The 56,037-nt window shown below is 46.4% G+C and carries 64 protein-coding genes (2 of these 64 only partly in view); 48 read left to right on the top strand and 16 right to left on the bottom strand.

Features of this window, described 5'->3' with window-relative positions; genetic code table 11:
• The 3 genes in view from ICL07_RS30160 to ICL07_RS30150 are tightly spaced (at most 28 nt apart) and all read right to left on the bottom strand, a layout consistent with a single transcriptional unit that may run on beyond the window.
• On the bottom strand, positions 1–75 hold the beginning of the coding sequence (locus ICL07_RS30160) for an acyl-CoA thioesterase (protein WP_188091773.1). It extends 369 nt beyond the left edge of the window; the window shows 75 of its 444 coding nt (coding positions 1–75); it begins with the start codon at positions 73–75; the stop codon falls past the left edge of the window.
• A 17-nt stretch (positions 76–92) separates the two neighbouring features.
• Complete coding sequence (gene rdgB / locus ICL07_RS30155; RefSeq protein ID WP_188091772.1) at positions 93–674, bottom strand: RdgB/HAM1 family non-canonical purine NTP pyrophosphatase; 582 nt, start codon at positions 672–674, stop codon at positions 93–95.
• A gap of 28 nt (positions 675–702) precedes the next feature.
• On the bottom strand, positions 703–1,200 hold the full coding sequence (locus ICL07_RS30150; RefSeq protein WP_188091771.1) for a hypothetical protein: 498 nt from the start codon (positions 1,198–1,200) through the stop codon (positions 703–705).
• 129 nt (positions 1,201–1,329) lie between these two features.
• Between ICL07_RS30150 and ICL07_RS30145 the strand changes: the two genes are divergently transcribed.
• The 3 genes from ICL07_RS30145 (at position 1,330) to rpsG (ending at position 3,593) form a co-directional block, all read left to right on the top strand.
• The gene (locus ICL07_RS30145) at positions 1,330–2,430 is read left to right on the top strand and encodes a branched-chain amino acid aminotransferase (protein WP_188091770.1); all 1,101 of its coding nucleotides are present in this window, start codon (positions 1,330–1,332) and stop codon (positions 2,428–2,430) included.
• 285 nt (positions 2,431–2,715) lie between these two features.
• On the top strand, positions 2,716–3,096 hold the full coding sequence (gene rpsL, locus ICL07_RS30140) for a 30S ribosomal protein S12 (RefSeq protein ID WP_012789278.1): 381 nt from the start codon (positions 2,716–2,718) through the stop codon (positions 3,094–3,096).
• A gap of 29 nt (positions 3,097–3,125) precedes the next feature.
• Positions 3,126–3,593 (top strand): 30S ribosomal protein S7, encoded by a 468-nt coding sequence (gene rpsG, locus ICL07_RS30135; RefSeq protein WP_143307685.1) that lies wholly within the window; start codon positions 3,126–3,128, stop codon positions 3,591–3,593.
• Between the two features lie 422 nt (positions 3,594–4,015).
• On the opposite strand, the gene ICL07_RS30130 is transcribed toward rpsG, so the two are convergent.
• The 4 genes from ICL07_RS30130 to ICL07_RS30115 are packed head-to-tail and all read right to left on the bottom strand — an operon-like array spanning position 4,016 to position 9,159.
• Positions 4,016–6,982, bottom strand: a complete 2,967-nt coding sequence (locus tag ICL07_RS30130) for a beta strand repeat-containing protein (protein WP_188091769.1) — start codon at positions 6,980–6,982, stop codon at positions 4,016–4,018.
• Between the two features lie 10 nt (positions 6,983–6,992).
• Complete coding sequence (locus tag ICL07_RS30125) at positions 6,993–7,403, bottom strand: hypothetical protein (RefSeq protein WP_188091768.1); 411 nt, start codon at positions 7,401–7,403, stop codon at positions 6,993–6,995.
• 41 nt (positions 7,404–7,444) lie between these two features.
• On the bottom strand, positions 7,445–8,620 hold the full coding sequence (gene porV, locus ICL07_RS30120) for a type IX secretion system outer membrane channel protein PorV (protein ID WP_188091767.1): 1,176 nt from the start codon (positions 8,618–8,620) through the stop codon (positions 7,445–7,447).
• A gap of 32 nt (positions 8,621–8,652) precedes the next feature.
• Positions 8,653–9,159 carry a T9SS type A sorting domain-containing protein gene (locus ICL07_RS30115; protein ID WP_188091766.1) on the bottom strand — a complete coding sequence of 169 codons (507 nt, stop codon included), beginning with the start codon at positions 9,157–9,159 and terminating at the stop codon, positions 8,653–8,655.
• 511 nt (positions 9,160–9,670) lie between these two features.
• On the opposite strand from ICL07_RS30115, the gene fusA reads away from it, so the two are divergent.
• From fusA to carA, 36 genes are all read left to right on the top strand, one after another.
• Positions 9,671–11,815, top strand: coding sequence for an elongation factor G (gene fusA / locus ICL07_RS30110; RefSeq protein ID WP_223152147.1), 2,145 nt, complete (start codon positions 9,671–9,673; stop codon positions 11,813–11,815).
• 288 nt (positions 11,816–12,103) lie between these two features.
• Positions 12,104–12,889: a glycosyltransferase gene (locus tag ICL07_RS30105; protein ID WP_188091765.1), complete on the top strand. Its 786-nt coding sequence runs from the start codon at positions 12,104–12,106 to the stop codon at positions 12,887–12,889.
• Positions 12,876–13,655: a polysaccharide deacetylase family protein gene (locus tag ICL07_RS30100; protein WP_223152146.1), complete on the top strand. Its 780-nt coding sequence runs from the start codon at positions 12,876–12,878 to the stop codon at positions 13,653–13,655. Before ICL07_RS30105 ends, ICL07_RS30100 begins: the two co-directional genes overlap by 14 nt.
• 486 nt (positions 13,656–14,141) lie before the next feature.
• Positions 14,142–14,759, top strand: a complete 618-nt coding sequence (locus ICL07_RS30095; RefSeq protein WP_188091764.1) for an outer membrane beta-barrel protein — start codon at positions 14,142–14,144, stop codon at positions 14,757–14,759.
• Between the two features lie 2,281 nt (positions 14,760–17,040).
• Positions 17,041–17,346 (top strand): 30S ribosomal protein S10, encoded by a 306-nt coding sequence (gene rpsJ / locus ICL07_RS30090; RefSeq protein WP_012789286.1) that lies wholly within the window; start codon positions 17,041–17,043, stop codon positions 17,344–17,346.
• Between the two features lie 193 nt (positions 17,347–17,539).
• Positions 17,540–18,157 (top strand): 50S ribosomal protein L3, encoded by a 618-nt coding sequence (rplC, locus tag ICL07_RS30085; RefSeq protein WP_188091763.1) that lies wholly within the window; start codon positions 17,540–17,542, stop codon positions 18,155–18,157.
• Position 18,158: 1 nt separating this feature from the next.
• Entirely contained in the window at positions 18,159–18,797 is a 639-nt protein-coding gene (gene rplD / locus ICL07_RS30080) for a 50S ribosomal protein L4 (RefSeq protein WP_168871748.1), read from the top strand.
• A gap of 69 nt (positions 18,798–18,866) precedes the next feature.
• The gene (rplW, locus tag ICL07_RS30075) at positions 18,867–19,166 is read left to right on the top strand and encodes a 50S ribosomal protein L23 (RefSeq protein WP_169228452.1); all 300 of its coding nucleotides are present in this window, start codon (positions 18,867–18,869) and stop codon (positions 19,164–19,166) included.
• A gap of 89 nt (positions 19,167–19,255) precedes the next feature.
• Positions 19,256–20,089, top strand: a complete 834-nt coding sequence (rplB, locus tag ICL07_RS30070; protein ID WP_188091762.1) for a 50S ribosomal protein L2 — start codon at positions 19,256–19,258, stop codon at positions 20,087–20,089.
• A 63-nt stretch (positions 20,090–20,152) separates the two neighbouring features.
• Positions 20,153–20,419 (top strand): 30S ribosomal protein S19, encoded by a 267-nt coding sequence (gene rpsS / locus ICL07_RS30065; RefSeq protein ID WP_078666978.1) that lies wholly within the window; start codon positions 20,153–20,155, stop codon positions 20,417–20,419.
• A gap of 89 nt (positions 20,420–20,508) precedes the next feature.
• On the top strand, positions 20,509–20,859 hold the full coding sequence (gene rplV, locus ICL07_RS30060) for a 50S ribosomal protein L22 (RefSeq protein WP_078666979.1): 351 nt from the start codon (positions 20,509–20,511) through the stop codon (positions 20,857–20,859).
• A gap of 61 nt (positions 20,860–20,920) precedes the next feature.
• Positions 20,921–21,709 carry a 30S ribosomal protein S3 gene (gene rpsC / locus ICL07_RS30055; RefSeq protein WP_169228455.1) on the top strand — a complete coding sequence of 263 codons (789 nt, stop codon included), beginning with the start codon at positions 20,921–20,923 and terminating at the stop codon, positions 21,707–21,709.
• Between the two features lie 49 nt (positions 21,710–21,758).
• Positions 21,759–22,178 (top strand): 50S ribosomal protein L16, encoded by a 420-nt coding sequence (rplP, locus tag ICL07_RS30050; protein WP_078666981.1) that lies wholly within the window; start codon positions 21,759–21,761, stop codon positions 22,176–22,178.
• Positions 22,179–22,243: 65 nt separating this feature from the next.
• Positions 22,244–22,444: a 50S ribosomal protein L29 gene (gene rpmC / locus ICL07_RS30045; RefSeq protein ID WP_078666982.1), complete on the top strand. Its 201-nt coding sequence runs from the start codon at positions 22,244–22,246 to the stop codon at positions 22,442–22,444.
• A 51-nt stretch (positions 22,445–22,495) separates the two neighbouring features.
• Positions 22,496–22,756, top strand: a complete 261-nt coding sequence (gene rpsQ / locus ICL07_RS30040; RefSeq protein WP_188091761.1) for a 30S ribosomal protein S17 — start codon at positions 22,496–22,498, stop codon at positions 22,754–22,756.
• Between the two features lie 66 nt (positions 22,757–22,822).
• Entirely contained in the window at positions 22,823–23,194 is a 372-nt protein-coding gene (rplN, locus tag ICL07_RS30035) for a 50S ribosomal protein L14 (RefSeq protein ID WP_188091760.1), read from the top strand.
• Positions 23,195–23,391: 197 nt separating this feature from the next.
• Positions 23,392–23,730: a 50S ribosomal protein L24 gene (gene rplX / locus ICL07_RS30030; RefSeq protein WP_188091759.1), complete on the top strand. Its 339-nt coding sequence runs from the start codon at positions 23,392–23,394 to the stop codon at positions 23,728–23,730.
• A complete protein-coding gene (gene rplE, locus ICL07_RS30025) occupies positions 23,730–24,305 on the top strand; it encodes a 50S ribosomal protein L5 (protein ID WP_188091758.1) in 576 nt (191 codons plus the stop codon). The genes rplX and rplE overlap by 1 nt, the downstream gene beginning before the upstream one ends.
• 20 nt (positions 24,306–24,325) lie before the next feature.
• Positions 24,326–24,595, top strand: coding sequence for a 30S ribosomal protein S14 (rpsN, locus tag ICL07_RS30020; protein ID WP_168806964.1), 270 nt, complete (start codon positions 24,326–24,328; stop codon positions 24,593–24,595).
• 110 nt (positions 24,596–24,705) lie between these two features.
• Positions 24,706–25,104 (top strand): 30S ribosomal protein S8, encoded by a 399-nt coding sequence (rpsH, locus tag ICL07_RS30015; RefSeq protein ID WP_188091757.1) that lies wholly within the window; start codon positions 24,706–24,708, stop codon positions 25,102–25,104.
• 128 nt (positions 25,105–25,232) lie between these two features.
• A complete protein-coding gene (gene rplF / locus ICL07_RS30010) occupies positions 25,233–25,787 on the top strand; it encodes a 50S ribosomal protein L6 (protein WP_188091756.1) in 555 nt (184 codons plus the stop codon).
• A gap of 85 nt (positions 25,788–25,872) precedes the next feature.
• The gene (gene rplR / locus ICL07_RS30005) at positions 25,873–26,226 is read left to right on the top strand and encodes a 50S ribosomal protein L18 (protein WP_188091755.1); all 354 of its coding nucleotides are present in this window, start codon (positions 25,873–25,875) and stop codon (positions 26,224–26,226) included.
• 51 nt (positions 26,227–26,277) lie between these two features.
• A complete protein-coding gene (gene rpsE, locus ICL07_RS30000; RefSeq protein ID WP_168871756.1) occupies positions 26,278–26,796 on the top strand; it encodes a 30S ribosomal protein S5 in 519 nt (172 codons plus the stop codon).
• Between the two features lie 103 nt (positions 26,797–26,899).
• The gene (rpmD, locus tag ICL07_RS29995; RefSeq protein ID WP_078666992.1) at positions 26,900–27,085 is read left to right on the top strand and encodes a 50S ribosomal protein L30; all 186 of its coding nucleotides are present in this window, start codon (positions 26,900–26,902) and stop codon (positions 27,083–27,085) included.
• 133 nt (positions 27,086–27,218) lie between these two features.
• Positions 27,219–27,665, top strand: a complete 447-nt coding sequence (gene rplO / locus ICL07_RS29990) for a 50S ribosomal protein L15 (RefSeq protein ID WP_078666993.1) — start codon at positions 27,219–27,221, stop codon at positions 27,663–27,665.
• Between the two features lie 78 nt (positions 27,666–27,743).
• Positions 27,744–29,084 (top strand): preprotein translocase subunit SecY, encoded by a 1,341-nt coding sequence (gene secY / locus ICL07_RS29985; RefSeq protein ID WP_188091754.1) that lies wholly within the window; start codon positions 27,744–27,746, stop codon positions 29,082–29,084.
• Between the two features lie 148 nt (positions 29,085–29,232).
• Positions 29,233–30,033, top strand: coding sequence for a type I methionyl aminopeptidase (gene map, locus ICL07_RS29980; protein ID WP_188091753.1), 801 nt, complete (start codon positions 29,233–29,235; stop codon positions 30,031–30,033).
• A gap of 148 nt (positions 30,034–30,181) precedes the next feature.
• Positions 30,182–30,400: a translation initiation factor IF-1 gene (infA, locus tag ICL07_RS29975; RefSeq protein ID WP_012789309.1), complete on the top strand. Its 219-nt coding sequence runs from the start codon at positions 30,182–30,184 to the stop codon at positions 30,398–30,400.
• Between the two features lie 71 nt (positions 30,401–30,471).
• A complete protein-coding gene (rpmJ, locus tag ICL07_RS29970) occupies positions 30,472–30,588 on the top strand; it encodes a 50S ribosomal protein L36 (protein ID WP_073083232.1) in 117 nt (38 codons plus the stop codon).
• A 56-nt stretch (positions 30,589–30,644) separates the two neighbouring features.
• Entirely contained in the window at positions 30,645–31,025 is a 381-nt protein-coding gene (gene rpsM / locus ICL07_RS29965; RefSeq protein ID WP_078666996.1) for a 30S ribosomal protein S13, read from the top strand.
• A gap of 114 nt (positions 31,026–31,139) precedes the next feature.
• Complete coding sequence (gene rpsK / locus ICL07_RS29960; RefSeq protein WP_078666997.1) at positions 31,140–31,541, top strand: 30S ribosomal protein S11; 402 nt, start codon at positions 31,140–31,142, stop codon at positions 31,539–31,541.
• 153 nt (positions 31,542–31,694) lie between these two features.
• Positions 31,695–32,300 (top strand): 30S ribosomal protein S4, encoded by a 606-nt coding sequence (gene rpsD, locus ICL07_RS29955; protein WP_078666998.1) that lies wholly within the window; start codon positions 31,695–31,697, stop codon positions 32,298–32,300.
• 67 nt (positions 32,301–32,367) lie between these two features.
• On the top strand, positions 32,368–33,363 hold the full coding sequence (locus ICL07_RS29950) for a DNA-directed RNA polymerase subunit alpha (RefSeq protein ID WP_078666999.1): 996 nt from the start codon (positions 32,368–32,370) through the stop codon (positions 33,361–33,363).
• 118 nt (positions 33,364–33,481) lie between these two features.
• Positions 33,482–33,979: a 50S ribosomal protein L17 gene (gene rplQ / locus ICL07_RS29945; protein ID WP_188091752.1), complete on the top strand. Its 498-nt coding sequence runs from the start codon at positions 33,482–33,484 to the stop codon at positions 33,977–33,979.
• Between the two features lie 131 nt (positions 33,980–34,110).
• Positions 34,111–34,935: a hypothetical protein gene (locus ICL07_RS29940; RefSeq protein WP_188091751.1), complete on the top strand. Its 825-nt coding sequence runs from the start codon at positions 34,111–34,113 to the stop codon at positions 34,933–34,935.
• A 137-nt stretch (positions 34,936–35,072) separates the two neighbouring features.
• Entirely contained in the window at positions 35,073–36,185 is a 1,113-nt protein-coding gene (gene carA, locus ICL07_RS29935; RefSeq protein ID WP_188091750.1) for a glutamine-hydrolyzing carbamoyl-phosphate synthase small subunit, read from the top strand.
• A 686-nt stretch (positions 36,186–36,871) separates the two neighbouring features.
• Here the strand turns inward: carA and ICL07_RS29930 are convergent.
• Positions 36,872–38,071 carry a pyridoxal phosphate-dependent aminotransferase gene (locus ICL07_RS29930; RefSeq protein WP_188091749.1) on the bottom strand — a complete coding sequence of 400 codons (1,200 nt, stop codon included), beginning with the start codon at positions 38,069–38,071 and terminating at the stop codon, positions 36,872–36,874.
• Between the two features lie 108 nt (positions 38,072–38,179).
• Entirely contained in the window at positions 38,180–38,578 is a 399-nt protein-coding gene (locus ICL07_RS29925) for a DUF1573 domain-containing protein (protein ID WP_246485208.1), read from the bottom strand.
• Between the two features lie 219 nt (positions 38,579–38,797).
• Between ICL07_RS29925 and ICL07_RS29920 the strand changes: the two genes are divergently transcribed.
• The 3 genes from ICL07_RS29920 to ICL07_RS29910 all read left to right on the top strand — a co-directional run bounded on the left by ICL07_RS29920 (position 38,798) and on the right by ICL07_RS29910 (position 43,366).
• Positions 38,798–41,176: an alpha-ketoacid dehydrogenase subunit alpha/beta gene (locus tag ICL07_RS29920; protein ID WP_246485207.1), complete on the top strand. Its 2,379-nt coding sequence runs from the start codon at positions 38,798–38,800 to the stop codon at positions 41,174–41,176.
• A 220-nt stretch (positions 41,177–41,396) separates the two neighbouring features.
• Positions 41,397–42,362 (top strand): D-2-hydroxyacid dehydrogenase, encoded by a 966-nt coding sequence (locus tag ICL07_RS29915; protein ID WP_188091747.1) that lies wholly within the window; start codon positions 41,397–41,399, stop codon positions 42,360–42,362.
• A 275-nt stretch (positions 42,363–42,637) separates the two neighbouring features.
• A complete protein-coding gene (locus ICL07_RS29910; RefSeq protein ID WP_188091746.1) occupies positions 42,638–43,366 on the top strand; it encodes a response regulator transcription factor in 729 nt (242 codons plus the stop codon).
• Between the two features lie 72 nt (positions 43,367–43,438).
• On the opposite strand, the gene ICL07_RS29905 is transcribed toward ICL07_RS29910, so the two are convergent.
• Positions 43,439–44,149 (bottom strand): YebC/PmpR family DNA-binding transcriptional regulator, encoded by a 711-nt coding sequence (locus ICL07_RS29905; protein ID WP_188091745.1) that lies wholly within the window; start codon positions 44,147–44,149, stop codon positions 43,439–43,441.
• A gap of 175 nt (positions 44,150–44,324) precedes the next feature.
• Complete coding sequence (locus ICL07_RS29900; RefSeq protein ID WP_223152145.1) at positions 44,325–45,743, bottom strand: amino acid permease; 1,419 nt, start codon at positions 45,741–45,743, stop codon at positions 44,325–44,327.
• A gap of 251 nt (positions 45,744–45,994) precedes the next feature.
• Between ICL07_RS29900 and ICL07_RS29895 the strand changes: the two genes are divergently transcribed.
• The 3 genes from ICL07_RS29895 (at position 45,995) to ICL07_RS29885 (ending at position 49,356) form a co-directional block, all read left to right on the top strand.
• A complete protein-coding gene (locus tag ICL07_RS29895) occupies positions 45,995–47,311 on the top strand; it encodes a dicarboxylate/amino acid:cation symporter (protein WP_188091743.1) in 1,317 nt (438 codons plus the stop codon).
• 48 nt (positions 47,312–47,359) lie between these two features.
• Positions 47,360–48,046, top strand: coding sequence for a DedA family protein (locus ICL07_RS29890; RefSeq protein WP_188091742.1), 687 nt, complete (start codon positions 47,360–47,362; stop codon positions 48,044–48,046).
• Positions 48,047–48,120: 74 nt separating this feature from the next.
• Complete coding sequence (locus ICL07_RS29885) at positions 48,121–49,356, top strand: MFS transporter (protein ID WP_188091741.1); 1,236 nt, start codon at positions 48,121–48,123, stop codon at positions 49,354–49,356.
• On the opposite strand, the gene ICL07_RS29880 is transcribed toward ICL07_RS29885, so the two are convergent.
• The 3 genes from ICL07_RS29880 to ICL07_RS29870 all read right to left on the bottom strand — a co-directional run bounded on the left by ICL07_RS29880 (position 49,353) and on the right by ICL07_RS29870 (position 51,568).
• Positions 49,353–49,814, bottom strand: coding sequence for a MarR family winged helix-turn-helix transcriptional regulator (locus ICL07_RS29880; protein WP_188091740.1), 462 nt, complete (start codon positions 49,812–49,814; stop codon positions 49,353–49,355). The two genes, ICL07_RS29885 and ICL07_RS29880, sit on opposite strands and share 4 nt — an antisense overlap.
• Before the next feature lie 230 nt (positions 49,815–50,044).
• Positions 50,045–50,986: a malate dehydrogenase gene (gene mdh, locus ICL07_RS29875; RefSeq protein ID WP_188091739.1), complete on the bottom strand. Its 942-nt coding sequence runs from the start codon at positions 50,984–50,986 to the stop codon at positions 50,045–50,047.
• Positions 50,987–51,073: 87 nt separating this feature from the next.
• The gene (locus tag ICL07_RS29870) at positions 51,074–51,568 is read right to left on the bottom strand and encodes a peroxiredoxin family protein (RefSeq protein WP_188091738.1); all 495 of its coding nucleotides are present in this window, start codon (positions 51,566–51,568) and stop codon (positions 51,074–51,076) included.
• Between the two features lie 191 nt (positions 51,569–51,759).
• On the opposite strand from ICL07_RS29870, the gene efp reads away from it, so the two are divergent.
• The 3 genes from efp to accC all read left to right on the top strand — a co-directional run bounded on the left by efp (position 51,760) and on the right by accC (position 54,386).
• A complete protein-coding gene (efp, locus tag ICL07_RS29865) occupies positions 51,760–52,326 on the top strand; it encodes an elongation factor P (protein ID WP_188091737.1) in 567 nt (188 codons plus the stop codon).
• A gap of 108 nt (positions 52,327–52,434) precedes the next feature.
• Complete coding sequence (accB, locus tag ICL07_RS29860; RefSeq protein WP_188091736.1) at positions 52,435–52,920, top strand: acetyl-CoA carboxylase biotin carboxyl carrier protein; 486 nt, start codon at positions 52,435–52,437, stop codon at positions 52,918–52,920.
• 128 nt (positions 52,921–53,048) lie between these two features.
• Entirely contained in the window at positions 53,049–54,386 is a 1,338-nt protein-coding gene (gene accC, locus ICL07_RS29855) for an acetyl-CoA carboxylase biotin carboxylase subunit (RefSeq protein WP_188091735.1), read from the top strand.
• A gap of 54 nt (positions 54,387–54,440) precedes the next feature.
• Here accC and ICL07_RS29850 read toward each other — a convergent pair whose 3' ends face one another.
• Together ICL07_RS29850 and ICL07_RS29845 are read right to left on the bottom strand one after the other, a co-directional pair.
• Positions 54,441–55,295 carry a hypothetical protein gene (locus ICL07_RS29850; protein WP_188091734.1) on the bottom strand — a complete coding sequence of 285 codons (855 nt, stop codon included), beginning with the start codon at positions 55,293–55,295 and terminating at the stop codon, positions 54,441–54,443.
• A gap of 170 nt (positions 55,296–55,465) precedes the next feature.
• Positions 55,466–56,037: the 3' end of a glutamine synthetase III family protein gene (locus ICL07_RS29845; protein ID WP_188091733.1), read on the bottom strand. The gene runs 1,618 nt beyond the window's last position; 572 of the gene's 2,190 nt are visible here — the last part of the coding sequence; its start codon lies beyond the right edge, outside the window; its stop codon occupies positions 55,466–55,468.

The raw sequence follows: 56,037 nt of genomic DNA, 5'->3' as shown, positions 1-56,037 counted from the left end.
AACATCCTGTATCCTGATAGGTATCGTTGTGCTGAATCCGAATTTTTCCGGTAAATCTATTTTAATTCTGGCCATTATTTTTTAGGTAGATGTTAAACGGGTAATGTTTTCAGAAAGGCGACGAATGACGCGAAGGCTCTTGCCCGGTGGCTGTATTGATTTTTTTCCGTCAGGTCCATTTCGGCAAAGGTGCGGCTGGCTCCTTCGGGCGTAAAAACCGGATCATAACCAAAACCTTTTTCGCCGGTGCTGCGCTCCTGGATAGTGCCCCGGCTGATACCTTCGAACTGGTATTCTTTCCCGTTCAGGATCAGAGAAATGACGGTCCTGAACCGGGCGCTGCGGTCGGTAACCCCTTCCAGCTCCGTCAATACTTTGGCAATATTATCGGATGCTTTTTTCTGTTCGCCGGCATAACGGGCGCTTAATACGCCCGGAGCGCCCTGCAGGGCATTGATTTCCAGTCCGGTATCTTCTGCGAAGCAGTTTTCGCCGGTCATCCGGTGAATAACAGTGGATTTCTCGCGGGCGTTCTCTTCCAGCGTGTCGTGCGGTTCCGGGATGTCTATGTCGATACCGGCTTCCTGTAAGGTGATGATCTCAAAATGATCACCCAGCAGGGAACGGAATTCCTTTACTTTATTCTCGTTATTGGTAGCAAAAATCAGTTTCATTAAATAAATAAAATAAATATATAAATAATTAAATCCCCAGCAGTTGCTTCAGTCCGGCCCAAAGTTTGGCTTTCAGTATTTTATCTGTGCCGATAAGCTGGAGGTCGTCAGACAGCAGCAGGGTAGTGCCATTCACGGTCAGCAACTGGTAAAGCGGCGCATCTGTCAGGCCCAGGGAAGCGGATGCCGTCCCAAACACAATAGCCTTCCCGATCTTCACGGCAGTTTGCCAGGAAGTGTAGTCCAGTTGCGGGTAATGAGCGGTGTTTGCCAGCAACACGTCCTGCATCCCTAGTTTACAGGCATTTAATATATTGGTAAGGAGGTTGAATAATTCTTCATTTAAGTAGGCTTCATTTTCGTTTTGTATGAAGAGCGCTACGTTTTTTTGATTTTCTCCTAAATATTTGACTTTCGGGACCTCAATTTGCGGCGCTGCAACCGGCATGCTTTTCCCGGGGATGATCGGCTGGGTAAAGATCTTAGCCAGATAATACGGATCAAGTTCTAATTGGTCGAGCGACATATTATTATGATTTAATTTAATATCAAAATCCCGCGTGGGGAAAAATCAGTTTATTTGCACTGCCGTATCCGCAGATGCGGCCATCCAACGCAAGAAAGTGTAAAAATATTGAGATAAAATTGATTAACCATGATGGTAGCTAAATCAACAGTAAAGGAAGAAGCTTTGCAGAAGATCAAAGTCACAAAAACTACGCACAGCCGTTTGAGTGAAGTGGATTTTAATAACCTCGTGTTCGGTAAAAAATATGCTGACCACATGCTGGTGGCCGATTTTGACGGACATGAGTGGAAAAATGCTGAAATCCTGCCTTTTGGAAACTTCTCTGTAAGCCCCTCCAACGCCGCCTGGCACTATGGACAGGCTATTTTTGAAGGTATCAAGGCTTATAAAGATCCTCAGGGTAACCCGCTGATCTTCCGCCCTTACGATAACTACAGAAGGTTTAATACCTCTGCACAAAGAATGGGCATGCCGGATGTACCGGAATGGCTCTTTATGGGTGGCATGGATATGCTGGTGGATCTGGACCGCAACTGGATACCTACCGGCCCCGGCTGCTCTCTCTACCTGCGTCCTTTTATGATCGCGGCAGATGAGTTCATCGGCGTACGCCCTTCCGATACTTACCGCTTTGCTATTATTAATTCTCCATCAGGGCCTTATTTTAATAAACCCATCAAACTCCTGGTGCAGGATAAATACGTACGTGCCTTCCCCGGCGGCGTGGGATACGCAAAAGCAGCCGGTAACTACGGCGGTACCATGTATCCGACCATGCAGGCTAAAAAACAGGGCTACGACCAAATTCTCTGGGTAGACGGCTATGAGCATAAATACCTGCAGGAATGCGGTACTATGAACGTGTTTGTGATCATCGGCAATACTGCCATCACGCCCGATCTGGAACAGGGCACCATCCTGGAAGGGGTTACCCGCGCCAGCGTGATCGACCTGCTGAAAGACCTGGGCCTTACCGTGGAAGAAAGACCTGTATCTATTGATGAAGTGGTGACTGCCTATAAAAACGGTACCCTCCGCGAAGTCTTCGGTACCGGTACCGCCGCCGCACTGGCTTATGTAGAACAACTGGATTACCTCGATACCCAGATCAAACTGGATACCACTACCTATACCACAGGCGCGGAAGTCATCCGCCGGCTCGATGCTATCCGTACCGGCCGCGAAGCAGATTCCCGCAACTGGAACTTTCATGTAGGTGAAAAGTAAAGAAATACATATTATTAAAATAGTGAAAAATAGGGCCGGTTGCCAGGCCCTATTTTTTTATGGTATATTCTAAAGGAAAGCATACCTTTGCAATCCGGATTTTGATATCCTGCTTATACCAGATCGCATTTAACCAGTCTTCGACTACGGGGAAACTTCAAAACCGGCAAAAAATATTCGAAACAATTTTGTTATTCACATATATAGTTTTACCTTTGCCCTCCCAAAATCCCATATGGGAAATTTGGATGTCATTGTAAACCGACATAAAAAACTAGGTAAAGAATGCCTACTATACAACAATTAGTAAGAAAAGGAAGAGAAATTATCCGGGCTAAGTCTAAGTCCAGGGCATTAGATAGCTGCCCTCAGCGTCGTGGTGTTTGTACCCGTGTGTACACAACTACGCCTAAAAAACCTAACTCCGCTTTGCGTAAAGTTGCAAAGGTGCGTTTGACCAATAAAGTTGAGGTGATCGCTTATATCCCGGGTGAAGGTCACAACCTGCAGGAGCACTCCATCGTACTGATCCGTGGTGGAAGGGTAAAAGACTTACCAGGTGTTCGTTACCACATCGTTCGCGGTTCCCTGGATACTGCCGGTGTGAAAGACAGAAAGCAGAGCCGTTCCAAATATGGTACTAAAAAGGAAAAGGCTAAGAAATAATCAATTATAAATAGTCGTAATTTTCAATAATGAGAAAGCAAGCTGCAAAAAAATTGCCTTTGGCTCCGGATCCTCGCTTTAACGATAAGCTGGTTACCCGCTTCGTTAACAACGTAATGGAACAAGGAAAGAAGAGCATTGCCTATAAAATCTTCTACGATGCCGTGGATAAAGTGAGCCAGATGACCGGCGAAAACGGTTATGAGGTTTGGAGAAAAGCATTGAATAACGTAACTCCTGCTGTAGAAGTTAGAAGCCGCCGTATCGGTGGTGCTACCTTCCAGATCCCTGCTGAAGTTCGTCCGGATAGAAAAGTATCCCTGAGCATCAAATGGCTGGTTCGTTACGCTGGTGAAAGAAATGGTAAGAGCATGGCTGATAAGCTGGCAAATGAAATCGTAGCAGCAAGCAAAGGTGAAGGCGCAGCATTCAAGAAGAAAGAAGATACTCACCGTATGGCTGAGGCTAACAAAGCTTTCTCTCACTTCAGAGTATAGTTATCGCCCCAACGGGCAACTCAATATATTCGGCAAACAGTTCCTCTTCGGAGCTGTTTGCCTTTTTATGTGTGGATAAGTGCTGCTTTTAATGTGCGTAACCCCTGCATTACTCCGTTGATAAACTGAACACTTCAATACCATGGCTTGTTTGCCGGGACTGTTTCCCTCGCCACCGAAATGTGGATAACTGCGGATAATCACTTCTCAGCGCCAGCTTACCCCGGCTTCTCGTGCTTATTGCTGATCAATGAAATATCGCCACCTCCGGCTGTTTCCTCCCTATCCATAAGGTATTTAAATCCAACCCTCCCACTGCATCACTCCTCCTTTATCCCTGCAATACCGCTCCTTTGGCCATAAAAAAGCCACCGGTTCATACCGGCGGCCCTGATGTATCACATTGTATACTGCTTGTTGCCTTATCTTACATTCACCAGCACTTTAATCTTGCCGGTCTCTCCGGAGAACTCCTGCAATGCCTTACCAATGGCCTGCCCCAGCTTAACCTTACTGAGATCTGCTTTCATAGCATACCCCGGCCTGCTGGCGGTAACCAGGATATCTCCACGGCTGATAGGCCCGTTTTCATTACAAACTTTGGTAGGAATAACTCCCACTACACCTAAAGGAATCTTGTCGGAAAGATCGGTGTCCATATGCTCTTCGGTTAATAATATCCCCGGTTTGGTGGCATACACGCCCACTACCAGCGAAGAATACGCCGCCGCCGATTTTTGAAGGGTACGATCAGCGTCGGTGGCAATCACCATCACATCGCCCGGCTCATACTGATGCGCAGCGCCGGTTACGTCAAAGGCTTCTGCCACGTCGGCGCCGGAGGTTTGCGTACCACCGTTGAAAAAACCTTTCCCGGTACGGTCAATACGGGCTACGTTAAATCCGCCGGTCTGAAATATCGCCAGATCACCGGAAGAACCGGTATGAACCACCTCAAATGCAGTTCCCTGACCATTATTCACCACCTCAAGCGCATGCCCGAAGCCGGTGCTGTTACTATGCTCAAAATAGCCGCCATATCCCCCGGTACCGGAAGCTACACCATACACCCCGGCAGTGCCGTTGTTGCCGAAAATACTGTTCACTTCCCCACGTACACCGGCACCCACACCTGTGGAATTATTCAAAAAGAAATTACCGGCATTCCCGCGTGAATGGTCTGCAATTACGCCCGGTCCGTTGCTCACTACCTGCAAAACATTGTCAGTATTGGTGTTGTCGAGCGTTTGAATGAGTACAGCGTTGCCACTGGGACCGTTATGATTTAATTCTGTAGCAGTACCCTGACCCTGACTGGTCACATATAAGGCCCGCCCAAATCCGGTTGTACTGGTATGCTCAAAATAGCCACCATAGCCGCCGGTGCCGGAAGCTACGCCATATATCCCGGCAGTACCCTGATTACCGAAAATGCTGTTCACTTCTCCCCGTACAGCTGCGCCCACTCCAGTGGTATTATTCAGGAAGAAATTACCGGCATTGCCCTGGGTATGGTCTGCAATCGAACCCGGCCCGATGTTGACCACCTCCAGCGTGTTATTGGTATTGGCGTTGTTGGTATTCTCAAAAAATCCTGCTCTGCCTTTGGAGCCTCCAATCCCAACCCTGCCGGCAATAGCTGCGCCGGTACCGGAGGCGTTGGTGGCTATAAAGCCATATACGCCATAACCACCGCCATCATTGCGGCCCACGACTGCACCGATACCCGCAGCGGTGTTACCCCGGCCCGTCACCGATTCACCTCCTCCGGTATTGTCTCCAACAATGCCCGCGCCGGAAATACTGGTAGCGCTGCCATGTACGGCAAATCCGCCGTTGGCAGTGGCGTCTACGCCATTACCACCGCCAGCGGTGGTAACCACTACCACGCTGCTGGAATTGGCATTGTTCAGGTTCTCAAATTTACCCGCCATACCGGTGCTGCCACCGCCGCCAACCCGGCCCAGTACACCAATGCCTAAACCCGAGGCGTCTGTGGAAACAAAGCCCTGTACACCGTAACCCGGACCGTCATTACGGCCTACTACCGCGCCGGTAGGAACGCCGGTAGCGCTTTTGGTAAGCCCGGTCACGGCTTCCCCACCGGCGGTGTGGTTACCCAGGATACCCGCGCCGGATAAAATACCGGTGGTGCCATGTACGCCGGTTCCGCCAGTGCTGGTAGCTTCTACGGCGTTGCCATTGCCGCTGGTATTGGCTTGTATAACGTTGCCGCCACCATTGGTGGTGGCCATCACCACCGTATTGTTGTTGCTATTGTTAAAGAGGCTGAAATTGGCTGCTATACCGTTCGTACTGGTGGCGAACAAACCCGTTCCGGAAGTGGAGTTGGCATATACGCCCATCCCGGCGCCGCTGGAATTACCATATACGCCGAGCCCCGTTGGGGTAACGCCGTACACGCCCCAACCGGAACCGTTCTGTGATCCCCATAGGCCGATGCCGAGTCCTCCGGTACCATTGTTAATGCCTCTTACGGCGGTTGAAAAACCACCGGGTGCGGTAGGGGAGATAATGCCCCGGATAGCGGCGACACTGGAAGAGGTGGAATTGCCGATGCCCTCCAGCTGTGTACCATCTCCATTGTTTGTCAGGGAAAACAAGGTGCCGGGAAGATTAAAAGTACCTGCATAAGGGATCGCGAAAGCGCTATTGGCAGCGGGGCTCCAGTTGGTGCCGTCAAATGCCAGTACCTGTCCTGCAGCTGGTACTGTAGTGGCTACGGGCTTACCCTGTATTTTGGCTACAGTAGGGTTAGGGTAGGTACCGCTCAGATCTCCCCCCGCAGGAGTAGAAGCAATAGTGCCCGCAGGTCCTGTTGGTCCTGCCGGCCCAATCGGCCCTACCGGTCCCGCAGGTCCAATCATACCCGGATCACCTTTAGGCCCCTGCGGCCCAACAGGCCCCATGGGCCCCACGGCGCCGGCATCACCTTTGGGTCCTGCCGGCCCGGGTGTGGCACTATTGGCGGAGAACATGGCAAACGGTACGCTCATCAATTGGGAAGTACCCAGCTCCGAAAAATTACTGCCGCCAATAGAAACTTCTACCCGTAAATATTGATTGGCCTGCGCCCAGGGAATAGCGGCAAAAGTGCCGCTCACCGGTGAACCCTTGCCAATCTGTAAATTGAACAACCCCAGTTGGTTGGTGGTAACGTCCTGCGTTTCCTGGTATTGCACATTCCCGGAAGGAGAACCACTCAGAATCGTAAACCTTATCTGCAACGACTGGCCGGAAAGTATCGTGCCGTTTGCATTCCGGGCCACCGCCTGATAGTTGATACCACTCAGGCTACTCTGGGCCCCGGCTCGTTGCTGTAGTAGTGCGGACAGAAACAGGGCATAAAGTAAAAATTTTCTTTTCATACGGGGTGTTTTATGGTTTAGCAGGTTGAGGTTTGGTATTAACTGGTGCCGGAGCCGGACCTTGTTGTTCTATTTTGGGTGGCTGGAAATCTTTGTTAACCGGTTTTATCAATTGTTCAACAGGAAGACTGGAAATAGTGCCAGGCGTTTTTCCCGGATTACCGGTATTGGCGACAGCCTGGTTTTTATCCGGTTGAAGAGTGGATACCGGATTTCCTCCCTGCGGCGCCTGGGTGGCCATAAATGTCCGCGCTACCGCCGCCCTGGCTGGTTCCCCCGGTTTAACAGGTACAGATTCCTGTTTCGGAGACCGTATCGCTCCATCCGATGTTTTAACCGGCACTTTTTGATCCTGTGCGCCTGCCAGGTGGGGGAGTTGTATAGCGGCGATAAATACCAGTAAAATGATCAATAGTTTCATATGGGTGTAGTTTATTGATTGAAAAAATATGGCGACGCCGGTCAAGGCGCCTGGGGATCACGGCTCCCGCCAATATTGTATACCAGCGAAAACTTGAGCGTGCGTTTTTGTACCAGGCTTTCTCCGGTTGGTATCTGGTAGGCGATATCCAGCGATATATTGGATATACACAAGCCTACCCCCGCTGAAAAATGTTGCCGGTAGCCCTTATTGGGGTGTTCGTAGAAATAGCCGGTACGCACAAAAAAAGCATGCCGGTAGGCGTATTCAATACCGGAACCAATGGTAAATTCCCGCAACTCCTCCTGGAATCCGCCCGGAGCATCGCCAAAGGAGGAGAATAACGCATCTACCACGCCCCGGTTAGGGTCTTTACCCTTTAAAATCTGATCGGTGGCGATGCCATTTGAATCCAGGGCATAGACGGGTGGGGTGGGTACCAGCAGTTTGTTGATATCTACCGCTATGGTAAACTCATGATCGTAGGTGTGCACAAATGTGTAACCGCCGCCGATGCGCAGGTTCATCGGCAAAAAACTCTTGCGGGTGTTGTCATCGGTATACTGCAGCTTGGTGCCGATGTTGGTTAAACTAACCCCGAAGGAATACCGGTTGCCGAATTCCAGCTTATCCTTGCTGTTCTGGTAATAATAACCGATGTCTCCGGCCACGGCGGATGCCGGCTTTTGCTGCAAACCGTTGAAGGACCCCTGTCCCAGCTGGCTGCGCACGTACCGCAGGCTAATGGCGAGCGACATATGCTGTCCCAGTTTCCTGGCGTAGGCGGCATCTACGGCAAATTCCCGCGGGGAATACTGCTGTAGTACAGTACCGTTGTCGTCCCGGAAAGTCACATCGCCATAATTGAAGTATTTCATGGATAAACCCACCCCTTCAATAGGGTTCAGATTTTTGTAGGCAGACACGTAGGCCATATTGGACTGGTTGTTATTCAGTTCCCACATCCAGGGAGAATAATTGGCGCTGACGCCCCAGTCACCGGCAAAAACGATCTTGGCTGCATTGGAAAAAAGGGAGTTGGGGCTTGCCTCCAGTCCTGTGGTAGCATCGCCTGTGCCACTGGATCGGGCATCGGGATTAATCAGCAGAAAACTGGCGCCGGTATTGGGCGCTTTTTGCCCCGCTTTTTGGGCGAGTATGGCCCGGTTGAAGGCCACCATACCACATAACAGTAAAATTATCCGACCATATTTCATGATTGTTTTTTTAAAATGAGGAATGGACAGGGTTACTGAACAATCAGCTTTTCAAAGAAAATGCTGCCGTTCACCTTTAGTACTACGGTGTAAATACCCGCTGCAAAATGATTGACCGGTAAAATGACCGTGGATTTGCCGGCGCCCATCTCGAGGAACCGGTGATACAGGCTTTGTCCGGCTGTATTCAGTACCTCAAGGGTAATGGTAGCGCTTCGCAGCAGGTCAAACTGCACTTTGGTATTGGTGACCGCCGGATTGGGGAAAATGATGTAATTCTTGATAGGATTGGCGCCGGCAGGCAGCGCAGGAAGTTCTTCCGGTTGCTGGAAACCCTGTGTAAGCAGTACCTTGCCGTCTGTAACAGGCATTACCACGGCTTCGCCTACCGTGTACTGTATCCTGACGTTTCCCGGCGTATTACTGCCTCCGTTGTTCGCTACCACCTGCCTGTTCAGAATAAGTTGCCCGCTGGCGCGGGTACATAGCAATGCCAGTACCATTAGTGCCAGGATGCACTTGGAGTTAAATGAGGTCATATAAATGGGTATTAGAAATGTGTGATGCTAAAGCCGGCTGCGGTCAACAGCCGGTGGCTCAGGAAGAAAGTCGATTTCTCTTCATGACAGTTACTTTTTTTGATTTTTTAATAGATAGATAACAACTCAATCAGGTCTTTCTGTATGCCACTCACTTTGATTTATACGGCTGAATGATTTATGGTGGTTGATGCTCACATTTATCTTAACATGGAGACATAGGAATAACACGGACACTTTTGGGGCAACCTTAAATCATATGACAAATGTGAACGATTTATTGTTCGGGAAAAACACTAATTTATCTATTGGCAGGATTTTTTAAAAAAATGGCGGATTCTACCCAAAAAGCGGTTACTGGAGGGATATTCATGAAGAATAATATACATGTGTTAAGACCTCCGCGCTCGTTAATGAGAAATAACATTTGCACAATATTGGGCGTTTTATTTATTGCTAAAAATAGATTACCTTTGCCCCCCAAATTGCATTATTTAGTCATTTTAATATTATGGCAGACTTAAGATTTCAAAGGAACTTTGGTATTGCGGCGCACATTGATGCGGGTAAAACCACTACCACAGAGCGTATCCTGTATTATACAGGTAAATCCCACAAGATTGGTGAGGTGCACGAGGGTGCTGCTACCATGGACTGGATGGCACAGGAGCAGGAAAGAGGTATTACCATCACATCTGCTGCTACCACTTGTTTTTGGAATTTCCCGACTTTACAGGGTAAAGCTCTCCCGGACACTAAACAATACAAATTCAACATCATCGATACTCCGGGCCACGTGGACTTTACCGTGGAAGTAGAACGCTCCCTGCGTGTACTGGACGGTCTGGTGGCACTGTTCTGCGCTGTATCCGGCGTTGAACCTCAGTCTGAAACCGTTTGGCGCCAGGCTAACCGCTACCGCGTACCCCGTATCGGTTTCGTTAATAAAATGGACCGTTCCGGTGCTGACTTCCTGAACGTGGTAAAACAAGTTAGGGAAATGCTGGGTGCTAACCCTGTTCCCCTGACCCTGCCTATCGGTGCAGAAGATACCTTCAAAGGCGTGGTTGACCTGATCACCATGAAAGGTATTATCTGGGACGAAGAAGGTAAAGGTGCTACCTACCAGGAAATCGAGATTCCGGCAGATATGAAGGATGAAGCGGACGAATGGAGAGCTAAACTGGTAGAAGCCGTTGCTGAATACGACGATACCCTGATGGAGAAATTCTTCGAAGATCCTAACTCTATCTCCGAAGCTGAAATCCACGAAGCCATCCGCAAAGCTACCATCGATATGGCGATCATCCCGATGATGTGCGGTTCTTCCTTCAAAAACAAAGGTGTTCAGAAAATGCTGGATGGCGTTTGTCGCTACCTGCCTTCTCCAACTGACATCGAAGCGGTAAAAGGTACTGATCCTGATTCCGGTGACGAAATCGAACGTAAACCAGATGCTAAAGAACCATTCTCTGCACTGGCGTTCAAAATCATGACCGATCCTTTCGTAGGTCGTCTGGCATTCTTCCGGGCTTACTCCGGTCACCTGGATGCTGGTTCCTATGTACTGAACACCCGTACCGGCAAAAACGAGCGTATCAGCCGTATCATGCAGATGCACGCTAACAAGCAGAACCCGGTCGAATTCATCGAAGCTGGTGATATCGGTGCTGCTGTTGGTTTTAAAGATATCAAAACCGGTGATACCCTGTGTGATGAAAATCACCCGATCATCCTGGAATCTATGACATTCCCGGAACCGGTTATCGACATCGCTATCGAGCCTAAAACTCAGGCAGACGTTGATAAAATGGGTATGGCCATCGCTAAACTGGTAGAAGAAGATCCTACCCTGAAAGCTAAAACTGACGAAGAAACCGGCCAAACCGTATTGAGCGGTATGGGTGAGCTCCACCTCGAAATCATCCTCGACCGTATGCGTCGTGAGTTCAAAGTGGAAGTAAACCAGGGCGCTCCTCAGGTTGCTTACAAAGAAGCCCTGACGGCTAAAATTGAACACCGCGAAGTGTTCAAAAAACAAACCGGTGGTCGTGGTAAATTCGCCGACATCCAGGTAGAAATCTCTCCTGCTGATGCTGAATGGCTGGCCGCAAACGACGGTAAATCCTTCCAGTTCATCAACGATATCTTCGGTGGTGCTATCCCGAAAGAGTTCGTTCCGGCCGTTCAGAAAGGTTTTGAACAGTCAATGAACCAGGGTGTACTCGCAAACTTCCCGCTGGTGAACCTGAAAGTACGTCTGTTCGACGGTTCCTTCCACGCAGTGGACTCCGACGCGATGTCCTTCGAACTCTGCGCCAAACAAGCTTTCCGTGAAGCTGCCCGCAAAGCTAAACCAGTACTGCTGGAACCTATCATGAAAGTGGAAGTACAAACTCCTGACCAGTACATGGGTGACGTTACCGGTGACCTCAACCGCCGTCGCGGTATGCTGGAAGGTATGGACTCCAGAAATGGTGTACAGGTGATCAAAGCTAAAGTACCGTTGAGCGAAATGTTCGGTTACGTAACCCAACTGCGTTCCCTGTCCTCTGGCCGCGCCAGCTCTATCATGGAATTCTCTCACTACGCTCCGGCTCCAAACAGCGTTGCGGAAGAAGTAGTAGCGAAAGTAAAAGGTAAAGTAAACGCCTGATTATAGATTCTCTCTATAGAAAAAGGTTGTTCTGCGAAAGCGGGACAACCTTTTTCGCTTACATGAACATGCTATTGCCACATGATACTTTTTTGATACATTCGATACATATATAACCTGCAACTGAAATACTTTTTGCCAATGCCAGGGTCCTGATTCTCAGGACCTTTTTATTTTTTTGATTTCTTATCGGAATAATAGGGGGTGACCAACCTTTTCCCGTCATTTAGGTGAAATGCAATCTAACTGAGCCTGTATTTTTTTTTACTGATAGCCGACTGAACCAATATGTACTTAGAATTAACACAAGCACCACCTGCAACTGTTAGATATGAAACAGGAGAACAGGTTGTTCTGGCTCCTGGCCTGGATGTGATTCTGCCCTGCTGGAACCCGTCGGGCCCTTGGGTAGAATCGCTGATCAGGCACTATCATGAAGTACTGAACCTCATGGGAGATGTACCGGTACAACTCATCCTCGTCAATGACGGGTCACTCCGCAATTTCACCAACCAGCACATATCCTGGCTGGAAGCTGCTATTCCCGGCATTATTATCGTAAATTATACACAAAACCGCGGTAAAGGTCACGCGGTCCGCGAAGGAGTGAAAAGCTCCCGCCACGCTTTCCAGGTATATACCGACCTCGACTTCCCATTCGGAGTGGAAGCAGTGAAAAAAGCATACGACCAGCTTCAATTGGGCATCGATGTGGTGGCCGGCGAAAGAGGAACGGCCTACCTCCGGGAACTGCCCCGCAAAAGACGGATCATTACCCGCATCAGCCGCCTGCTGAATAAAGTCGTACTCCGCCTCAAAGTCAACGACGCCCAGGCTGGCCTGAAAGGCTTCAACGCCCATGGCAGGTCTGTACTCCTCAATACCAATATCGACGGTTTTCTCTACGATAGCGAATTCCTCTATAAAGCCGGTAAAAATCCCCGCCTCAAAATCGGCGCAGTAGACGTATATTGCCGCCCCGGTATCAGTTTCAGCGCATTCAAGATCAAGCTGCTGCTGAAGGAACTCAAAAACTATTGCCGGATTATTACCAGTGCTAATGCCGCTAACTAATATGAACCAGGAGAACAGGATATTGATCAGTGTAGACGTAGAAGAATTTGATATCCCCGAAGAATTTGGAAGACAGGTACCCCTGCAGGAAAAACTGGAAATATCCAGGAAGGGCCTGCAAACTACCCTCGACCTGTTCGACCAGTATAATGTACGCGCTACCTTTTTTGTGACCGCCTACTGGGCCCAGCATTATCCGGAGCTGATCCGCCAGGTAGCCGCTAAACACGAAATAGCTTCTCACGCCTACTATCATAGCTCCTTCTCGGATGCCGACCTGGAAGGGTCCCGGTTGGCCCTGCAGGAAATCAGCGGTCAACAGGTACGCGGCTTCCGCATGCCCCGCCTCCGGAAGGTGAACATGAAAGCGCTCAAAGATGCCGGATACCTCTACGACGCCTCCCTGAACCCCACCTGGCTGCCTGGTCGCTATAATAACCGCCACCTGCCCCGTACCATGTTCCGCGACAATAACATGTGGATCATCCCGGCATCAGTGTCTCCCCTGATCCGTTATCCCGTTTTCTGGCTGAGTGTGAAAAATACCCCGCTATGGGTAACCCGCCACTTCAGTAAAACCATCCTCCGGAAAGACCATTACCTGTCTTTCTACTTCCATCCCTGGGAACTGGTGGATATCCGTAACTATGCATTGCCTTCCTATATCAGCCGCGTTTCCGGTGCTAAAATGGAGCGGAAAATGGATGGTTTTCTGCGCTTCCTGCATCAACAGGGCCGCTTCTGCGCACATATCGACATGCTGTAATTTTTTATATTTCTGCTACTGAACGGTTGGCCGGGTACTGGCCATAACGATACCCTGTTGCAGTAAACTTCCCGTCCTGTCAGGTTTCCGAACGATCGTCCCTCCCGAAATCATCGACCCCAAACATGGAAAAAAAAACACAGGTGGGAAAAGATTTTTATGCAACAACATGCGCTTTGTTTTTGTTATAACCCTTAAGAGGATACGAAAACGACGAAAATTATCTTTTTTTTAACAAAAGGAATACTTATATGATTCATTTTCAGTACTTTTGTTTCAAGTTCAGATTTGATCCGAGCATGTGTCTGTGATTGTTTGTGAAGTTTTGTTAAGCTACCCATTATCCCCCTGCCGCTATATTTTTTACAGTTCATTATTCAGTAGCAATCTGCTATGGATGCAAACCTCAAACAACGATTTGTCGTTTTGCACGATCGGCATATTTATTCATTCAGCATGTTAAACGTTAAAACTAAAATGCACACTATGAAAAAAATTCGTCTCTTAACCCTTTTTGCTGTGGGCCTATTGATGGGATCAACTGTTAACGCACAAATCCAGAAGGGAAACATTATGGTGGGTGCCAATCTTACCAATATGAGTGTGACTTTTCAAAAAGAAAGCACTGCTTTCAGCTTTAATCTTTCCCCTAAAATCGGTTGGTTTATTAAAGATGGTTTGGCTATTGGCGGCTATGTTGAGTTTGGCGCCAATACCACCAAAAATAAAACAACGGACACCAGGGCTTCGAATACGAATTATGGGGTAGGTGCTTTCGCCCGTTATTTTGTGGAAGATAAAAATGTCCGGAAACTGGAGTTCTCCAAGAGAGTGCGCTTCTTTGCTGAAGCAAATGCCGGGTTTGCCGGACAAAATCCTGCCAGCGGTGCTTCTACCAATGGTTTTAACGTGGGCATCGGACCTGGTATTTCCTACTTTATTACACCGAATGTGGGCCTGGAAGGGTTACTCAAATACGATCTGACAGTAGGTGGCGGTAATTCCACTACGGCTAACCGCCTCAGCCTGGGCGTAGGCTTCCAGATCTATCTGCCTTCTGCTAAAGCAAAAGCGATCTATAGAGAAGAAAGAAGCGGAAAATAAGCTACTGGCAAGTAAATAAAAAGGTCCCGGTTGTCAATATGACTGCCGGGACTTTTTTTATTAGGAATCCTTATTGATAAAGTTGCCGGTGATTCCGGTCATATTTGAATAGAAAGGAAGCATTTACATTTGTAATGTGATCGGCTGGTGCTGATCATTGGGATTGCTGAAAACCAAAAAAAGAGTAAGCATTTAAGTAAATCGTTTGTTATGACTCTCGAACAATTTATCGCGCTGCTCCTGAAGTATTTTTGTGGTTGCCGTCATCGTGATGATGATGATGATGATCGTAGACACTGCCATCGCGGTTAGTCTCCCTTCATATTGCTCTTGAAAACCCGCTTGTTTGCCACCCCCCAGATCGCATTATCAATGAGAAACCGAAAACCATGTAAAAGCGTAGCTGAGATTAAACTCTTTTCCTATGGTCATCGTGTATTCCTACTTTTCCAAATGCATTTTTGCGTTGCTGATGTCTGCACTGGACGGCATCTGGCTAAAGAGCATGCTGTGTTTGTTATCCGCAGAGCCATGACTTAGGTCATGGCTTTTTATCTGGAAGACAAGTTGAACAAAATGCATGAAAGCATTTTGAATAAATGAACTGAACAGCTATTTTCTAATTCGAAGCTGCTATTTTGCAGAAGCGGTCAAAGACTTTGGCCCTGGGAATTGCCGAAAACCCATAATAGAGTAAGCATTATTATCTAATTTATCATTTTATGTTAAACACTATTCTCGCTGCTATCCTGAAGTTCCTGACTACAGTGGCAGGCGCCCTGTAACCTTTTACAGATAAGGGGAATATTATGTTCTCCATCACTGTAGAAAGATTTTTGTAATAAAAAAGAGGTCGTGATATTAATCATGGCCTTTTTTTTTTTACGGGTGAACTTCACTAATGGTAATTAGGATTCCTTTTTTTTGTGAGTTTGTATATACGATTCACCAGGCAGTGATGGGCAACAGCAGATTTCGTAACAGGCGTGTTCAGCGGGATGAACAAGATGGAAGTGGTTTAATTAAAATGAACAAAATGAATATACGTTATTAACTGAATAGCGCTTACTTTTAATCTGTTGGTTGCTTGTATGAAACCAATTGGGATCGCCGAAAACCATAAACAGAGTAGGCTTAACTGTCGTAATACCATTCTTATGAACTTACTGAATCAACTGCTGGCAACCATCGTTTCCTTGCTGAAATCTCTGCTGGGTGGCCTGTAATAGGCTTCTCCCGTGAGGGAACTGTTCTATCCTGTAGTGCACTTTTTTCCCTTACAACGCATTTAGCTCCGGGACTGGTTCCCGGAGTTTTTTATTTGTAATGATTAGTGCCGGGGATGACCGAAACCCCATCAAAGGATAGGCTTCACCGGTATAGTTCCATCTTATGGATAATAGTCTTGCTGATATCATCCATTGCTTACAAAATTCAATCAATAATCTGTTCTCCATGTTAGGCGGGAAAGGCTGGGATGGACTGGTCACTGGTAAGCATATCCGCAAATATCTGTATCGGTTAAACGCCGATATGTCGCTATGATAAAGGAATGAACAAAATGACTGAACGTGCTGAAAATGAATAAAATGAGCTCATGTTATTTAGCAGAGAGCATTTAAATTCGGCACCGGATGTTAACATTACTCCTGGGATTGCCGAAAACCAGTCAATAGAGTAGGCATAAACAATGAAAACCTAAAACTATGGATTTGCTGAACCAATTGCTCACACTGATCTTAGGATTAGTAAGATCTTTATTAGGCGGTATCGGTGGTGGTCTGCCTCTGTAAGAGGCAACCAGATGCACTGTATCTGCTTTAACTAATTCAGGAACCGCTTCATTTTGTTGCCTTTGGCACAGAATGGAGCGGTTGCCGTTTGGGGGATAGGAGAGAGGGTAATGCAGGCGCTTGCGTGGATGCCTCCTGACGGCCTCTTGCGGTCCCTGTTTTCCCACCCCAAAGCCAACGGCCGGCTGCATGTTCCCCCATTTTTCCGGCCGGCTGCAAAAATTTTTTGTTTTGATTTTTGTTTTCCTATATTTGTCAAAATGAGCATGTCAACTAAGCGTAAGACTTAAGACGCACAAAATGAATGTTTTCGGAGGCTTAACTGCATAATATCCGCACCCCACCATCTGTTTTCCCGTGACCATGGCAAACTTCTGCCGGGTATCTTTTTATTTTTTTCCTGAGATTTATTTGCCAATTCAAAAAAACCGGGTTACCTTTGCCCTCCCAAATTGTAAAGGGAAAAAACACGAAGAAGTTCATTGCATATGTCTCAGAGAATAAGAATCAAGCTGAAGTCCTACGATCATAACCTGGTAGACAAGTCTGCTGAGAAGATCGTTAAAACCGTGCGTAACACGGGCGCCGTGGTAACAGGTCCAATACCTTTACCTACAGAGAAGAAAATTTTTACGGTACTGCGTTCTCCGCACGTAAATAAGAAAGCGCGCGAGCAGTTCCAGTTGTGTACTCACAAACGTTTACTGGACATCTATACCTCCTCTTCCAGGACTGTAGATGCATTAAGTAAGCTGGATTTACCTTCTGGGGTAGAAGTTGAAATTAAAGCATAAGGACAACAGCAAGGCTGGGCAAAAGGCCCGCCTTTTACTGATTTATGGTTATTGGTTGATTTTCAATCAATAACAATTTTAACACATAACACATAGGTCGCGCCTTCTGGGCGGCCGCCCAATAAATGTATTTAACCGCCCATCCTGGGGATAGCTGGAAATCCCCCAGGCGCTGGGTAAAATCATATATAAAATGAAAGGTATTATTGGTAAAAAGATTGGTATGACCAGTATCTTCGAGTCCAATGGTAAGCAAACTGCTTGCACCATTATCGAAGCAGGTCCCAACGTTGTAACACAGGTAAAAAGCCTGGAATCAGATGGTTACAACGCAATTCAGGTTTCTTTCGGTGAGAAGAAAGAAAAACACACTACAAAAGCTGAGCTCAATCACTTCGCGAAAGCAAGCACCTCTCCCAAACGTTTTGTTAAAGAATTCCGCAACCCGGACGTACAGAAAGCCCTCGGTGAAACTATCACCTGCGAAATCTTCGCTGAAGGTGAATCTATTGACGTAGTAGGCACTTCCAAAGGTAAAGGTTTCCAGGGTGTTGTTAAACGCCACGGTTTTAGCGGTGTGGGTGAAGCTACCCACGGTCAGCACGACAGAAGCAGAGCTCCTGGTTCTGTAGGTGGTTCCTCCTATCCTTCCCGCGTTTTCAAGGGCATGCGTATGGCCGGCCAGACAGGTAACGAAAGAGTGAAAGTGAAAGGTCTGAAAATCCTGAAAATATTCCCTGAAAAGAATTATATCCTGGTAAGTGGTTCCGTTCCCGGCCACAATGGTTCAATCGTTTTAATCCAGAAGTAACATGCAACTCGATATTTTAAATATAGAAGGTAAGAAAACCGGAAGATCCATCGAACTTCCTGAGGAGATCTTTGGTGTTGAACCTAACAACCACGTGATCTACCTGGCTGTTAAACAGTACCTCGCCGCTCAGCGTCAGGGTACCCACAAGGTGAAAACCAGAGCTGAAGTAAAAGGTGCTTCCCGTAAACTGCACAAACAAAAAGGTACCGGTGGCGCCCGTAAAGGTAACATCCGTAACCCTCTCTATAAAGGCGGTGGTACCATCTTTGGACCTAAACCTCATGGTTGGGGCATCAAACTGAACAGAAAAGTGAAAGATCTCGCTAAGATCTCCGCCCTGTCAGTAAAAGCTAAAGAAAACAGCATCATCATCGTTGAAGATCTGGCGCTGCAGGCTCCTAAAACCAAACAATTCGTTGGTATCTTAAAGAACCTGAACATCAATGTAGACGGTAAGAAGACTATGTTCATCACGCCGGAATACAACGATAGCGTTTATCTGTCTTTAAGAAACATCCCTACTGTTGACGGAGCAATGCTGAGCGATATCAATACCTATGATATCATGAACAGCAACTACCTCGTGTTCACAGAAAGCGCTGCCAAAATCTTCACTGAAGAGCCGGCTGAAGCGTAAGGTGTTGTAAACCAATTCAATAACAAAGCTACAAAGCTCACAGCTTAAAAGCTATAAGCTATAAAGAAGATGAAACTTTCAGACGTTTTAATCAAACCGGTAGTAACCGAAAAGGTGAATAAAGCCACCGAAAAATTCAACCGCTACTACTTCATTGTTGACAAAAAAGCCAACAAACTGGAGATCAAAAAAGCAGTGGAAGAGTTCTACGGTGTAACTGTACAGGACGTGAATACTGCCGTAATGCCGGGTAAAGCTAAATTCCGCTTTACTAAAGCTGGCTTCATCGCAGGGAAAAAACCGTCTTTCAAAAAGGCGATCATCACCCTCGCATCTGGTGAAACTATAGATCTGTATGCTAACATGTAGTGCCTTTCCGGCCTGAACAGCCGGATCGTGGATGTATATACAGATCATCGATTTATAATTATCAATAACATTTAACTTTTTAGGAAGTAATGGCACTGAAAAAGTTCAAACCAATGACGGCCGGTACCCGCTGGAAAATAGGCAACGCTTACGCTGAGCTGACCACGGATACCCCCGAAAAAAGCCTGCTCGAGCCCGCTAAAAGAAGCGGCGGTAGAAACGCTCAGGGTAGGATGTCTATGCGCTACATCGGTGGCGGTCACAAGAAAGCATACCGTGTAGTAGACTTCAAACGCGAAAAAATTGATATCCCAGCTACTGTTAAATCTATCGAATACGATCCAAACCGTAGTGCTTTCATCGCCCTGTTAAGCTATGCAGACGGTGAAAAACGTTATATCATCGCACCACAAGGCCTCCAGGTAGGCGGTACCGTTGTTAGCGGTCCAAATGCTGCTCCTGAAGTAGGTAACGCCCTGCCGCTGAAAAATATGCCGCTGGGTACCGTGGTACACAATATCGAACTGCAGCCTGGTAAAGGCGGTGCTATCGCAAGAAGCGCCGGTGCCTATGCCCAGCTGTCGAACAAGGAAGAAAAGTACGCTGTACTGAAAATGCCTTCCGGTGAACTGCGTAAAGTGCTGAACACCTGTATGGCAACTGTAGGTACTGTTTCCAACTCCGACCACGCCCTGCAATCTATCGGTAAAGCAGGTGCCAACCGTTGGAGAGGTATCCGTCCCCGCAACCGCGGTGTGGCAATGAACCCTGTCGATCACCCGATGGGTGGTGGTGAAGGTAAATCTTCCGGCGGCCATCCGAGATCCAGAACAGGCAAATATGCGAAAGGTCTGAAAACCAGAAAACCGCATAAGAGCTCTGATAAACTGATCATCAGCAGGAAAAACGGTAAAAAATTATAATATTTCGGAATTCGGGTCCTGCTAACCCGGGACCCAAATTTGAAAAATCATAAATAAGAAGACATGGCTCGTTCCATAAGAAAAGGTCCTTACGTAGACCAGAAATTAGAAACTAAAGTTGAAAAAATGAACGCTGGCACCAAGCGCACAGTTATCAAAACCTGGAGCCGCCGTTCTACTATTACGCCTGATTTCGTTGGTCACACTTTCGCTGTTCACAATGGCAACAAATTCATTCCGGTTTATGTAACGGAATTTATGGTAGGCCACAAACTCGGCGAATTTGCTCCTACACGTAACTTCAGAGGACACGCTAACAAGAAAATGTAAATTATAGTCTGCCGTTTGTGGTTTGAGATACTTCAAACCATCTCAAACACCAGACATCAGACATTAAATAATAAAAGAAATTAATAACAATGGAAGCAGTAGCTAAGCTGAATAATAATCCGACATCCACCCGCAAAATGCGTTTGCTCGCAGACTTAATCCGTGGTCTGGATGTGGAGAAAGCTTTGAATATTTTGAAATTCCATCCAAAGCACCCCAGCGTTCCGTTGGAAAAACTGCTGGTATCCGCTATCGCAAACTGGAAAGTGAAGAATGAAGGTGCCCGGGTAGAAGATGCCAACCTGATCGTTAAAACTATCTTCGTTGACGGCGGCCGCACCCTGAAAAGAATGCGCCCGGCTCCGCAAGGCAGAGGTTACCGTATCCGCAAGAGAAGTAACCACGTTACGATTGTGGTAGATGGTAAAAATGCACAATAAGCGTTTCATACCAAAGAGATAGAAATTAAAACTATTAAACTAATAGACAAATAACCAGAACATGGGTCAGAAAACAAATCCTATTGGTAACAGGTTAGGTATCATCAGAGGATGGGACTCTAATTGGTATGGCAGCAAAAAAGATTTTGCTACCAAACTGATCGAAGATAACAAGATCAGAACTTATCTGAACGCCCGTATCAATAAAGGCGGTATCTCCAGAGTTGTGATTGAAAGAACTTTAGGTAAGCTGATCGTCACTGTACATACCTCCAAACCTGGTATCATCATAGGTAAAGGTGGTAACGAAGTTGATCGCATCAAGGAAGAGCTGAAAAAACTGACTGGTAAAGAAGACGTACAGATCAATATTCTCGAAATCCGCCGTCCTGAAATGGATGCCAACATCGTTGCTGAAACTATCGCTAAACAAATTGAAAGCCGTATCAACTACAAACGTGCTATCAAAATGGCGATCGCTACTGCACTGAGAATGGGCGCAGAAGGTATCAAAATTAAAGTTAGCGGCCGTCTGGGTGGTGCTGAAATCGCCCGCGCTGAAGAAGTGAAACAAGGTCGTGTGCCCCTGCATACTTATCGCATGGACATCGACTACGCTTCCCTGTTCGCTTTAACCGTATACGGTAAAATCGGTATCAAAGTATGGATCTGTAAAGGTGAAGTACTGGGCAAACGTGACCTGAATCCGAACGTACTGACCGGTAAAGAAGGCGATAACCGCGGCGGTGGACGTGAACACGGTGGCGAAAGAAGAGAACACGGCGAAAGAAGAGATCATCGTGGTGGCGACAGAAGAGGCGGTGAAAACCGTGGCGGTGGCCGCAGATAATCCCTGCACCAATCATTAACAATTACTATTAACATTAACAATATAGACGATGTTACAGCCAAAAAGAGTGAAACATAGGAAGATGCACAAAGGCCGCATCAAAGGGAACGCTAAAAGAGGCGCTACCCTGTCCTTTGGTACATTCGGTCTTAAAGCATTAGAACCTAAGTGGATCACCGACCGGCAGATCGAAGCTGCCCGTGTTGCACTCACCAGACACATGAAACGTGAAGGTAACGTTTGGATCCGCATTTTCCCGGATAAACCAATCACCGCCAAACCACTGGAAGTGAGGATGGGTAAAGGTAAAGGTGCTCCTGACCATTGGGCAGCAGTAGTAAAACCAGGCAGAATTTTATTTGAAGCAGACGGCGTTCCCTTACAGGTAGCGAAAGAAGCAATGGAACTCGCAGCACAAAAACTGCCCATTAAAGTAAAATTTGTAACCAGCCGCGACTACGTTGCTTAATTACAATCAATCACTAATATATCCCGTTTACTGCCCCGGCCGTAAACGGACCAAATAAAATACAAATGGCAAAAGAAAAGCTGGATCTGAACGGCCTGAGCATTCAGGATCTCCAGGAGAAAATCTCTGCGGAAGAGCTGCGCCTGAAGAAAATGAAATTCGGTCATGCAATTACGCCCATCGAAAATCCCATGAGCATCCGCTCTGTGAGACGCGATATCGCCCGTATGCAAACCGAACTGCGTAAAAAACAACTGGGCTTCTAAGCATTCGTATAACAAAATTTACCTCCTTACCGAGGTTTAAATAATTCAACAATGACCGAAGAAAGAAAATTAAGAAAATCCAGGATTGGTGTAGTAGCCAGTAACAAAATGGATAAAACCATTACTGTGAAGGTGGAACGTAAAGTAAAACACCCGATCTATGGTAAATTCGTTAAAAAAACTACCAAATTCATGGCGCACGACGAGAAAAACGAGTGCAGCATCGGCGATACCGTGAAAATCATGGAAATCCGCCCTCTGAGCAAAAACAAATGCTGGAGACTGGTAGAAGTTATCGAAAAAGTAAAATAATTTATCAAAGTTTTCAAGCTGCTGCCGGCTTCCCCGGCTTCAGCCGCTGATTAAAAACTCATTACGATGATACAACAAGAATCAAGACTGAGCGTAGCTGATAACTCCGGTGCCAAAGAAGTACTTTGCATCCGCGTACTCGGCAACTCCGGTCAGGACTACGCTAAAGTAGGCGATAAAATCGTGGTAACTGTAAAGGACGCAATTCCTGGCGGCGGTGCCGCTAAAAAAGGTATGGTTACTAAAGCGGTAATCGTAAGAACCAAAAATAAATTACGCCGTAAAGACGGTTCCTATATCCGTTTCGACGATAACGCGGTTGTACTGCTCAATAACTCAGACGAACCACGCGGTACCCGTATTTTCGGTCCGGTTGCCCGTGAACTGAGAGACAAGGGATATATGAAAATTATCTCCCTCGCTCCTGAGGTATTATAAATTTTGAAATTTTGATATTTCTGAATTTTGAAATATAGCGATTTTGGGATTTACGAGTTTGGTGATTAAATCAAAAAATTCGTAAATCCCAAAATCTGAAAATATTTCTTATCTTTGCAGCCCGTTTGCAAAACGAGACAAAACATTAATCAAGCGAAACAATTGTTTCGCTTGGCGTTTATAAATAAATCAAAGTGATGAAAACTAGATTTAAGCCTAAATTCAACATTAAGAAGGGCGACCTGGTTGCGGTGATTGCCGGCGACGACAAGGACAGGACCAAAGCACGCAAAGTGCTGGAAGTTCAGCCAGAACAAGGCCGCGTTCTTGTAGAAGGCGTTAACATTATTACCAAGCATACGAAGCCGACTGCCCAGAACACCAAAGGTGGTATCGTAAAACAGGAAGCTCCGATTGCAATCTCCAACGTGATGCTGTGGGATGCCAAAGCTGGTAAACCTACCCGTGTGAACAGACAGCGGGAAAACGGTAAATTAATTCGTATCGCTAAAAAATCAGGGGAGGTAATTAAATAATGGCAAACACTAAATATACTCCAAGACTGCAGAAAAAATACTTCGATGAAGTAGCTCCTGCACTGATGAAGAAATTCAACTACAAAAGCGTAATGCAGGTACCCCGTCTGGTGAAAATTTGCCTGAACCAGGGTATCAACGGCGCTGTAGGCGATAAAAAACTGGTGGATATCGCAGTGGACGAAATGAGCCGTATCTCCGGCCAGAAAGCTGTGGCTACCCTGTCCAAAAAGGATATCTCTAACTTTAAACTGAGAAAAAACATGCCTATCGGCGCCCGCGTTACACTGCGCAGCACCAACATGTTTGACTTCCTGGACCGCCTGGTTTCTGTTTCCCTGCCTCGTGTTCGTGACTTCAAAGGTATCAACGAAAAAGCCTTCGACGGTCGCGGTAACTACACCATGGGTATCACCGAACAAATCATCTTCCCTGAAATCGATATCGATAAAGTAACCAAAATGTCCGGTATGGATATCACTTTCGTTACTACGGCTAAAACCAACGAAGAAGCTTACGAGCTGCTGAAAGAAATGGGTATGCCGTTCAGGAATATGAAAAAAGATAATCAGTAATTCGAAACGATAATATAATTATGGCAAAAGAATCCGTAAAAGCCAGACAAAGGAAAAGAGAAGCCATGGTAGCAAGATTCGCTGAAAAGCGCGCTGCCCTGAAAGCTGCCGGTGACTACGCAGCACTGGACCAACTTCCTAAAAACGCTTCTCCTGTTCGTCTGAAAAACAGATGCCAGCTGACCGGTCGTCCTAAAGGATACATGCGTCACTTCGGCCTCTGCAGGAACATGTTCCGTGACCTGGCCCTCGCAGGCAAAATCCCTGGTGTAACTAAAGCCAGCTGGTAAAATTCAATTTCAATATTTGAATATTTCAATATTGAAATAAAAAAGTTATTTGATTCCCATCTCTTTCGATTGGATATCGCATTGTAAACATTATTCAAACTATTTAAACAATGGTTACTGATCCAATAGCAGACTTCCTGACTAGAATCCGGAACGCGCAAATGGCCACCCACAGAATTGTGGAAATCCCAGCATCCAAGCTGAAAAAACGCATTACAGAAATTCTGTACGATAAAGGCTATATCCTGAAGTACAAATTCGAAGAGGACACTAAACAAGGCGTTATCAAAATAGCCCTGAAATACGATCCTCAAACCAAAGAGCCCGCTATTAAAGAACTGCAACGCATCAGCCGTCCAGGTCTGCGCCAGTACGCTAAACCAGACGAGTTCAAACGCGTTAAAAACGGGCTCGGTGTGGCTATCATCTCCACTTCTAAAGGTGTAATGACTGATAAAGAAGCTAAAGCTCAAAACGTTGGCGGCGAAGTAGTTTGCTACGTTTACTAATATATTGGCTTACCCGGACTTATCAGTCGGGGTAAGCCCAAACAGTTATCTGACAATTAAGCTTTCTATACGGCGCTGAACACGGATAACTGCCCAAACAATATCAAAAATATACTTAAACTTAAGTTATGTCACGTATAGGTAAAGCTCCTATCAAATTAGCCAGCGGTGTTACTGTATCAGTTTCCCCGGCGAATGAAGTTACTGTAAAAGGTCCTAAAGGTGAACTGAAAAGAACCATCGACAGAGACCTGAAAGTAGAAGTGAAAGACGGAGTATTGACTGTAATACGTCCTACAGACCAGATCCGCCACAAAGCACTGCACGGTTTAACCCGCGCACTGATCGCTAACATGGTTGCTGGTGTTACTGACGGCTTCAAAAAACAACTGGAACTGGTGGGTGTAGGTTACAAAGCGGCTAACAACGGTCAACTGTTGGACCTGGCGCTGGGTTACTCTCACAACATCGTTATCGAAATTCCTAAAGAATTGAAAGTGGCTACCCTGACTGAAAAAGGTCAGAACCCTAAAATTATGCTGGAAGGTATCGATAACCAACTGCTGGGTCAGGTAGCGGCTAAAATCCGCAGCCTGCGTAAACCTGAGCCTTACAAAGGTAAAGGTGTTCGCTACAGCGATGAAGTGGTTCGTAAGAAAGCTGGTAAGTCAGCAGGTAAATAATTTTTAACTAGCTAATCAGCCCACCGGCTGGTTAGCTGGTTTTAACATATCCCGGCAGCATCGGGATAATAAAATAAAACTCACAATGAGCACAAAAGTTAGCAGAAGGGAAAAGATCCGCTACCGCATCCGTAAAAAGATTTCCGGTACTGCCAAAACGCCAAGATTGTCTGTATTTCGCAGTAACAGCGATATCTATGTACAGCTGATCGATGATACCAACGGTACTACCCTGGCATCAGCTTCTTCCCGTGATAAAGATATCAAGGCACAATCCGGTACTAAAACCGAAAAATCCAGACTGGTAGGTATGGCCCTGGCTCAGAAAGCCATCGCTTTAGGCCTCACTGCCTGCGTTTTCGACAGAAGCGGATATTTATACCACGGCCGCATTAAAAGTGTAGCTGACGGAGCAAGAGAAGGCGGTCTCCAGTTCTAATCCTGGATCCGAATTTTTATCATTCTGAACAAGTAATTCTTATAAAATAAAATGGCAAAGAATTCATTCAATAAAGTAAAGGCCGGTGATCTGGAGCTGAAAGAAAAAGTAGTGGCGATCAACCGTGTTACCAAAACCACCAAAGGCGGTCGTACTTTCAGTTTCTCCGCTCTGGTTGTTGTAGGTAATGAAAACGGCGTGGTAGGTCATGGCCTTGGTAAAGCTAAAGAAGTACAACAGGCTATCACCAAAGGTATCGATGATGCTAAAAAGAACCTGATCAAGGTTCCGGTGATGCATGGTACTATTCCTCACGACCAGTTCGCGAAAGAAGGTGCTGCCAAAGTATTGATTAAACCGGCTGCTCATGGTACCGGTGTAATCGCTGGTGGTTCTATGCGTGCAGTGCTGGAAAGCGCAGGCGTTACCGACGTACTGGCTAAATCCCTGGGTTCTGCCAACCCGCACAACGTGGTGAAAGCTACTTTCAAAGCACTGGGCCTGTTACGCGAACCCATCAGCGTAGCCAGAACCAGAACCGTTTCCCTGAAGAAAGTTTTCAACGGATAATCTCCTCCTCAACAGGCGATTATCCGGAGCTAACATATATTCCCGGAATATTGAAACTCATTATTAACAATTAAATTACTCCGCCTTCGGCGGATAGGGGTTTATGGCAAAGATTAAGATCACTCAAGTGAAAAGTGGTATAGACCGTCCTGAAAGGCAGAAACTGACCTTGAAAGCACTGGGGCTGACTAAAATGAACGCTACTGTTGAAGTAGAAGCTACTCCTCAGGTACTCGGAATGGTTCGTAAAGTAGACCACCTGGTAAAAGTAGAAACAGTAAACGCTTAATAATAATTAAGTAACACTGCTGTGGGATTGTCTTTTGATAATCTTACTTTTACATTTGTAACTTTACAAAGTCATACTTTTTACAATTTAAATGCGAGCGGTTAATTTCCGCGTAAGTAAAAACAATTAAACTATGAATCTGCATTCATTAAAGCCTGCTAAAGGCGCCGTACATAAAGAAAAACGTCTCGGACGTGGTGAGGCTTCCGGTAAAGGTGGTACTTCTACAAAAGGTAACAAAGGTATCCAGCAACGCGCCGGTTACGCCAGCAAAAGAGGCTTTGAAGGTGGCCAGATGCCAATCCAGCGCCGTATGCCTAAACGCGGTTTCAAAAACAATAACCGTGAGGAATACACCATCTTCAACCTGGGTCAGATTGACCACTTAGTTGAAAAATATGGCCTGCAGGAATTCAACCTCGAAAACCTGTACATGAACGGCCTGGTTAACCGGACAGCTAAAGTTAAAATCCTGGCTAACGGTGAACTGAAATCCAAGGTGACTGTTAAAGTAAACGCTATCAGCGAAAAAGCTAAACAGGCCATCGAATCAACAGGTGGATCAGTAGAACTGGTATAAGACTTTACGACTGAGGAGACGCCTACGGAGTAGTGCGTCTTTTCATATTTAATAGCGCTATTAAACCTTTATCTTCCTGTGAAGAAATTTATCGAAACGATTAAGAATATCTGGAGTATCGAGGACCTGCGTAATCGCATCTTAACTACCCTGCTCCTGGTCCTCATTTACCGTGTTGGATCGTATATAGCCTTGCCCGGTATTGATGCAAACGCGCTCAGCAACTTTGAAAAAAATTCTAACCAGGGCATTCTGGGCCTGGTGAACATGTTCGCCGGTGGATCGTTTTCAAGAGCCTCTATTTTTGCGTTGGGTATCATGCCCTACATCTCCGCTTCCATTGCTATCCAGTTGCTGACGATAGCAGTTCCTTACTTCCAGAAACTGCAGAAGGAAGGTGAAAGCGGCCGCAAAAAAATCAACCAGTATACCCGCATACTTACAGTAGTGGTAACCGGATTCCAGGCAAGTGCTTACGTAGCTTATCTCCGTAATCAATCAGGTGGCGCTATTATTCCAGAATACGGTACCTTCTTCTTCTGGCTCTCTACCACCATCGTCCTCACGGCAGGTACCCTGTTCGTGATGTGGCTCGGTGAAAAGATCACAGATAAAGGAATTGGTAACGGTACTTCCATTATCATCATGATGGGCATCCTCGCCCGCCTCCCGCAGGCACTGATCGGAGAATTCTCCGCTAAGGTGGCCGGCGCCGGCGGCCCGATCCTCTTCCTGATCGAAATCGCGGTGTTTATCATGATCACCGTTGGGCTCATCCTGCTCGTTCAGGGTACCCGGAAAATTCCCGTTAACTACGCCAAACGTATTGTGGGCAACAAACAATACGGCGGGGTTCGCCAGTTCATTCCCCTCAAGGTGAATGCTGCCGGTGTAATGCCGATCATCTTTGCCCAGGCCATCATGTTCATCCCTGCTACGGCTATCGGTTTCGCTACCAATTCTGAAAGCGCTTCCAGCTTTGTCCGTATCTTCAGTGACCATACCAATGGCTGGTACAACCTGATCTACGCTGTACTCGTGATTGTATTTACTTATTTCTATACTGCATTGATTTTCAACCCCACTCAAATGGCGGATGAAATGAAACGCAACAATGGATTCATCCCCGGTGTTAAACCCGGGAAAGCTACCGCCGATTACATCGGTGCTGTGATGGACCGTATTACCCTCCCGGGAGCATTTTTCCTGGCAATCGTGGGTATCATGCCAGGTCTGGCGGCCGCATTCAAGATTAACAGCAACTTCGCTACCTTCTTTGGTGGTACTTCCCTCCTGATTATGGTAGGGGTTATCCTGGATACGCTGCAACAGATCGAAAGCCAGCTCCTGATGCGCCACTACGATGGCCTCATGAGCACCGGCCGCATCAAGGGCAGAACCGCCCCGGCTAATGCATAAGTTATTGTCGCCCGGGCGCCCCGGCGCCTGATGCGCACAAACGCAATAAAATAGCCACAAAAGCTTTCACGCTTTGGTGGCTATTATATTTTGTCTGAGCCGTCAATTGCCCCTCAAAAGGCCGCTGACAGCTAAAAGCATACAAAAGATGATTCACTATAAGACGAAGGAAGAAATAGAGCTGATCCGTAAAAGTGCCCTGCTCCTTAGTGCTGCCCTGGCTGAAGTGGCCAAAGCGATGAAACCAGGTATGAGCACACTGGAGGTGGATGCGGTGGCAGATCAGTTTATCGTGGAAAACGGGGCTACACCCTCGTTTAAAAACTATAAAGGTTTCCCCAACGCCTGCTGTATCTCGGTGAACGAGGCGGTAGTACACGGGATTCCCAATAAATACGTGCTGAAAGACGGCGATATCATCACCGTTGACGTAGGTGTGTTTATGAATGGTTTCCATGCCGACAGCGCCTATACTTTCGCCATCGGTAACGTGGCAGAAAATGTACGCCGCCTCATGGCCGCCACTAAAGCTTCCCTTTACAAAGGCATCGAAAAAGCAGTGGTAGGTAACCGTATCGGCGATATCTCCTACGCTATCCAGGAATATACGGAGAAAGAACGCGGTTACGGCGTGGTAAGGGAACTGGTAGGACATGGCCTGGGCCGTCACCTCCACGAAGATCCCCAGGTGCCTAACTACGGTAAACGCGGTAGCGGCCCGGTGATGAAGGAAGGCCTGGTGATCGCCATTGAACCGATGATCAACCTCCGCACCAAAGATGTGGAATACCTGGAAGACGGCTGGACCGTGGTTACCCGCGACAGAAGTCCTTCCGTTCATTTCGAACACACCGTGGCGGTAGGAAAAGGTAAGCCGGATATCCTGTCTTCCTTTACAGAAATCGAAAAAGCAGAAAAAAACAACCCGGAACTGAACACAAATTACTAAAATACGTTAGTGTATTTGATTAATAGTGAAGGGGTTTTGAATAAAGAAAGACAGGCATTGATAACCGGACCGGCAATATTAATAATAATCGAGGTAAATTTTTCTATTTCAAAAGATAAATGCTATCTTTGCAGTCCTAAAAATTTTTATGGCAAAACAGGCACTCATTAAACAGGATGGAATAATATTAGAAGCCTTGTCAAACGCTATGTTCCGTGTAAAACTGGAAAACGGGCACGAGATCCTGGCCACCATTTCTGGAAAAATGAGAATGCACTATATACGCATTCTGCCAGGAGATAAGGTGGGAGTGGAGATGAGCCCGTACGATTTGTCAAGGGGCCGTATCATTTTCCGATACAAATAAGAGACAGGACCCGGACGCGAGCAAAGGCAGATAATTAAACAAAAAATATAACCTTTTATAAAATAATCATCATGAAGGTAAGAGCTGCAATCAAAAAAAGAAGTGCGGATTGTAAAATAGTTCGTAGAAAAGGTGTTCTGTTGGTGATCAACAAAAAGAACCCTCGTTTCAAACAACGTCAGGGATAATAACATCCCCCGGAATTTGATTTTTTAATCAGAATCATAAAATCTAAAATATAAATATGGCACGTATAGCCGGTATAGATCTTCCTAAAAATAAAAGAGGAGAAATTGGCCTCACCTATATCTTTGGTATAGGCCGTTCTACCGCCCAATATATCCTGAACAAGGCGGAAATTGATGTAAACAAGAAAGTGAAGGATTGGAATGACGATGATCAAGCTGCCATCCGTAACATTATCAACGGCGAGTTTAAGGTAGAGGGTCAACTGCGTTCTGAAGTACAAATGAATATCAAGCGTCTGCTGGATATCGCTTGCTACCGTGGTCTGCGTCACAGGAAAGGTTTACCGGTAAGAGGTCAGCGTACACGTACCAACAGCCGTACCCGTAAAGGTAAACGTAAGACAGTGGCTGGTAAGAAAAAAGCAACTAAGAAATAATAAATAAAATCCCAGGTTGAAATCCCAAATTCCCAGACGAGGGGTTTGGTCTCGATGTCAACAGGAATCGGAAGATTTGGGATCTGGAATTTCATATTTGGAATTTAAATAATTATGGCAAAAGCAAATAATACAAAAACTGCTGCTAGTAAAAAAAGGGTAGTAAAAGTAGACAACTACGGAGACGTACACATCTCCGCCAGCTTCAATAACATTATTGTGAGCATCACCAACAAACACGGTCAGGTTATTTCCTGGTCTTCTGCTGGTAAAATGGGCTTCAGAGGTTCTAAAAAGAACACTCCGTACGCTGCTCAGCTGGCTGCACAGGATGCTGCTAAAGTTGCTATGGACGCCGGTCTGAAAAGAGCAGATGTATTTGTAAAAGGCCCAGGAGCTGGTCGTGAAAGCGCTATCCGTGCAATCGCTAACTCCGGTATCGAAGTGAGCATGATTAAAGACGTTACGCCTTTACCGCACAACGGTTGCCGTCCTCCTAAGAAAAGAAGAGTATAGTCAGCTATTATAACAGATTCCAGATACCGGACTTCAACCGAAGTTGGGTATCTGGAATCTGTAATTTATATTTATAATTGGGTGTATGATCAGGTTTTCAGATTTTTTGAAGAGCATACATCATTAACTAAAAAATCTATTTATATTTAAATCATGGCAAGGTATACAGGCCCAAAGACCAAAATTTCCAGAATTTTTGGCGAACCAATCTTAGGTAATGGTAAATACTTAGGTAAAAACAGTAACCCTCCGGGTCAGCACGGTGCTAACCGCAAACGTAAACAACTGGGCGAATACGCACTGCAGCTGAGAGAAAAACAGAAAGCCAAATACACTTATGGCCTGCTGGAAAAACAATTCCGCAACCTGTTTGACGAAGCTACCCGCAGAAAAGGTGTTGCCGGTGAAGTATTGATTAAACTGCTGGAAGCACGTCTGGACAACACCGTGTTCCGCCTGGGTATCGCTCCTTCCCGCCCTGCTGCCCGTCAGCTGGTATCCCACAAACACATCACCGTTAACGGTATCGTGGTTAACACACCTTCTTTCCAACTGAAACCAGGTGATGTTATCAGCCTGAAAAACAAAACCGCCAACAATACCGCTCTGACCAGCGTTATTCGTGGTAAAAATCCTAAATTCAGCTGGCTGGACTGGAATGAAAAGGAAATGAAAGGCGTATTCATTGCTTATCCTGAGAGAGAGAGCGTTCCTGAAAACATCAAGGAACAACTGATTGTAGAATTGTACTCTAAGTAATAAATATTAGTCCATGGCTATTGCCATGGACTAACTTCATATTTAAACTAATAAATCTATCATATCAATGGCAATTTTAAATTTCCAGAAACCTGATAAGATCGTATTGCAGAAGTCTACCGACTTTGAAGCTCAATTCGAATTCCGTCCATTAGAACCAGGTTATGCTGTGACTATCGGTAATGCGTTACGTCGCGTACTGTTGTCTTCTTTGGAGGGCTATGCCATTGTGGGTATAAAAATTGAAGGCGCCGATCACGAATTCGCTACACTCAGAGGTGTTACCGAAGACGTTACAGAGATCATCCTGAACCTGAAACAGGTTCGTTTCAAAAAGATCGCTGAAAACGACGTAACGAATGAAAAGATTACCCTGTCCATCAAAGGCAAAACAGAATTCCGCGCGGATATGATCGAAAAAGCCACCAGCGCTTTCCAGATCATGAACCCGGAACTGCTGATCTGCACCCTGGACCCTTCTGCCAAACTGGATATCGAACTGACTATCGGCAAGGGCCGCGGTTACGTGCCAGCAGAGGAAAATAAACCCAAAGATGCAGTATTCGGCTACATCGCTATTGACTCTATCTTTACGCCCATCAAAAACGTAAAGTACAGCATAGAAAATACCCGTGTGGAACAAAAAACCGACTATGAGAAACTCATCATGGAGGTTGTTACAGACGGTACCATCCACCCGGAAGAAGCAGTAAAACAAGCTTCCCGCATCCTCATTCAGCACCTGATGATCATCACCGATGAAAACATCAGCTTTGATACCAAAGACACTGAAAAAGAAGATGTGGTGGATGAACAAACACTGCAACTGCGTAAGATCCTGAAAACACCACTGGAAGATCTCGATCTGAGCGTGCGTGCCTTCAACTGTCTGAAAGCAGCGAAAATCAACTCCCTGAGCGAACTGGTACAATACGAACAGGAAGAACTGATGAAGTTCAGAAACTTCGGCCAGAAATCCCTCAGCGAAATCGAACAAGTGCTCGGCGAAAGAGGCCTGCACTTCGGTATGGACCTGTCCAAACTGAAACTCGAAGAAGAATAAAATTATTTGATCATTTGATTATTTAAATATTTAAATAATCAAATGACCAAATTCCAAATCCTTTTATAAAAGTACCTTACAATTCCTGACACGGTGTAAGGGTAAAACAACTAATGTCATGCGTCACGGAGTTAAATTAAACAAATTAAGCAGAACTGCTGCCCACCGCAAAAGCCTGATGTCTAACCTGGCTTGCGAACTGATCAGCCACAAACGTATCACCACTACCCTCGCTAAAGCGAAAGCACTGCGTGTTTACGTTGAACCGCTGCTCACAAGAGGCAAAAACGACTCTACCCACAACCGTAGAATCGTGTTCGGCTACCTGCAGGATAAAGAAGCTATCAAAGAACTGTTCGGCGTGATCAGTGAGAAAATAGCAACCCGTCCTGGTGGTTACACCCGTATCATTAAGCTGGGTAAACGTCATGGGGATAACGCAGAAGTTGCCCTGATTGAGCTGGTTGATTTCAACGAAATCTACGGCGCTCCAACAGAAAAAGCTGCTGCTAAGAAAACCCGTCGTGCTGGTGGTGCTAAAAAGAAAGCTGACGCTGCTGCTCCTGCTGCAGAAAAAGCTGCTGACACTACTACCGAAGAAAAATCAGCTGAGTAGTCGTTCATTACGATACAAGAAAAAAGGACAAAGCCATGCTTTGTCCTTTTTTTATGATTGAATAAATGTATTTATTTTGTAATATTATGGTGTATTTCCCCCCGGGGATAACCAACACCTAATCATAGCCTATGAAATACCTGCTCTGCGGGAGCTGCTCGCACGCCAATCCCCTGAAATCGGAATACCTTACCTTTTGTGACGCTTGTGGTAAAAAACTGCCCAATTCCTTCGCCGACTGGCGAAAACTCCATCCAATGGGTTCTTTCCCGGAATATCAGCAAACGGTAGGCATCTCCATAAAAGAAAAAAAGCCCAATGCGGCTAAAGCATGGATAAAAACACAACTGCAACCGGCCAATAAAGGAAAAGTTATCGTGTTTTTCTCCCTGGTACTGGTATTGCTGGCTACTGCCGGTACGCTATTCGGTAAAAAGGCTGTCTTCAGCCTGCTGTACGCCAAAGTCCCGAAATCGTACCTGTACGCCAGCTGGCAAACGGCCACCATCGGCCGCCAGGCCCTGGAAATCAGTACGCCGGTCAAACTCTGGATACATGATCAGCCCCTGGACCCCGAGGCCGCCAAAGTCACGGAATATGCCAAAAGCTACCGTAATGAAGAGGGTGGAGGCATCCGGATTACAGTCAATATGTACAGTTACTTTGAAAATGTAACCAATACCCTGGAAAATGCACTGGCTGACAGTCATCATACCATGGAACCGGAGGATATGTCTGACATGCAGGCCAAAACTACGCCAGTGCTCGTTTCAGGCATACAAGGCCGGCTGGAAGAAGGTAATTATCTGTATAAAGGCGGTATCCGCCTGGCTTTCCAGAACCTGCTGGTGGTAAAAGGAGCCAATCGCTGGGAGATTTTAATCCACTACCGGGATGACGACCCCATCGGTCCACAAGTAGCCAGGCGCGTACTAAAGTCATTAAAAATTAAATAAGCGGGACTTCAGGCAAAAAAAATCTGTAATTAAACCTTGCATTTCATAACTTTGCACGGTTTTTTATCCGAACCTTCAGGGCGTACTAACCCTTGAAGGTTTTTTTTAAAATATAAAAACAAGAACAGATACCAGAAATGCCTCAGACAAGAACCATCCAGCCTGCCATACTGTTGCTCGACGACGGTACGGTTTTTCAGGGAAAAGCTTTTGGGAAAATTGGCACTGCCGCCGGTGAATTAGCTTTCAATACCGGTATGACGGGTTACCAGGAAGTGTTTACAGACCCTTCTTACAAAGGACAGGTACTTATCATGAACAACTGCTATATCGGCAACTACGGCACCCGTACAGAGGACGTAGAAAGCAGCAGTGTGAAGATAAGTGGTCTGATTGCGAAAAATATCGCGTACAACTATTCCAGGAAGATGGCCGATGAGTCCCTGGAAAAGTTCCTGACCGATAACAACCTGGTAGCCATTTATGATGTGGATACCCGCGCCCTGGTTTCCCATATCCGCAGCAAAGGTGCTATGAACTGCATCATTTCTTCCGAGATCCTCGACGTGGAGCAGCTGAAAACGCAGCTGGCACAGGTACCTTCTATGGAAGGGCTGGCCCTCTGCCAGGAAGTGACCACCCAGGAGCCTTATTTTATCGGTGATCCGGCTGCAGACATCCGCATCGCTGTAATGGACAACGGCGTAAAAAGAAACATGCTGAAATGCCTGTCCGAAAAAGGAGCTTACCTGAAAGTATTCCCTACGGATACCAAATTTGAAGTATGCGAGGAATTTAAACCACACGCTTACTTTATCTCTAACGGTCCTGGCGACCCGGCTCCGCTGAAATACGCCGTGGAAACCGTGAAGCAGATCCTGGCCGCAGAAAGACCGATGTTCGGTATCTGCCTCGGTCACCAGCTGCTGGCCCTGGCTAATGGTATCCCGACTTATAAAATGCACCACGGTCACCGCGGTCTCAACCACCCGGTGAAAAACCTGAAAACCGGTCTGTGTGAAATCACCACGCAGAACCACGGTTTCGCGGTAGACGCTGCTGCAGTAGCTGCCAGCGAACAGGTGGAAGTTACTCACATCAACCTGAACGACAATACCGTGGAAGGTATCCGTATTAAGAACAAACCGGCATTCTCCGTACAATATCACCCGGAAAGCACGCCTGGTCCGTTCGACTCCCGCTATCTGTTCGATGATTTCTTTGAAATGATCAAGGCTAATCGGAAATAAGCACCATTAACAAGACTGGAATATAATAGAGACGGTCCCGAGGAATCGGGACCGTTGCATTTTAAAATTCCACGTTATGAAAACAAACGAAAATACTATGCAACTAGGCATTAGCTTTTCCGCCGTTTTATTACATAACAATATTATAAAAAAAAGGTGTGTAATGTTGAAATGAAGTACCGAAAATTTTAGCAAATCAGGCTAAATCGTGGATTTTCGGCAGTTTTGAGGTGAAAACCGGCATATTGGAACAAAAAAATACGGCTCTGTGATCAGAGCCGTTTGCCTTTATAAATTCCACGTTATGAAAAACTGATACAAAAATACGATATTTTGCTAAAACGTTTTAGTAAGCTTTATACTTTTTACAGATTACTGATAATTCTCTTTCTGTAATGTGGATTCAAAGGTCGCTCCAAAAAAACGTTTGTCGAAATTCTCCAGGTTAAATTTTTCTTAAACAAGTTTAGATTTTGCAATCTATCGTATATGTAAATATTTTTATTTTTGTTGTTTTTTTAGATCTTTTGTTGTTTCTGGATCAAATATACAAAACAAAAGATGAAAAAACCAAGAGGTGTACATTAAAAAATGATGAATTAAGCATAAAAAGTAAACATATAATTAAATATAATATATTATCGGCTTATCCATCTTCTGTATCAACTCCTGGCTTTTCCGGAAAATTATTTGCTGGTACGGCCCGGATATACTTCTAATGCCTTTTCCAGACAAACTATTGCATGACGAATGTCATCACGGTTTAGTACATAAGCTAACCTCACTTCCTTTTTGCCCAGGCCGGGAGTAGCATAAAAACCGGTAGCCGGAGACATCATCACCGTTTGTTTTTCGTATTCAAAAGATTCGAGCATCCATTGGCAGAACTTATCGGAATCATCGATCGGCAGACTGGCCATGGCATAAAATGCACCACCCGGATTAGGGCAGAACACACCAGGGATCTTATTCAGGCCTTCTACCAATACATCCCGGCGGCTCTGGTATTCCGCCTTAATACCATCGAAATAATCCAGCGGAAGATCTACAGCTGCTTCACCGGCGATCTGTGCAAAAGAAGGAGGGCTCAGGCGGGCCTGCGCAAACTTCATGGCAGCGTCCAGTACCACCTGGTTTTTAGTCACGAAAGCACCGATACGGCCACCGCAGGCGCTGTAACGTTTGGAGATGGTATCCATCAGGATAACATTGTCATCCATACCTTCCAGGTTCATCGCGGAGAAATGTTCGCCGGCATAGCAGAACTCACGGTATGCTTCGTCGGAGAACAGGAACAGGTTGTGTTTCAGACACAGCTGTTTCAACACTTCCATTTCTTCCTTGCTGTACAGGTACCCGGTGGGGTTATTAGGGTTACAGATCAGGATAGCTTTGGTACGGGGCGTAATAGCCGCTTCAAAAGCTTCCATGGCGGGCAGTGCAAAACCTGTTTCGATATTGGCAGTAATCGTTTTGATTTTCACCTCGGCTTCTACTGCAAAACCATTGTAGTTGGCGTAGAAAGGCTCAGGAACAATCACCTCATCTCCCGGATCAAGACAGGCCATAAATGCAAACACGATGGCTTCGGAACCGCCGGTGGTCACAATGATCTGGTTATGGTTCAGGGAAACATTGAACCGGCTGTAATATTCCACCAGTTTGCGACGGTAACTTTCATTACCCGCGCTGTGGCTATATTCCAGGATCTTGAAATCGGAATGGCGCACCGCATCCAGCACCGGTTTCGGGGTTTCGATATCGGGTTGTCCGATGTTCAGGTGATATACCTTCACACCTCTTTTCTTGGCTGCTTCGGCGAAGGGAACAAGTTTTCTGATGGGAGAAGATGGCATTTGCACACCTCTCTGGCTAATGGTAGGCATAAAATTGTTTTGATCTTTTGCCCTGCAAAGATAGGGGTTACAAGGGGCAACAAAAAAACCTTACAGCGCGCCGCTGCAAGGTTTTTAAAATATGTTGTTAAACTAAAATTAGTTGTTGGCTACTGTACCGGTCAGATGCAGTTCTTTGTCTGATTCAACTCCTTTGAATTTCACCCAGATCGTTTTGTTCTGCTGACCTAAACCGTTGGCGCTGTAATTAGCCGTGATTTTACCTTTTTTACCAGGCAGAATCGGCTCCTGCGTCCATTTCGGTGTGGTGCAGCCACAGCTGGCGCGTGCTGCTTCAATCAAAACAGGTTCTTTTGAAATGTTGGTGAATTCGAAATCAACTGTTACCGGCTTGTTCAGTGCGGTTTTTCCGAAATCAACGGTTTCTTTCGCAAATTTTACTTTTGTGTCTGCCGGATTAGGCTGAGACTGTGCCCACAAAGCTGTAGTAATCAACAAGCTGGCGAATAGGGACAAGATGAATTTTTTCATTTTCATATGATGGTTTTAGCGCGACTGGTTAAAAAATATAAATTTCTTTTCGACCATGGGCAAATTTACGGCCAAAAAGTAATTGTTACCTTGTAATTTATTAAAATCTTATTAAAAAAAATCAGATTATTTTAAATGCGCTTCAGTAAGCCGTTTTTCAACTGTATAATTAACCTTACTTTTGTACTTTAACCATGAGGCATGATAGAAAATAAAGCACTATCTATGAATATAGAAAGCCGGTTGTCATTCGAAGAATTCCGTAAGGAGGTATTAAATGACTACAGGTTGGCCTGCGAAAGCAGGGAAGTTAGTCTGCTGGCCCGCCGGGAAGTACTCACGGGCAAGGCTAAGTTTGGCATCTTTGGAGATGGAAAGGAAGTGGCACAGGTGGCGATGTCCAAATACTTCAAGCCAGGCGATTTCCGCTCCGGTTATTATCGCGACCAGACTGTTGCATTTGCCACTGGTATCGCTACTGCTGAACAATTTTTCTCGCAATTATATGCTGACCCCGATCAGCAACATGATCCCTTCTCCGGTGGCCGCCAGATGAACTCGCATTTTGCGACGCCTAACCTGGATCAGGACGGTAACTGGCTTCCGCTTACAGAGATGAAAAACTCGGCAGCGGACATGGCGCCTACTGCAGGTCAGATGCCGCGTGCCCTGGGACTGGCATACGCTTCCAAAATGTTCCGGGATGTGGAAGTACTCCATGATCTCAAAAATCTCTCTGATAACGGTAACGAAATCTGTTTCGCTACTATCGGTGACGCCTCTACGTCGGAAGGCCATTTCTGGGAAACCATGAATGCTGCGGGCGTACTGCAGGTGCCACTGGCGGTATTCGTATGGGACGATGGTTACGGTATCTCTGTACCACGTAAATACCAGACTACAAAAAACTCTATCAGCGCCGCGCTGGAAGGCTTCCGTAAAGCGGATGGCACCAACGGCTTTGATATCTATAACGTGAAAGGCTGGGACTACGCCGGCATGTGTGAAGTATTTGAAGCGGCTATCCGCAAAATACGGGAAACACATACCCCTGCTCTGTTCCATGTGGAGGAAATCACACAACCGCAAGGTCATTCTACCAGCGGCTCTCACGAGCGTTACAAAAGCAAGGAACGCCTGTCCTGGGAAAAAGAATTCGACTGCAATCTCAAAATGCGGTCCTGGATACTGGAGAACGCCCTGTGCGACGAAGAAACACTGGTGAAGATAGAAGCCGATGCTAAAGTCAATGCGCAGGACGCCCGCAAAGCCGCCTGGGAAAAATATATCACGCCGATTAAACAGGAAGTACTGCGCTTTGTGGCCCTGGCTGCACCGGTAGCAGAAGTGGCCGGTGCCAATGCTGAACTGGTATCCCAACAGATACAGGAACTGCAGGCTAACCGCGAACCACAACGCCGGGATATCCTGAAAGCAGCTGCCACCATTCTTATAAGGCACCGCCAGCTGAAAACTGCAGATGCGGTGCAGGAATTACAACAGTACTATGATCAGTACCTGCTGACGGAAAAAGAAAACTACAATACCTACCTGCACGCTACCGGCGCCAACTCCGTACATAACGTACCCGTAGTGCCGGCAACGTATAACGATGACGCCACTACGCTCAACGGATACGAAGTGCTGAATAAATATTTTGACCAGCTGATTGCCAACAACCCCAAAGTATTTGCTTTTGGAGAAGATGTCGGAAAAATCGGCGACGTAAACCAGGGTTTTGCCGGCTTACAACAGAAACATGGTCCGCTGCGTATAACGGATACGGGTATACGTGAACTCACCATCATGGGACAAGGTATCGGCATGGCGCTGCGTGGACTGCGTCCTATCGCGGAAATCCAGTACCTGGATTACATGCTGTACGGACTGCAACCCCTGAGCGATGATGTGGCCTCCCTGCAATACCGCACCAAAGGCATACAACACTGCCCGATTATTGTGCGTACCCGTGGCCACCGCCTGGAAGGTATCTGGCATAGCGGTTCACCGATGGGTATGATCATTCATGCCTTAAGGGGTATGAATGTATGCGTACCGCGTAACATGGTGCAGGCAGCCGGTATGTACAACACCCTGCTGCAGGCCAACGAGCCCGCGCTGGTGATTGAATCACTGAATGGCTACCGCCTGAAGGAAAAACTGCCTTCCAACCTGGAAACATTCACGGTGCCGCTGGGTGTGCCGGAAGTACTGAAAGAAGGTACGGACGTAACGCTGGTGACCTACGGTTCCATGACCCGCATTGTGGAAGAAGCCATGGTAACACTGGATGAACTGGGTATCTCCTGTGAACTGATAGACGTGCAAACTTTACTGCCATTCGATATTCACCACAGCATTGTGAACTCATTGAAGAAAACCAACCGTATCGCCTTCATCGATGAAGACGTACCGGGAGGCGGCAGCGCCTATATGTTCCAGCAGGTAATGGAAAATCAGGGTGGTTACCGCTGGCTGGATGTGGCGCCACGTACTTTGAGCGCACAGGCGCATCGTCCGGCTTATGGCTCTGATGGCGATTATTTCTCCAAACCTAATGCAGAAGATGTAATAAAGATGGTATTGGAGATGATGGAAGAATAGAATAAAACTTGTTTATAATTGGCGAAGCCACCGTACATGCATCCAATCTGCATATGCGGTGGCTTCTGTTTTAAATTTAATCAAGCAGTTATTGCAAGCTTAGTATTTTGCTATTATGGCGCAGCAAAGGTGTGGTATTTTTTCAAACTACAGCCTGGCAGCGGATTGAGTTAATAATTATTTAATTCATCATGTATATTTAACGAACAAACAAAAATATATGAAAAACATAGTTGTATTGGACGGATATGCTTTAAACCCGGGAGATCTGGACTGGGCGCCGTTGAAGGCTTTGGGGAACGTGACTATCTACGACCGTACGCCGGCCGGCCAGGTAGCCGAACGGGCAAAAGACGCCCATATCCTGCTGACCAACAAGGCTATTGTAAGCGCGGAAACGATCAAAAACCTGCCTTTTTTGGAATATATCGGGGTAATGGCTACAGGCTATAACGTAGTCGATATTCCGGCCGCTACGGCCCGGAAAATACCTGTTACCAATGTTCCCGCTTACAGTACTGCTTCAGTGGCGCAGCTTACCTTTGCCTTAATATTGGAATGGTGTCATCACACCGGAATGCATGCCGATAGTGTGAGAGCCGGAGAATGGGCTGCCAGCAAGGATTTTAGCTATTGGAAAACACCACTGACCGAACTGGAGGGCCTTACCCTGGGTATTGTTGGGCTGGGTCAGATAGGGCAGGCGGTAGCAAAAATAGCGCTGGCCTTCGGCATGAAAGTGATCGCTTATCATAAGCATCCGGAGCGGGACAAGATGGAGGGGGTAACTTTTGTGGACCTGGCCACCTGTTTCCGGGAGGCAGACATCGTATCACTGCATTGTCCGTTGAACCAGGAAAACAGGGAGTTTGTGAATGCAGCTTTATTGCACACGATGAAAAAAACAGCTTTTTTAGTCAATACCAGCCGTGGGCCGCTCATACAGGAGGCTGATCTGGCGGAGGCGCTAAGGGAAGGCATAATAGCGGGAGCAGGGCTGGATGTACTTTCCACGGAGCCGCCGGCGGCGGACCATCCGCTGACAACGGCGCCGGGTACTATCATTACCCCGCATATCGCCTGGGCCACACAGGCAGCCAGAAGCCGGTTAATGCGGGTGGCAGTAGAGAATGTTGAAAAATATCTGCATGGCGAACGACAAAATACTATCAATAAAATACAATAAAATATTATTTTAATATTTTTATCATGTGTTTGTATTTTTAAGTAGAATCTCTTATAAATAACTATTAATTTTTGTCTGATGAATGAATAAACTGAACATCCCCCATAAACTGAATAGAATGGTCACCGGTTTTAGTATAATTTTGAAAACGTATATTTTACCCTTATAGATTTAAAATATATAAAAACGGGGCGGTACCTTCCCGGGTCGACCGCGTTTTTATGAAGGGGGAAGTCACTAAATTCAGGAAGTCACCTTCAAAATTCAACCGAAATATGAAATCACGTATTCTTTTAGTAGAGGACGATGAATTTTTTGCCAAAGTGCTCAAGCGTCAGCTGGAGCGTGCCAATTTTGAAGTAACGCATGCCATCGACGGACAGGCCGGTTGGGAGAAATTCCAGGAAACAATTTTTGATTTATGCATCCTGGACGTGGTGATGCCCAGGAAAGATGGTTTTACGCTGGCAGGGGAAATACGGGCGATGGATTTTAATATTCCCATCGTGTTCACGTCTTCCCGTTACATGGAACAGGACAGGTTGCAGGGGTTTGATATCGGGGCGGATGATTACCTGGTAAAGCCTTTTAATACGGATGAGCTGATCAGCCGTATCAAAGTGTACATTAAACGCAGCCGTCTGCTTCGGAGTGAGAAGCGGATTGTCTATACCGTTGGTAACCTTGTTTTCGATTATTCCCAGCTTCAGCTGCGGCATAAAGACAATGAGGTGGAGAATCATGTGCGGATCGCTCCCAAGGAGGCGGAATTACTGCGCTATCTCTGCGAAAACTCTAATAAAAAACTCAAACGGGAGCATATCCTGGCGAGTGTTTGGGGGGCAGACGGTTACCTGGCACAACGGGTAATGGATGTTTACCTGAGCCGCTTACGCCGGCATATTGCAATGGACCCATCTATCCGGATAGACACCTTTCATGGAAAGGGGTTGATGCTGGTCATTAATGAGATGGACCGTACCCACATCATTGAAAAGGCTTAAGCCTGATTGTTTTTTAAACCTGAAATAAAAACGTCCCGGTGTATACCGGGACGTTTTTTTATGGGAAATCGTTTATTTCAGATTGTAGAATACCTGCTGTACGTCATCGTCCTGCTCCAGGCGATCTACCAGTTCCAATACTTCCTTGGCCTGCTCTTCATTCAGTTCTACGGTAGTAGTAGGAATACGTTTCAGCTCAGAGCTGATCACTTCCAGCCCTTTGTCTTCCAGCGCTTTGGCCATATTGCCAAATTCGTTGAAAGCAGCGCGGATAATGATATTGCCTTCGCTGTCTTCCCCGATTTCTTCCAGACCGAAATCAATCAGTTCCAACTCCAGTTCTTCCAGGTCCTGGCCTGCATTTTTTACTTTGAACTCACCTACGCGGTTGAACAGGAAACCTACGGAGCCGCTGTTACCCAGCGCGCCGCCGCCTTTGGTAAAATGCATACGCAGGTTAGCCACGGTACGGGTGGTATTATCAGTAGCAGTATCGATCATCACCGCTACACCGTGAGGAGCGTAACCTTCGTATACCACTTCTTCGTAATCAGTCTTGTCTTTACCCATGGCACGTTTGATAGCGGCTTCCACACGGTCTTTCGGCATGTTGGCGCTTTTCGCGTTGAGTATACAACGGCGCAGTGCAGGGTTATTATCGGGGTCGGGGCCACCGTTTTTTACTGCGATAGCGATTTCTTTACCGACTCTTGTGAATGCTTTAGCCATCCTGTCCCAGCGGGCAAACATGGTTGACTTTCTTACTTCAAATATCCTTCCCATAATGGGTTATAAATTAATTATTTGTGAATGATAACAATTGGAGGTATGTACCTCAAAAGGCTAATAAAGATGCAAATTTAGAGAACTTTCTGCTAAAATGGAGCCTCTTTGTAACGAAAAACCGCCCAGGCGATGCCCGGGCGGTGGTGACGAATATGATGCAGTAATCACCGGATTACAGCTTTTGCTGTTCGTTACGGCCGATGATACTGTTTTTCTTGCTGTAGGTAAAGTAGATCACTAAACCGAGGCCCATCCAGATAGCCAGTCGTAACCAGGTATCCCAGGGCAGGGCGCCCATCATCACGATACAGATGATAATGCCCATGATCGGTACAAAAGGCACCAGCGGTGTTTTGAATGGTCTGGGTGCATCCGGGTTTTTCTTACGCATAATCATGATACCTATGCAAACCAGCACGAATGCGAAGAGGGTACCGATGCTCACCATTTCACCCACTACGTGTACCGGTACGAACGCGGAGAACAGGCTCACAAACACCATGAACAGCAGGTTGGATTTATACGGTGTGCGGTATTTCGGATGTACTTCAGAAAAGGTTTTAGGCAGCAGGCCGTCTTTGGACATGGAGTAAAACACGCGGGACTGCCCCATGAGCATTACCAGGATTACGGAAGTGTAACCAGCCAGGATAGCGAGGATAATAGCCTGTTGCAGCCAGCCATAAGGTGTTTTTGCAATAGCGATGGCTACCGGTGCGGCGCTGTCTTTAAATTCTTTATAGTTGGCGAGGCCGGTCATTACGTGGGCAAACAATACGTACAGTATGGTGCAGATAACGAGGGAACCAAGGATACCGATAGGCATGTCTTTCTGCGGTTTTTTGGCTTCCTGTGCAGCAGTAGATACCGCATCAAAACCAATGAACGCAAAGAATACCACGGCAGCACCGCGTAATACGCCAGAGATACCGAAATGGCCAAAGCCTTCATTTTCCGGGATATAAGGCGTATAGTTGGAAGGATTTACGTGGTTCCATCCTACTGCGATGAATACCAGTACTACCGTTACTTTCAGCGCTACCAGCAAGGCATTGGTGAAAGCGGATTCGCGGGTACCGCGGATCAGCAGCATGGACAGGGCGCCTACGATAATGATCGCAGGGAAGTTGAGCCAGCCATGTACGGCGGTACCATCTACCAGGGTAACGGTTTCAAATGGCGAGGCCGTTAACTGTGCCGGCAGATGTATGTTAAAATGATGCAGGAATTTTACCAGGTACTGCGACCAGCTGATGGCTACGGTAGCCGCGCCTAGTGCGTATTCCAGCACCAGGTCCCATCCGATGATCCAGGCCATGAATTCTCCCATGGTAGCATAGGAGTAAGTATAGGCGCTACCGGCAATAGGAATCATGGAGGCAAATTCGGCATAGCATAAACCTGCAAAAGCGCAACCAATGGCGCCTACGAGGAAGGAGATAGTAACAGCGGGACCGGCATTGTTGGCTGCTGCCAGACCAGTCAGGGAAAACAGACCTGCGCCGATGATAGCGCCGATACCCAAAGCCACCAGGTTAGTAGCCGATAGAGATCGTTTCAGTCCTTTCTCTGACTCGCTCGCTTCGTTCATGAGCTGACTTAAAGACTTGGTTCTGGAAAATAAAAGACCCATACAAAAGAAAAGTTGTGGTTGATGTTTTAAGGTAGTTTAGTTCTGTTGTGTTGTATGTCGATCCGTCAAATATAATATCTAAAATCTATACAGGATACTTTTATTTTGCCCGGAAACGCTTATTTGTACCGGCAGAACCTTATTTTTGGGAAATTTTCCGGTTACAACAATTATTAAATTTTTTAAAGAAGAAAAAATCCTGGCGTTGCATGAAGAAATCATCCAATAAGCTTACGCTGTTCATTTTTATTGCCATGGTGGTAGGTATCGCTACCGGTTATGGTGTTTGGTTAGCTTATGGCGCCCCTGCCGGTGAGGTGGTAAAAACTGCCGCCACAGCTGCCGCAAAGGCTCCCCTGACTCCTCCGGAAGTATTTGCGGACCGGATCTCTATCCTGACAGATATTTTCCTGCGACTGGTAAAAATGATCATCGCCCCGCTGGTGTTTTCCACCCTGGTAGTAGGCGTGGCTAAAATGGGTGATATCAAAGCGGTAGGCCGTGTAGGTGGTAAAACCATGCTGTGGTTTATCAGTGCAACCTTTGTATCATTGTTCCTGGGTCTGATACTGGTGAATATTATGCAACCCGGCGTATCGCTGAAGTTGCCGCTGCCGGATACACACGCCAGTACCGGCATTGCCAAGGCAGATATGACCCTGAGAGGCTTTTTCCATCACGTGGTGCCTGATAGTGTGATAGATGCGATGGCCAGAAACGAAATCCTGCAAATTGTGATATTCGCTATCTTCTTTGGCGTGGCTGCTGCTGCTATCGGTGAAAAAGCGCAGCCGGTGGTTAAGCTGATGGATAGCGTGGCGCATATCATGCTGAAAGTGACCGGCTTTGTGATGAACTTCGCCCCTTTCGCGGTATTTGGCGCCATGGCTGCTATTATCGCTACCAAAGGGCTTTCGGTGCTGATCGTGTATGGTAAATTTATTATTCAGTTTTATGCCGGCTTGTTCAGTCTATGGATCGTGATCGGATTGGTAGGATGGCTAATACTGGGCAAACGGGTATTCCGCCTGCTGGCCGGTATTAAAGATCCGTTGTTACTGGCTTTCGGTACTGCCAGCAGTGAAGCGGCTTATCCGCGTACCATGGCGGAGCTGGAGAAGTTCGGCTGCGACAACCGTATTGTAAGTTTTGTATTACCCCTGGGCTATTCCTTTAACCTGGATGGCTCTATGATGTATATGACATTCGCGAGCCTGTTTATTGCACAGGCTTATGAGATGCCGCTGAGCATTGAACAACAGATTACCATGCTGTTGGTATTGATGATCACCAGTAAGGGTATTGCCGGTGTACCGAGAGCCTCCCTCGTGGTAATTGCCGGTACCCTGTCCATGTTCCACATTCCGGAAGCGGGCCTCTTACTGCTGCTGGGAGTGGATCACCTGCTGGATATGGGCCGTTCTGCTACCAACGTAATCGGTAATGCAATGGCTACTGCGGTGGTATCTAAATGGGAGAATAAGCTGGGAGATGGCGATGACGCGGAACTTTTAGTTAACAAATAGATAACAGTTTTATTCTTATTTTACCGATTCTGAACAGAATTATTTAGCATGGACCAGATTTTAGAGTTTTTTAAACACCTCATTAACCCCTCGTGGATTATTGAACATGGTGGCCTGTACCTGTTACTGGCGATTATTTTTGCGGAAACCGGTTTATTTATTGGCTTCTTCCTCCCCGGCGATTCCCTGCTCTTTGTGGCAGGTATTTACAGTGAAGACCTCTGTAAGAGTTTCTTTGACATGCCGTTTTTTGTAGTGATGCTGCTGATTGCTATTGCCGGCGTATTAGGTAACATGGTAGGCTTCTGGTTTGGTAAAAAATCCGGCCCGCTGTTATTTAAGAAAAAAGATACCTTTTTCTTCAAGAAAAAACATTTACACCAGGCACATGATTTCTTTGTGAAATACGGTGGCGGCGCTATCTTCCTGGCCCGTTTCCTGCCCATCATCCGTACGTTTGCCCCTATTGTGGCCGGCGTGGTAGACATGGACAAAAAGAAATTCATGCTGTTTAACGTGATCGGTTCCTTCTCCTGGGTATTCTCCATGATGCTGGCCGGTCATTACCTGGACAAATTTTTCCCGAATCTTAAAAATCACCTCGAACTGATTATCCTGGTGATCATCCTGATTACGACACTACCGGTAATTATTAAACTGCTCTCCGGAAAAGTGAAACATCATCCGGAGCATGACCAGTCAGAGGTTGGCAAAGCATCCGATACTACTTTATAATATTTTTTAAAAAAGGGCTCATTTGCAGCCCTTTTTTTATTTTAACTGTTATTGATTTTATCAACCAATTCCACATGAAAACTGATAGCCGCTCTGCTTCTATCTTTAACATTGCAGTGATCGTTGCATCACTGGGTTATTTCGTAGATATCTACGATTTGCTGTTATTTACGATTGTACGGGTACCCAGCCTGAAAGAGCTGGGATTGCCGCAAAACGAAATTGACGCCGGCGCCGGTCTGCTGTTGATTAATATCCAGATGCTCGGCTTGTTGATAGGCGGCATTGTATGGGGTATTATCGGCGACAAAAAAGGACGTTTAAGCGTATTGTTCGGGTCTATTCTTATTTACTCCGTCGCCAATATTGCCAATGGTTTTGTACACGGTATCAACGGATATGTGTTATGGCGTTTTGTTGCCGGCTTTGGTCTGGCAGGTGAACTGGGAGCGGGTATTACGCTGGTGTCGGAAATTCTGCCGAAAGAAAAAAGAGGCTATGGTACCATGATTGTGGCTACTGTGGGGGTTTCGGGCGCTGTCGCCGCCAATCTGATCGCAAAACTGGTGGGCGACTGGCGTATCTGTTATTTTATCGGTGGCGGGCTGGGCCTTTGTTTACTGGTATTACGGGTGAGTGTAATGGAATCGCATATGTTTAATGCCGTCAGGACATCTGCTACTACGAGGGGGAGTTTCCTGGCATTGTTTACCAGTAAGGAGCGGTTTCTGAAGTATCTGAAATGTATTCTGTTGGGTGCGCCTACCTGGTTTGTGGTAGGAATCCTGATTGCTTTTTCCAATAAGTTTGCGAAAGAAATGAATGTTGCCGGTGCTATCAGTCCGGGTGATGCAGTGGCTTTCACTTATGCAGGGCTTGTCTTGGGTGATTTTTCATCCGGTTTTATGAGCCAGTTATGGCAAAGCAGGCGTAAGGTAATGTTGTTATTCCTGGTGCTGACAGGCGCCATGGTGGCCGTTTACCTGAATATGTTCGGCGCCCCTGTCTGGGTATTTTACACGGTATGTTTTATCCTCGGTTTCAGCGTTGGTTTCTGGGCCATTTTTGTGACTATTGCAGCCGAAAGTTTTGGTACCAATTTACGGGCAACCGTGGCCACTACGGTGCCCAATTTTGCACGGGGTATGTTGCCGCTGATATCCCTGTTGTTTGTACAGGTGCAGCGCTATTTCACCTTTCTGCAAAGCGGTGCGGTGGTAGCGGTAGTATGCATTGGTGCTGCCATGGTAGCAGCCTGGAATATTGAGGAAACGTTCGGGAAAGACCTGAACTACCTGGAAGAGCTTTAGTGGTAGGCTTCCAGCATTTTGTCCAGCAGTTTATTCAGCTGGCTGATTTCCTTTTCGTTGAGTGCTTTGAAGATGTCATTTAACTGGGAGAGTTCCGCGTCGATGGCGCTGAGTAGTTCCATGCCTTTGATGGTAATTTTCACGTCTACCGCTCTTCTGTCCAATTCACAGCTTTTACGTTCCACCAGGTCTGTTTTGCGGAGCCTTTCCACGAGGCGGGACACATCGCTCATTTTGTCGAGCATACGGTCCTTGAGTACGTTGATACTGGCTGCTTTGGGGTGTTGTCCGCGAAGGATGCGCAGTATATTATACTGCTGCATGGTGATGTCATAACGTTTGAAAAACTGCTGATGGCGGGAGGCGATCCAGTTACCCACAAAGATGAGGCTCACGAGTCCCCGCTGATATTCATCGCCGAAATTTTTTTGTGTGATGAGCTTTTCGAGATTTGACATACGCTGTTGCTATGAGTTAGCGAAATGGTGCCCGTTTTAGATTTGGAAGTATTTCATTTATACCAGTTTACGCAGGCTTGTAATCAAAATTACGAATCTTTTTTAACACTAGTTAACATTAGCATGAGGGGAGATGCCGGTATTTTTCCCGTGGATTTATAAAATAACAACGGATTACAGCAGCGAAAAAAATTCGGTTGCTGTAATCCGTTATGTGTTGGGATACAGGTTTAAGCAGTAGCAGACTGCATTTTATCCAAAACGTCCATTACTTCTTTCACGTGTTGGGCAGAAGTATTGAGCAGTGCTTTTTCGTCGGCATTGAGTTGCAGTTCCAGTATTTTTTCGATACCGTTTTTACCCAGTACTACGGGAACGCCGAGGTAGATGTCTTTCAGGCCATATTCACCGGTGAGCCATGCGCACACAGGGAAGATGCGTTTTTCGTTTTTAACGATCGCTTCTACCATTTGGGCTGCTGCTGCGCCGGGAGCGTACCAGGCAGAAGTGCCCAGCAGGTTCACGATTTCGCCACCACCCACTTTGGTGCGTTGGATGATAGCCTCGAGTTTATCGGCGGCCACCAGTTCTGTTACCGGGATACCGCCTACGGTGGTATAGCGGGGGAGTGGCACCATGGTATCGCCATGGCCGCCCATCAGGATGGCCTGAATATCTTTAGGGGAACATCCGATTTCATCTGCCAGGAAAGCGCGGTAGCGGGCAGTATCGAGGATACCGGCCATACCGAATACTTTGGAGCTGTCTTTCTTCGCCGTCAGGTAAGCGCAGTATGTCATGACGTCCAGCGGATTGCTGACAACAATGATAATCGCGTCCGGAGAGTGTTTGGTAATATTTTCGGTAACTGACTTCACAATGTTGGCGTTGGTAGAAATCAGGTCATCGCGGCTCATACCGGGTTTGCGGGGAAGCCCGGATGTGATCACTACCACGTCGCTGTTGGCTGTTTTAGCATAGTCATTGGTGACGCCTGTCACTTTGGTACTGTAATAATCAATGGGTGCCTGTTGCCAAGTGTCCAGCGCCTTTCCTTCAGCTGTTCCTTCTTTAATATCCAATAAAACCACTTCCTGCAGAAAATCTCTATGGGCCAGCACATTGGCGCAGGTCGCGCCCACATTTCCAGCTCCTACTACTGTAACTTTCATCTTGTCGTTAGCTTTAAAAGTGAAGAATGATTATAATAAACAAATGTAATGATTCGGGATCAGATCCGGCGGCCGCACAGACACTATTTACTTCAGGTAATGCACCAGGGAATCCAGTTTTACCGTGCCTTCGAATCCTTTGATAAACTGTTGTTTTTTATCATACAAATAGAGGCCGGGGAAGTAGTGGAGGTCATAGAAGTACATGATCTGCCGGGTAGGTTCGCTGGCCATAATAATATTGGGGTAGTTTTTGATATTATAATGATCATAATATTCCTTCATTTGCTCTACCTTGAAGGGTGTTACCATCAGGATCTGGGTCTTTTTGAATTTATCGATGTTTTTCAGCACTTCTTCCGTCAGGTGTTTACAGTGGTCACAATCTACACTGAAAACGAACATCATCACTTTTTCATTCTTGCGGAGGTCATTTTTGGTAATGGTGTGGCCATCCGGCAGGGTGAGGGGAAAGGCAGGTACGATCGGATACTGCAGGTAAGCAGGTTTGGTGGGGGTAGTACTTTGAGCCTTCAGGAACATTGGTACACAACACAATACAAATAATAAAAGCTTACGCATACTGGTGTAAATTTGCTTGTTTTAAAATTCAATTTAGGCCTTTAATGTCATTTATTGGAGAAAAAAGACGAAAATTGAGCCGAAAAGAGACGAATCTGCCTAATTTTAGGAATTAGTTGTTCGTTCATATGCAAAAATTTCTACTTTTGCAATCCGTATAAATTTTTAACTTAAAATCAGTAACCTAATTTATGGCTACCACCGCAGATATCAGAACAGGATTAATCATCAAGCTGGATAACAGTTTGTATTCTGTTGTAGAGTTTGGTCAAAACAAAACCGCCCGTGCTGCAGCAAAAGTTTGGGCTAAATTGAAGGGCGTTGACAATAGCCGTTCTATAGAGCATACCTGGAACTCTGGTGATACCATTTTCCCGGTTCGCATCGAGAAAAAAGCATTCCAGTATTTATATAAGGATGACACCGGTTATAACTTCATGGACAACGAAACTTTTGAGCAGATCGCTATGCCTGAACAGTCTATCGACGCGCCTCAGTTTCTGAAAGAAGGACAGGAAGTAGCTGTTCAGATCAATACTGAAACCGAACAATACATGTCGGTAGAACTGCCTGACAAGATTGTGGTAACCGTCACTTATTCCGAACCGGGTGTAAAAGGTGACACCGCAACCCGTACTTTAAAACCTGCTACTGTAGAGACAGGCGCTACCGTAATGGTGCCGCTGTTTGTGGACGAGGGAGAACAAATCCGTGTGAATACCAAAACCGGTGAATACATCGAGAGAGTAAAAGCATAATTCATTTTCTGAAATTATTTATTGGATAGCGGGCTGCCCTCAAGGCGGCCCCGGTTGTCCGGTAAAGGACCATATACGTTCATAAATTATAAACCAAAAACTGTCTACATGGACTTTAAACAGATTCAGGAACTGGTAAAAATGATTAACAAATCAAATATCAGTGAACTGAGCATTGAGCAGGACAAGTTCAAGATTACAATAAAACAGAAAGACAACGAGGTACAACAGGTAATCACTGTTCCTGCGGCCGCAGCGCCTATTCAGACGGTAGTAGCTGCAGCTCCGGCAGCTACACCGGCACCCGCAGCCGCAACAGCGCCCGCTGCTGCGCCTTCTGCTCCTAAAGCAGATAACCTGATCACTATCAAATCTCCGATGATCGGTACCTTCTACCGCTCTGCCGGACCTGATAAAGCTCCATTCATCAATGTAGGCGATGAAGTAACTGCCGGTAAGGTAGTATGCATCATTGAAGCGATGAAGTTATTCAACGAAATCGAAAGTGAAGTTAGCGGTAAGATCGTCAAAGTTCTTGTTGACGACGCTACTCCGGTAGAATACGATCAACCTTTGTTTTTAGTAGAACCGTAATAAACAGCCATTAGCGCCTGGTAGTTAGCCTTTAGCCTTAACAGTATTTTTTGAAGGGTTAAAGGCTAACTACTAAGATCTAATGGCTGAATGCTGCTTAGCTATTATATTAACTTATAAGGAAAACAATGTTTAAAAAAATATTGATTGCCAACCGTGGCGAGATTGCCCTTCGGATTATCCGTACCTGTAAGGAAATGGGTATCAAAACGGTAGCAGTTTATTCTACTGCAGATAAAGACAGCCTGCATGTGAAGTTTGCGGATGAAGCTGTGTGTATTGGTAAACCGCAGAGCAGCGAATCTTACCTGAACATCCCTCACCTCATGGCTGCCGCCGAGATCACCAATGCAGACGCTATCCACCCGGGCTACGGCTTTCTGGCGGAAAATGCGCGTTTCGCTGAGATCTGCGGTGAGCATGGTATCAAATTCATCGGCCCCACTCCGGACATGATCCGTAAAATGGGTGATAAGATGACAGCGAAAGAAACCATGGTTGCTGCCGGTGTACCTGTTATTCCGGGATCTGAAGGCCTGCTCCAGAGCGTTGAAGAAGCCAAAGTACTCGCTAAAAATATGGGTCTCCCTGTTATCCTGAAAGCTACTGCCGGCGGTGGTGGTAAAGGTATGCGTGTAGTTTGGGACGAGAGCGAACTGGAGAATGCCTACAATATGGCTAAAAACGAAGCCCGCGCTGCTTTCAATAACGATGGTATCTACATGGAGAAATTTGTGGAAGAACCCCGTCACATTGAAATCCAGGTTGCAGGCGACCAATATGGCAAAGTATGCCACCTGTCTGAAAGGGACTGCTCTATCCAGCGCCGTCACCAGAAGCTGGTAGAGGAATCTCCTTCTCCTTTTATGACACCGGAACTGCGTGAAAAAATGGGTGAAGCGGCTATCAAGGCTGCCAGCGCCATTAACTACGAAAGCGTGGGTACTATCGAGTTCCTGGTAGATAAACACCGCAACTTCTACTTCATGGAAATGAACACCCGTATCCAGGTGGAACACGGTGTGACAGAAGAGGTGATCAACTTTGACCTGGTAAAGGAACAAATCAAGATCGCTGCCGGCATTCCTATCTCCGGTAAAAACTATACGCCACAGATGCATGCTATCGAGTGCCGTATCAACGCAGAAGATCCGTACAACGATTTCCGTCCTTCTCCGGGCAAAATCACTACCCTGCATATCCCGGGTGGCCACGGCGTACGCGTGGATTCCCACATCTATGCCGGTTATGTGATTCCTCCGTATTACGATTCCATGGTGGCTAAAATTATTACCATGGCGCAAACCCGTGAGGAAGCTATCAACACCATGGAGCGCGCACTGAGCGAGTTCGTGATTGAAGGCGTTAAAACAACTATTCCTTTCCATCAGCAGCTGATGCGTAATGAAGACTTCCGTAAGGGTAACTTTACGACCAAGTTCACCGAAACCTTCAAACTGGTGTAAGAAAGTGCACTTTATTAAAAGAGCTCCGGAGATCGTCTCCGGAGCTCTTTTGTTTTAAGGGAGGTATTGGTATTGAATGGCCACCCTGGACATATAAATGCCCAGCATATAGGTTTGGAGGAATGGCGGCTCTGGCAAAAACTCTGTGGGCAGCCCGTTTGCATCGTAGCTGAGCACCTGGTAGGCGTTGTTTTTATTATAGTTTTTATCAGTCAGTTGCCATACCGGATGCAGGTTGTGGAAATCAGTTTTGTTGTCGAACGTATAGTAAAAGGTCAGTGTATCGGGAGGAGCGCAGTAGGGAGCGCAAAGAGAGTCTGGCAGGCTGATCTCTTTACGGATACGTTCAATTTTCGTTGCATTGCCGGCAGTGTTGTAGTAGTAATTGGTCGTGAACCGATAGCGCGGGCTACTGATCATCAATTCCGTGGTGACCGCCTGGCTGATCCGGTTGAGGTGATCGTAATGGTAGTTGGTACACCGGAACGGCTGGTCGTGAATACGTGCAGGCGTATTGATGGTATCATAGGTTCCCATAATGTACTGGGAGTCGCTACTGACGCGGCCGGCCTGGTCATAGATATAACGATAGGCCATTTCATAGGAGCTGAGCTCCGAGTCATAGGCCCCGATTCTGGCCACCAGGCGGTGCTGCTGGTCGTATCTGAAGAGCCACATGGGTTTGCCGGTGGAGACTACGCTGGGAACGATCCGTTCCGGATATCCGTGGCTGTCATAATAAACCCGGAATGAATCGGGGTATGAATCGTGTTTATCGTTAATCTGAACGATTCGGGCCGGTGAAGGTAAGGGAGGGAGTACAATCGGGTCGCCTGATTTAAGGCAGGCCGTTAGCAACATGGTGGCAATGAGGGCACAGTACAGCAGGCCACATGGATTTTTTTTCATGGGTATATTGATTGAAGGTGAAAAATGCCTTACCGGCAGGGATGTACGGGTTAAAAGGAACGTAGGGGTAACGGTTAGGGATATATTTTTAATTTACACAGAAATCCTGAAAAAACAAAGCCCCGGATAAAAATCCGGGGCTAATCATACACCAAAACAATCTTACGGTTTTATCGCAAGAAAAGCAGTTCTCTGTACTTAGGCAGTGCCCATCTTTTATCATCTACCAGGAACTCCAGTTTATCGGAGTGGTAGCGGATAACATCGAAGTACGGTTTAATTTTTTCGCAATATTCTATCGCTTTTTGGCGGCTGTCGGTCAACTTGTTGGTCACTTTCCGTTGCTCGATCATGGCCTGAACATTTTCACTGATCACATTGATGTGTTCAGATATTTTAGCAGCGATTTGTGTTTGTGCTTTGTAGGAAGCATCGCCCATACCAATTTCTTTCAGTCCGCGGATATTGCTGATCAGGTCATTCAGGTAGCTGATAGCAGCGGGTAAAATAGTGTTGGTGGCCAGGTCTCCGATTACACGGGCTTCGATCTGAACTTTCTTCACGTAATCTTCCAGCAGGATCTCGTGGCGGGCGTGTAATTCTTTTTCTGTATAAACGCCAATTTCGGTATACAGTTGGGAGGCTTTAGGTGTGATCATCGCATCCAGCGCTTTAGGCGTGGTTTTGATGTTCTGTAAACCTCTTCTTTCAGCTTCTTTTTCCCATTCTTCGCTGTATCCGT

Origin of the sequence: Chitinophaga qingshengii (genome assembly GCF_014529935.1) — a bacterium.
In the GTDB taxonomy this organism is placed as follows: Bacteria; Bacteroidota; Bacteroidia; order Chitinophagales; family Chitinophagaceae; genus Chitinophaga; species Chitinophaga qingshengii.
The sequence above is the reverse complement of the archived record's forward strand: the minus strand, read 5'-3'. Positions and strand labels throughout refer to the sequence as shown.

Excerpts from the sequence above, each read along its gene's own strand:
- ICL07_RS30125 (WP_188091768.1), bottom strand. The coding sequence starts at position 7,403 with ATGAAACTATTGATCATTTTACTGGTATTTATCGCCGCTATACAACTC.
- rpsH (WP_188091757.1), top strand. The coding sequence starts at position 24,706 with ATGGTTACTGATCCAATAGCAGACTTCCTGACTAGAATCCGGAACGCG.
- rplB (WP_188091762.1), top strand. The coding sequence starts at position 19,256 with ATGGCACTGAAAAAGTTCAAACCAATGACGGCCGGTACCCGCTGGAAA.
- rplC (WP_188091763.1), top strand. The coding sequence starts at position 17,540 with ATGAAAGGTATTATTGGTAAAAAGATTGGTATGACCAGTATCTTCGAG.
- ICL07_RS29850 (WP_188091734.1), bottom strand. The coding sequence starts at position 55,295 with ATGAAAAAAAATCCATGTGGCCTGCTGTACTGTGCCCTCATTGCCACC.
- rplW (WP_169228452.1), top strand. The coding sequence starts at position 18,867 with ATGAAACTTTCAGACGTTTTAATCAAACCGGTAGTAACCGAAAAGGTG.
- rplE (WP_188091758.1), top strand. The coding sequence starts at position 23,730 with ATGGCAAACACTAAATATACTCCAAGACTGCAGAAAAAATACTTCGAT.
- ICL07_RS29930 (WP_188091749.1), bottom strand. The coding sequence starts at position 38,071 with ATGCCTACCATTAGCCAGAGAGGTGTGCAAATGCCATCTTCTCCCATC.
- ICL07_RS29950 (WP_078666999.1), top strand. The coding sequence starts at position 32,368 with ATGGCAATTTTAAATTTCCAGAAACCTGATAAGATCGTATTGCAGAAG.
- rpsL (WP_012789278.1), top strand. The coding sequence starts at position 2,716 with ATGCCTACTATACAACAATTAGTAAGAAAAGGAAGAGAAATTATCCGG.
- ICL07_RS30130 (WP_188091769.1), bottom strand. The coding sequence starts at position 6,982 with ATGAAAAGAAAATTTTTACTTTATGCCCTGTTTCTGTCCGCACTACTA.
- ICL07_RS29905 (WP_188091745.1), bottom strand. The coding sequence starts at position 44,149 with ATGGGAAGGATATTTGAAGTAAGAAAGTCAACCATGTTTGCCCGCTGG.
- rpsG (WP_143307685.1), top strand. The coding sequence starts at position 3,126 with ATGAGAAAGCAAGCTGCAAAAAAATTGCCTTTGGCTCCGGATCCTCGC.
- rpsD (WP_078666998.1), top strand. The coding sequence starts at position 31,695 with ATGGCAAGGTATACAGGCCCAAAGACCAAAATTTCCAGAATTTTTGGC.
- rplV (WP_078666979.1), top strand. The coding sequence starts at position 20,509 with ATGGAAGCAGTAGCTAAGCTGAATAATAATCCGACATCCACCCGCAAA.
- ICL07_RS30100 (WP_223152146.1), top strand. The coding sequence starts at position 12,876 with ATGCCGCTAACTAATATGAACCAGGAGAACAGGATATTGATCAGTGTA.
- rplD (WP_168871748.1), top strand. The coding sequence starts at position 18,159 with ATGCAACTCGATATTTTAAATATAGAAGGTAAGAAAACCGGAAGATCC.
- rplX (WP_188091759.1), top strand. The coding sequence starts at position 23,392 with ATGAAAACTAGATTTAAGCCTAAATTCAACATTAAGAAGGGCGACCTG.
- rplP (WP_078666981.1), top strand. The coding sequence starts at position 21,759 with ATGTTACAGCCAAAAAGAGTGAAACATAGGAAGATGCACAAAGGCCGC.
- ICL07_RS29920 (WP_246485207.1), top strand. The coding sequence starts at position 38,798 with ATGAATATAGAAAGCCGGTTGTCATTCGAAGAATTCCGTAAGGAGGTA.
- rpsJ (WP_012789286.1), top strand. The coding sequence starts at position 17,041 with ATGTCTCAGAGAATAAGAATCAAGCTGAAGTCCTACGATCATAACCTG.
- rdgB (WP_188091772.1), bottom strand. The coding sequence starts at position 674 with ATGAAACTGATTTTTGCTACCAATAACGAGAATAAAGTAAAGGAATTC.
- ICL07_RS29925 (WP_246485208.1), bottom strand. The coding sequence starts at position 38,578 with ATGAAAATGAAAAAATTCATCTTGTCCCTATTCGCCAGCTTGTTGATT.
- ICL07_RS30105 (WP_188091765.1), top strand. The coding sequence starts at position 12,104 with ATGTACTTAGAATTAACACAAGCACCACCTGCAACTGTTAGATATGAA.
- rpsE (WP_168871756.1), top strand. The coding sequence starts at position 26,278 with ATGGCAAAGAATTCATTCAATAAAGTAAAGGCCGGTGATCTGGAGCTG.
- carA (WP_188091750.1), top strand. The coding sequence starts at position 35,073 with ATGCCTCAGACAAGAACCATCCAGCCTGCCATACTGTTGCTCGACGAC.
- ICL07_RS29890 (WP_188091742.1), top strand. The coding sequence starts at position 47,360 with ATGGACCAGATTTTAGAGTTTTTTAAACACCTCATTAACCCCTCGTGG.
- accC (WP_188091735.1), top strand. The coding sequence starts at position 53,049 with ATGTTTAAAAAAATATTGATTGCCAACCGTGGCGAGATTGCCCTTCGG.
- ICL07_RS29900 (WP_223152145.1), bottom strand. The coding sequence starts at position 45,743 with ATGAACGAAGCGAGCGAGTCAGAGAAAGGACTGAAACGATCTCTATCG.
- rplQ (WP_188091752.1), top strand. The coding sequence starts at position 33,482 with ATGCGTCACGGAGTTAAATTAAACAAATTAAGCAGAACTGCTGCCCAC.
- rpsS (WP_078666978.1), top strand. The coding sequence starts at position 20,153 with ATGGCTCGTTCCATAAGAAAAGGTCCTTACGTAGACCAGAAATTAGAA.
- infA (WP_012789309.1), top strand. The coding sequence starts at position 30,182 with ATGGCAAAACAGGCACTCATTAAACAGGATGGAATAATATTAGAAGCC.
- rpsC (WP_169228455.1), top strand. The coding sequence starts at position 20,921 with ATGGGTCAGAAAACAAATCCTATTGGTAACAGGTTAGGTATCATCAGA.
- rpsN (WP_168806964.1), top strand. The coding sequence starts at position 24,326 with ATGGCAAAAGAATCCGTAAAAGCCAGACAAAGGAAAAGAGAAGCCATG.
- ICL07_RS29880 (WP_188091740.1), bottom strand. The coding sequence starts at position 49,814 with ATGTCAAATCTCGAAAAGCTCATCACACAAAAAAATTTCGGCGATGAA.
- ICL07_RS29895 (WP_188091743.1), top strand. The coding sequence starts at position 45,995 with ATGAAGAAATCATCCAATAAGCTTACGCTGTTCATTTTTATTGCCATG.
- rpsQ (WP_188091761.1), top strand. The coding sequence starts at position 22,496 with ATGACCGAAGAAAGAAAATTAAGAAAATCCAGGATTGGTGTAGTAGCC.
- ICL07_RS29910 (WP_188091746.1), top strand. The coding sequence starts at position 42,638 with ATGAAATCACGTATTCTTTTAGTAGAGGACGATGAATTTTTTGCCAAA.
- rpsK (WP_078666997.1), top strand. The coding sequence starts at position 31,140 with ATGGCAAAAGCAAATAATACAAAAACTGCTGCTAGTAAAAAAAGGGTA.
- ICL07_RS30095 (WP_188091764.1), top strand. The coding sequence starts at position 14,142 with ATGAAAAAAATTCGTCTCTTAACCCTTTTTGCTGTGGGCCTATTGATG.
- rpmC (WP_078666982.1), top strand. The coding sequence starts at position 22,244 with ATGGCAAAAGAAAAGCTGGATCTGAACGGCCTGAGCATTCAGGATCTC.
- accB (WP_188091736.1), top strand. The coding sequence starts at position 52,435 with ATGGACTTTAAACAGATTCAGGAACTGGTAAAAATGATTAACAAATCA.
- rpsM (WP_078666996.1), top strand. The coding sequence starts at position 30,645 with ATGGCACGTATAGCCGGTATAGATCTTCCTAAAAATAAAAGAGGAGAA.
- mdh (WP_188091739.1), bottom strand. The coding sequence starts at position 50,986 with ATGAAAGTTACAGTAGTAGGAGCTGGAAATGTGGGCGCGACCTGCGCC.
- rplN (WP_188091760.1), top strand. The coding sequence starts at position 22,823 with ATGATACAACAAGAATCAAGACTGAGCGTAGCTGATAACTCCGGTGCC.
- rpmD (WP_078666992.1), top strand. The coding sequence starts at position 26,900 with ATGGCAAAGATTAAGATCACTCAAGTGAAAAGTGGTATAGACCGTCCT.
- ICL07_RS29940 (WP_188091751.1), top strand. The coding sequence starts at position 34,111 with ATGAAATACCTGCTCTGCGGGAGCTGCTCGCACGCCAATCCCCTGAAA.
- rplR (WP_188091755.1), top strand. The coding sequence starts at position 25,873 with ATGAGCACAAAAGTTAGCAGAAGGGAAAAGATCCGCTACCGCATCCGT.
- porV (WP_188091767.1), bottom strand. The coding sequence starts at position 8,620 with ATGAAATATGGTCGGATAATTTTACTGTTATGTGGTATGGTGGCCTTC.
- ICL07_RS30150 (WP_188091771.1), bottom strand. The coding sequence starts at position 1,200 with ATGTCGCTCGACCAATTAGAACTTGATCCGTATTATCTGGCTAAGATC.
- ICL07_RS30115 (WP_188091766.1), bottom strand. The coding sequence starts at position 9,159 with ATGACCTCATTTAACTCCAAGTGCATCCTGGCACTAATGGTACTGGCA.
- map (WP_188091753.1), top strand. The coding sequence starts at position 29,233 with ATGATTCACTATAAGACGAAGGAAGAAATAGAGCTGATCCGTAAAAGT.
- ICL07_RS29870 (WP_188091738.1), bottom strand. The coding sequence starts at position 51,568 with ATGCGTAAGCTTTTATTATTTGTATTGTGTTGTGTACCAATGTTCCTG.
- rplO (WP_078666993.1), top strand. The coding sequence starts at position 27,219 with ATGAATCTGCATTCATTAAAGCCTGCTAAAGGCGCCGTACATAAAGAA.
- rplF (WP_188091756.1), top strand. The coding sequence starts at position 25,233 with ATGTCACGTATAGGTAAAGCTCCTATCAAATTAGCCAGCGGTGTTACT.
- ICL07_RS29915 (WP_188091747.1), top strand. The coding sequence starts at position 41,397 with ATGAAAAACATAGTTGTATTGGACGGATATGCTTTAAACCCGGGAGAT.
- fusA (WP_223152147.1), top strand. The coding sequence starts at position 9,671 with ATGGCAGACTTAAGATTTCAAAGGAACTTTGGTATTGCGGCGCACATT.
- ICL07_RS30145 (WP_188091770.1), top strand. The coding sequence starts at position 1,330 with ATGATGGTAGCTAAATCAACAGTAAAGGAAGAAGCTTTGCAGAAGATC.
- efp (WP_188091737.1), top strand. The coding sequence starts at position 51,760 with ATGGCTACCACCGCAGATATCAGAACAGGATTAATCATCAAGCTGGAT.
- rpmJ (WP_073083232.1), top strand. The coding sequence starts at position 30,472 with ATGAAGGTAAGAGCTGCAATCAAAAAAAGAAGTGCGGATTGTAAAATA.
- ICL07_RS29885 (WP_188091741.1), top strand. The coding sequence starts at position 48,121 with ATGAAAACTGATAGCCGCTCTGCTTCTATCTTTAACATTGCAGTGATC.